The organism is Micromonospora sp. NPDC007220 (genome assembly GCF_040634035.1).
Lineage (GTDB): Bacteria > Actinomycetota > Actinomycetes > Mycobacteriales > Micromonosporaceae > Micromonospora > Micromonospora reichwaldensis.
Genome location: NZ_JBEYEU010000037.1, coordinates 1 through 41,027, shown reverse-complemented (window position 1 = coordinate 41,027; position 41,027 = coordinate 1). Strand labels below are relative to the sequence as shown.

At 74.9% G+C, this 41,027-nt stretch carries 28 protein-coding genes; 20 read left to right on the top strand and 8 right to left on the bottom strand.

Annotation, left to right across the window (positions count from 1 at the left end; genetic code table 11):
- Positions 1 to 247: 247 nt before the first annotated feature.
- Both ABZ573_RS30605 and ABZ573_RS30600 read left to right on the top strand, forming a co-directional pair.
- A complete protein-coding gene (locus tag ABZ573_RS30605; protein WP_151453846.1) occupies positions 248 to 670 on the top strand; it encodes a DUF6234 family protein in 423 nt (140 codons plus the stop codon).
- A gap of 133 nt (positions 671 to 803) precedes the next feature.
- Positions 804 to 1,676: a peptidoglycan DD-metalloendopeptidase family protein gene (locus ABZ573_RS30600; RefSeq protein WP_151453847.1), complete on the top strand. Its 873-nt coding sequence runs from the start codon at positions 804 to 806 to the stop codon at positions 1,674 to 1,676.
- 113 nt (positions 1,677 to 1,789) lie between these two features.
- Here the strand turns inward: ABZ573_RS30600 and ABZ573_RS30595 are convergent, their stop codons facing one another.
- Positions 1,790 to 4,051: a catalase gene (locus tag ABZ573_RS30595; RefSeq protein WP_327028816.1), complete on the bottom strand. Its 2,262-nt coding sequence runs from the start codon at positions 4,049 to 4,051 to the stop codon at positions 1,790 to 1,792.
- 114 nt (positions 4,052 to 4,165) lie between these two features.
- Here ABZ573_RS30595 and ABZ573_RS30590 point away from each other — a divergent pair, with 114 nt between their 5' ends.
- Both ABZ573_RS30590 and ABZ573_RS30585 read left to right on the top strand, forming a co-directional pair.
- Positions 4,166 to 4,624: a serine hydrolase domain-containing protein gene (locus ABZ573_RS30590; RefSeq protein ID WP_358122517.1), complete on the top strand. Its 459-nt coding sequence runs from the start codon at positions 4,166 to 4,168 to the stop codon at positions 4,622 to 4,624.
- Positions 4,621 to 4,854 (top strand): hypothetical protein, encoded by a 234-nt coding sequence (locus tag ABZ573_RS30585; RefSeq protein WP_225852098.1) that lies wholly within the window; start codon positions 4,621 to 4,623, stop codon positions 4,852 to 4,854. The genes ABZ573_RS30590 and ABZ573_RS30585 overlap by 4 nt, the downstream gene beginning before the upstream one ends.
- Positions 4,855 to 4,902: 48 nt before the next feature.
- Here the strand turns inward: ABZ573_RS30585 and ABZ573_RS30580 are convergent, their stop codons facing one another.
- Entirely contained in the window at positions 4,903 to 6,297 is a 1,395-nt protein-coding gene (locus ABZ573_RS30580; RefSeq protein ID WP_225852099.1) for a peptidoglycan recognition family protein, read from the bottom strand.
- 305 nt (positions 6,298 to 6,602) lie between these two features.
- On the opposite strand from ABZ573_RS30580, the gene ABZ573_RS30575 reads away from it, so the two are divergent.
- Genes ABZ573_RS30575 through ABZ573_RS30565 form a run of 3 tightly spaced genes read left to right on the top strand, consistent with a single transcriptional unit; the run spans position 6,603 to position 10,542 of the window.
- Positions 6,603 to 8,012, top strand: a complete 1,410-nt coding sequence (locus tag ABZ573_RS30575) for a hypothetical protein (RefSeq protein WP_358122514.1) — start codon at positions 6,603 to 6,605, stop codon at positions 8,010 to 8,012.
- A gap of 56 nt (positions 8,013 to 8,068) precedes the next feature.
- Entirely contained in the window at positions 8,069 to 9,304 is a 1,236-nt protein-coding gene (locus ABZ573_RS30570) for a MoxR family ATPase (protein WP_327028813.1), read from the top strand.
- Positions 9,301 to 10,542: a VWA-like domain-containing protein gene (locus ABZ573_RS30565; RefSeq protein WP_358122512.1), complete on the top strand. Its 1,242-nt coding sequence runs from the start codon at positions 9,301 to 9,303 to the stop codon at positions 10,540 to 10,542. The genes ABZ573_RS30570 and ABZ573_RS30565 overlap by 4 nt, the downstream gene beginning before the upstream one ends.
- A gap of 20 nt (positions 10,543 to 10,562) precedes the next feature.
- On the opposite strand, the gene ABZ573_RS30560 is transcribed toward ABZ573_RS30565, so the two are convergent.
- The 5 genes from ABZ573_RS30560 to ABZ573_RS30540 form a co-directional block, all read right to left on the bottom strand.
- Positions 10,563 to 12,002, bottom strand: coding sequence for a hypothetical protein (locus ABZ573_RS30560; RefSeq protein ID WP_358122510.1), 1,440 nt, complete (start codon positions 12,000 to 12,002; stop codon positions 10,563 to 10,565).
- 125 nt (positions 12,003 to 12,127) lie between these two features.
- Positions 12,128 to 13,942 carry a family 16 glycoside hydrolase gene (locus ABZ573_RS30555; protein WP_358122508.1) on the bottom strand — a complete coding sequence of 605 codons (1,815 nt, stop codon included), beginning with the start codon at positions 13,940 to 13,942 and terminating at the stop codon, positions 12,128 to 12,130.
- Between the two features lie 187 nt (positions 13,943 to 14,129).
- Positions 14,130 to 17,030 carry a LuxR family transcriptional regulator gene (locus ABZ573_RS30550; RefSeq protein WP_225852359.1) on the bottom strand — a complete coding sequence of 967 codons (2,901 nt, stop codon included), beginning with the start codon at positions 17,028 to 17,030 and terminating at the stop codon, positions 14,130 to 14,132.
- Between the two features lie 83 nt (positions 17,031 to 17,113).
- Entirely contained in the window at positions 17,114 to 17,350 is a 237-nt protein-coding gene (locus ABZ573_RS30545) for a hypothetical protein (RefSeq protein WP_132240737.1), read from the bottom strand.
- A gap of 86 nt (positions 17,351 to 17,436) precedes the next feature.
- Entirely contained in the window at positions 17,437 to 20,553 is a 3,117-nt protein-coding gene (locus tag ABZ573_RS30540; RefSeq protein ID WP_358122505.1) for a type 2 lanthipeptide synthetase LanM family protein, read from the bottom strand.
- A gap of 307 nt (positions 20,554 to 20,860) precedes the next feature.
- Between ABZ573_RS30540 and ABZ573_RS30535 the strand changes: the two genes are divergently transcribed.
- The 5 genes from ABZ573_RS30535 (at position 20,861) to ABZ573_RS30515 (ending at position 24,888) form a co-directional block, all read left to right on the top strand.
- Positions 20,861 to 22,678 carry a BTAD domain-containing putative transcriptional regulator gene (locus tag ABZ573_RS30535; protein WP_327028808.1) on the top strand — a complete coding sequence of 606 codons (1,818 nt, stop codon included), beginning with the start codon at positions 20,861 to 20,863 and terminating at the stop codon, positions 22,676 to 22,678.
- A 42-nt stretch (positions 22,679 to 22,720) separates the two neighbouring features.
- Entirely contained in the window at positions 22,721 to 23,155 is a 435-nt protein-coding gene (locus ABZ573_RS30530) for a VOC family protein (protein WP_151456118.1), read from the top strand.
- A gap of 106 nt (positions 23,156 to 23,261) precedes the next feature.
- Complete coding sequence (locus ABZ573_RS30525) at positions 23,262 to 23,636, top strand: hypothetical protein (RefSeq protein ID WP_151456119.1); 375 nt, start codon at positions 23,262 to 23,264, stop codon at positions 23,634 to 23,636.
- Positions 23,633 to 24,145, top strand: coding sequence for a 3-hydroxyacyl-ACP dehydratase (locus ABZ573_RS30520; protein WP_151456120.1), 513 nt, complete (start codon positions 23,633 to 23,635; stop codon positions 24,143 to 24,145). Before ABZ573_RS30525 ends, ABZ573_RS30520 begins: the two co-directional genes overlap by 4 nt.
- Positions 24,142 to 24,888, top strand: coding sequence for an SDR family NAD(P)-dependent oxidoreductase (locus ABZ573_RS30515; protein WP_132240741.1), 747 nt, complete (start codon positions 24,142 to 24,144; stop codon positions 24,886 to 24,888). Before ABZ573_RS30520 ends, ABZ573_RS30515 begins: the two co-directional genes overlap by 4 nt.
- Here ABZ573_RS30515 and ABZ573_RS30510 read toward each other — a convergent pair.
- Positions 24,860 to 25,696, bottom strand: coding sequence for an SDR family NAD(P)-dependent oxidoreductase (locus ABZ573_RS30510; RefSeq protein WP_151456121.1), 837 nt, complete (start codon positions 25,694 to 25,696; stop codon positions 24,860 to 24,862). The two genes, ABZ573_RS30515 and ABZ573_RS30510, sit on opposite strands and share 29 nt — an antisense overlap.
- A 179-nt stretch (positions 25,697 to 25,875) precedes the next feature.
- Between ABZ573_RS30510 and ABZ573_RS30505 the strand changes: the two genes are divergently transcribed.
- From ABZ573_RS30505 to ABZ573_RS30470, 8 genes are all read left to right on the top strand, one after another.
- Positions 25,876 to 26,832: a beta-ketoacyl-ACP synthase III gene (locus tag ABZ573_RS30505; protein WP_151456122.1), complete on the top strand. Its 957-nt coding sequence runs from the start codon at positions 25,876 to 25,878 to the stop codon at positions 26,830 to 26,832.
- A gap of 24 nt (positions 26,833 to 26,856) precedes the next feature.
- On the top strand, positions 26,857 to 27,096 hold the full coding sequence (locus ABZ573_RS30500; RefSeq protein ID WP_151456123.1) for an acyl carrier protein: 240 nt from the start codon (positions 26,857 to 26,859) through the stop codon (positions 27,094 to 27,096).
- Positions 27,093 to 28,454 carry a condensation domain-containing protein gene (locus ABZ573_RS30495; RefSeq protein ID WP_327028807.1) on the top strand — a complete coding sequence of 454 codons (1,362 nt, stop codon included), beginning with the start codon at positions 27,093 to 27,095 and terminating at the stop codon, positions 28,452 to 28,454. Before ABZ573_RS30500 ends, ABZ573_RS30495 begins: the two co-directional genes overlap by 4 nt.
- A gap of 97 nt (positions 28,455 to 28,551) precedes the next feature.
- Positions 28,552 to 29,532, top strand: a complete 981-nt coding sequence (gene sbnA, locus ABZ573_RS30490; protein ID WP_132240746.1) for a 2,3-diaminopropionate biosynthesis protein SbnA — start codon at positions 28,552 to 28,554, stop codon at positions 29,530 to 29,532.
- Positions 29,526 to 30,557, top strand: coding sequence for a 2,3-diaminopropionate biosynthesis protein SbnB (gene sbnB / locus ABZ573_RS30485; protein WP_358122500.1), 1,032 nt, complete (start codon positions 29,526 to 29,528; stop codon positions 30,555 to 30,557). The genes sbnA and sbnB overlap by 7 nt, the downstream gene beginning before the upstream one ends.
- Complete coding sequence (locus ABZ573_RS30480; protein ID WP_121401347.1) at positions 30,554 to 30,760, top strand: MbtH family NRPS accessory protein; 207 nt, start codon at positions 30,554 to 30,556, stop codon at positions 30,758 to 30,760. The genes sbnB and ABZ573_RS30480 overlap by 4 nt, the downstream gene beginning before the upstream one ends.
- Before the next feature lie 66 nt (positions 30,761 to 30,826).
- Positions 30,827 to 35,839 (top strand): amino acid adenylation domain-containing protein, encoded by a 5,013-nt coding sequence (locus ABZ573_RS30475; RefSeq protein WP_358122497.1) that lies wholly within the window; start codon positions 30,827 to 30,829, stop codon positions 35,837 to 35,839.
- The coding region (locus ABZ573_RS30470; RefSeq protein ID WP_358122495.1) for an amino acid adenylation domain-containing protein at positions 35,836 to 41,027 on the top strand (5,192 nt) is incomplete at its 3' end. The genes ABZ573_RS30475 and ABZ573_RS30470, both read left to right, overlap by 4 nt.

Genomic DNA, 41,027 nt, shown 5'->3' with positions numbered 1-41,027 from the left:
TTTTTTTTATTTCTGTTTCCCACCCTCTCTCGCCCGGCGGCCCCCCCCCCGCCGCGGCCCGCCCCCCCCCCCCCCCCGGGCGGGCCGCCGTCCTTGCCGGCGGCGGCCCCTCCCCCCGGAAGCGCCGCAGCCTGACGCGCGGCCAGCGCCGACCCGGCCCCCGCGCGTACGCCCGGGTGCGGGAGATCCCGCGCGGTGAGTACCCGGGCTCACGTCCCGCGGCCCCGGCTCCGCGACGCTGTACGGCATGACCTCGTCGACACCCGCCGCCCGGTCCCGGTACGCCCTCGTGCTCCTGACGGTGGTCTGGGTGGTGGCGTGCCTGGCGCTGCTGTGGTGGTTGTTCACGATCGGCATGGAGGGCTGGGCCGACCACCACTCGAACGGTGGCGGGCGCTCGGCGGAATTCGGGCGCCGCTCGGCCCGGGCGCTGCTGTTGCTGGCGGCGACGGCAGCGGGCGGGCCGGCCGTCATCGCGCTGGTGGCGTTCGGCTGCCGGTACCGCCGCACCGGGCTGGTCTACCTGCTCCTCGCCGTCGTGGCCGCGGCGGCGCTGGCGCCGGCGGTTGCGGATGCCGCGCGCACCCTCCGGCCGCCGGCCGCGCCGCTCCCGGCGCCGACGACCTGCCAGGAGCACAGCGGCGGTGACAGCCGCTGCCCGGGCGGCTGAGCGACCCGGTGGTGCGATTGCGGACCGTCGCCCGTGGCCCGGCGCCGTGGCGGAGCGGACGGTCGACAGATTTATTCGTGGCTATGTATTGTCACTGGCCCGACCGGCGTACCGATCCAGCAGGGAGCACGCGATGGACCATCTCGACCAACCCGGATGCTGCGGCGACGGCCCGGCGGTCGCCGGTATCGACCGCCGCGCGGTGCTGCTCGGCGCCGCCCTCGGCGCGGGCGCCCTGGCCGGGCTGGCCGTTCCCGGCCGCGCGTACGCCGCGCCCGCCATCTACAACCCCTTCTCCGGGTATCCCGTCACCGGCACCTGGCAGGAGCACCTGAACCGGGGTTCGCTCGGCGGCGTCGACTTCGGCATGCCGGTCGGCACCCGCCTGCCCGCCTGCGGCGCGGGCACCATCCAGAACATCCCGTACAACGGCACGGGTGGGCACACGGTCACCATCCAGCACGCGGACGGGTACCGCAGCCAGTACATGCACCTGTCGCAGTTCCTGCTCGGCAACGGCGCGGCCGTGTCCAGCGGCACCGTCGTCGGCCTCTCCGGCGGCGCGGCCGGCGCGCCGGGCTCGGGCTCGTCGACCGGGCCGCACGTCCACTGGCACATGATCAACCCGGCGGGCGTACGCATCAACCCGCTGGCCTACATCGGTCAGAACCCCGCACCCGGGCGACTGCCCAAGACCTCCACGGAGCAGGACGGCATCCCCGGCACCATCTTCTACCAGCGCATGCAGAACTGGCTGCGGCTCACCGCCGGATACACCGGCCCCATCGACGGCGCGCCCGGGCCGGGCACCTACGCCGCCCTCCAGCGGGCCATGCGGGCCTACGGCTACACCGGACCGATCGACGGACAGCCCGGCCCGAACACCTGGCGCGCCGTGCAGCGCCTCGCGTCCGGCCACGGCTACACCGGCCCGATCGACGGGGTGATGGGGCCCAACTCGTGGCGCGGCTTCGCCCGCTTCCTCAACCAGGACAGGTGGGACTGACCGCGACAGCCCCGCCGCACCCGCCGCACGGGCGGCGGCGCGGCGCGGGCCGGACGCGACGAGGGCCGTCCCCCGGTGTTGCGGGGGACGGCCCTCGTCGGCGGACGAGCGCGTCAGGTGACCGAGGCGGGGAACCTCTCCCACACCCGGTGGGCGGCCAGCAGCTGCTGCACGGCGGTGAGGACCTCGGCGCCGGAGCCGCCCGTGACGACGCCGGGCGTGCCGGCGACCCCCGCCTGCCGCAGCACTTCGACGCCGGCGCCCCACGCGCCGATCGCCTTGGCGTGCCGCCAGCACTCGTCGACCAGCAGCAGCACCCGCGGATCCACGGCGGCGGAGCCCGCCGCGCCGGCCTTGGCGTCGCGCGCCGGCGACGCGTCCGGCGCGGGCGCCGGCGCCCCGGCCAGCAGGAGCACGTCGAACTCGACCGAGCGGCCGGTGGCGAAGGTCCGCTGCACGGGCAGGCCGCCCACCAGGCCGCCGTGCGGGGCGACGAGGAGCGGCACCATGCCGGCCGCGAAGACCGCCCGGCGTACCTCGTCGACATCGTCGAGCCCGGCGGTGGGGTCGACGACGATGCCCATGGTGCGGCCGTCGGCCGGCCACTGCCTGCCCACCTGCGACAGCGCGGGGCTGGGCGCGGGGTCGACGAGCGGCACGGTCGGCTCCGGCGCGGGCAGACCCAGCCCGGTGGCGACCTCCGCGCACAGCACCGGGTCGATGTTGGCGAGGCACTGGAGCTGGCGTTCCCGGATCGCCTGGTGGAAGCACTTGCCCAGCTCGAAGGTGTAGGCGCGGACGATGTGCTCCTTCTCGACCGGCGACATGCTCAGCCAGAACAGGCGGACCTGGCTGTAGTGGTCGTCGAACGAGGCCGGGTTGGCGCGTACCTTGGGCGCCTCCGTCACCGTCACCGGCACGTCGACGAACGCGCCGTCGGTGTCCCCGGCCGGGAAGGGGTTGCCGCCGTCGAGCGAGTTCGGCCGGTACGGTGCGACCCCGGCGTGGACGGCCTGCTGGTGGAAGCCGTCGCGCAGCATGTCGTTGACCGGGGCGTGCGGGCGGTTGATCGGGACCTGCGAGAAGTTCGGCCCGCCCAGCCGGGTGAGCTGCGTGTCGACGTACGAGAACAGCCGGCCCTGCAACAGCGGGTCGTTCGTGACGTCGATGCCCGGCGGCAGGTGGCCGACATGGAAGGCGACCTGTTCGGTCTCGGCGAAGAAGTTCGTCGGCGTCCGGTTGAGCGTCAGCTTCCCGACCGGCTGCACCGGTGCCAGCTCCTCCGGCACGATCTTCGTCGGGTCGAGCAGGTCGATCCCGGCGAAGGTCTCCTCGGGGGTGTCGGGGAACACCTGGAGGCCCAGCTCCCACTCCGGGAAGGCGCCGGCCTCGATGGCGTCGTAGAGGTCCCGGCGGTGGAAGTCCGGGTCCACGCCGCCGAGCAACTGCGCCTCCTCCCAGGTCAGGGAGTGCACGCCCAGCTTGGGCTTCCAGTGGAACTTCGCCAGCGCCGTCTCGCCGGCGGCGTTGACGAGCCGGAACGTGTGGACGCCGAAGCCCTCCATCATCCGGTACGAGCGCGGGATGCCCCGGTCGGACATGTTCCACATGGTGTGGTGCTGCGCCTCGGTGTGCAGGGAGACGAAGTCCCAGAAGGTGTCGTGCGCGCTCTGCGCCTGCGGGATCTCCCGGTCGGGGTGCGGCTTGCCGGCGTGAATGATGTCGGGGAACTTGATGGCGTCCTGGATGAAGAAGACCGGCATGTTGTTGGCGACCAGGTCGAAGGTGCCCTCGTCGGTGTAGAACTTCGTCGCGAAGCCGCGGGTGTCGCGGACCGTGTCGGCCGAGCCGCGCGAACCGAGGACGGTGGAGAACCGTACGAAGACGTTGGTCGTCCTGCCCTTCGCCAGGAAGCCGGCCTTCGTCACGCCCTCGGCCTTGCCGTAGGCCTCGAAGACGCCGTGCGCGCCGGCCCCACGCGCGTGCACGACGCGCTCGGGAATGCGCTCGTGGTCGAAGTGGGTGATCTTCTCGCGCAGGTGGTGGTCCTGCAGCAGGACCGGACCGCGCGGCCCGGCCTTCAGCGAGTGGTCCGTGTCGCGCAGCCGCGCCCCCTGCGACGTCGTGAGGAAGGCGCCCTGCTGACCGTTCGCCGTCGTCGGCGCGCCGGTCGCCGCGCCGGTCGGCGTACGGGTCTCCGGGGCGCCCTGTTCCTTCTTGGGCGGCAGCGGATCGTGTGGCGTCGTCGGCTCCTCGACGGTTGGCGGGGCGCTGCCCGGCGCGCCGGGCACGTCCGAGGTCAGCGCGTCGGCCACCTTCCCGGCTGCGGCCTCCACCACGTCCTTGACCGCCTTGGCGGGCTTGCTGGCATCCATCTGGCGAGTTCCTCCACGAAAACGGTGTTGAGCAGGCGTCCTGGCCCGTACCCCGAGGCGGGCGGCGGAAACGGGGACGCGCCGGCGGCCCGCCGGCTCGCGTATCGTCCGCCCGTGAGCGCCGAACTTCTCGACGACTTCGTGCGGGCGGACCGCGACCGTGCCCTGGGCACGTACGGCATCCACGTCCACCGCGAGGGCCACCCGCCCGTGGAGCACCGCTTCCGGCCCGACGACCGGGTGAACGTGTACTCCGTCGCCAAGACGTTCACGTCCGTGGCCGTGGGGCTGGCCGAGGCGGAGGGGCGGCTGAGCCTCGACGACCGCCTCCTGGACCACCTGCCCGAGCTGCGGCCGATCGCCGCCGACGGGCTCGGTGCCGTCACGCTCCGGCAGTTGCTGACGATGACCAGCGGCACCAGCCACCGCTGGTTCGCCGACGAGCGGATCACCGCCGCCGACCTGCTCCACGAGATCGTCGCCGCGCCGCTCGCCGCCGCGCCGGGGACCCGCTTCGCGTACACGGGTTCGGGTCCGTACGCCCTCGGCCGGGTGGTCGCCCGGGTCGGATGACGGGGGAGCGGGTCGACACGAACGCCGTCACGTACGGCGAGCCGTACACCCACGGATACGGGTTGGGCGTGTGGCTCGACCGGGCCGACACGTACCGGTTGGACGGCCGCTACGGCCAGTACGTGGTGGTCAGCCCCGCGCGCCGGGCCGCCGTCACGGTGACCGCGCACGCGGAGCGCGACGAGGAACTGCTCACCGCGATCCACGAGCTCGTCGTCGCGCGGTGCTGACGCGCCGGTGCCGTCCACCCGGCGGGCGGACGGCACCGGCCGTGGTGGTCAGCAGCGTGGCACGCCGGGAATGAAGCCGTCGTGGCCGGTCAGGACGTACGCGTCGGAGACGTACCGGTTGGTGCCGATCCGGTCCCAGACGTTGCTCGTGCCGTAGGGGCCGGTCACCGTGGTGCCGACGGCCTGGCAGTAGATGCTGACGTTCGCGCCGTCGGCGACGGAACCCACGACGGCGTAGCCGGTGCCGGGCCCGGAGCGCACGTTGAGGCTCACCCCCTCGGTGTTCACCGTGCCGGAGCCGACGCCGGTCTGCTGGTTCACCAGCTGCATGTAGTACGACCAGTTCCAGTTCGGGCCCGGGTCGGTGTGGGTGGCCCCGGGGACCTCGTGGTGGCCGATGATGTGCGCCCGGGTCTTGGGGATGCCGTACTTGTTGGCGAGGCTGCGGGTGAGCGTCGCGGAAGCCCGGTACATCGCGTCGGTGAACCAGGCCGCGTTGTCGACGTACCCCTCGTGCTCGATGCCGATGGACTGGGTGTTGTAGGTCCAGTTGCCGGCGTGCCAGGCGATGTCCTTCTCCCGCACCGACTGGGTGACCGCCCCGTCTGAGGAGCGGAACGTGTAGTGCGCGCTGGCCTGGGCGGCCGGGTTCTGGAACCAGCTGATCGAGCCGGCGTAGCTGCCCTGCGTCACGTGGATGACGATGTACCTGACGGAGTGGCTGGTGGGTCGGCTGGCCACCGTGTAGTTGCTGGTGCTCGCCGGCGCCCACGCGGCCGGCCCGTAGTCGGTGCTGAGGATCCCGACCCCGTCCGACGCGTCACCGGGCAGGTCACGCTCCGGGGCCACCTGGCGGCCGGGGACCTTCGCCACCCCGGCGTGGCCGGTGTCGAAGCCGGCGCCGAGCAGGTCGTAGACGGCGTCCGCGTAGAGGCGGGCGAGCGCCGGGCTGGCCGCGCCGCCGTAGCGGGCGACCGCGGCGTACCACTCGTCGACGTCGTCGCGCTCGGCCGCGGTCAGGCCGGCCTGGTCCGCGTAGGAGCGCAGGACGGCGGCCGCGCCGGCGATGTTCGCGGCGGCGTCGGCGCGCAGCGCGGCACGGCTGAGCCCGGTCAGCGTGGCCGCCTCGTCCAGGGTGCGCAGCTTGGGGTTGCTGGCCAGGTGCATCATGCCGTAGCCGCCCGCCGCGCTGGGTGCGCCGCCGTGCCCGTCCAGGCGGGTCTCGGCGTAGCCGAGGGCGACGAGCAGGTCGCGGGGGACGTCGTACCGGCCGGCGGCGGTGTCGAAGGCGGTGGCCAGCCGGGCAGCCGCCGGTGGGGCCCCCTCCGGGGCGGCCGACACCGGCGCGGCGGCCAGGGCTGATTCGGCAGTCAGGATCAGGGTCGCGGCCAGCATGGCGCTGAGCAGCCCACGCCTGCGTCGCGCGGCGAGTCGAGCAGTCATCTGCACCCCTCACAATATTCGCCAATGTCGATGAGGATCGGCGGGTGGCGGTAACGTACACCGCGACGGACGGCGATGTAAATGCCTTCCGTGGCGGTGCGGCGGGGTGGCGGAAACCTTCAATCCGGGTAGGCCGGGCGCCTCCGGTGGAACTGCGGCGCCGGGTGGACGGGCGGGAAGCAGTCGGCCCCGACCGGGGCGGGGTAGGGCCTGGCGGGTCCGGTGCCCGCACCGGTATGCTCCCCGCCGATGACGACTTCCTCTCTCACCAGATCGGAGGCCCGGTTCTCGCAAGGTGAGTGCTGATGCACTCCCGAGCCGCGAGTCCGGACCTTCGTCCGTCCTTCTGGCCGCACGTGCGCGAGTTCGCCGTGCCGCCGTCCATGATCGAGGTTGCCACCGCCCGTCGGGCCGTCGGGGACTGGGCCGGGGCGTGCGCCGCCGCCCGCGTCGACGCCGACGTCGACCTGCGCTTCGTGGCCCGTACCCACGGTCGGGAACTCGCCGACCGGCTCCGCGCCGACCTTCGCCACCTGGCTCCCGACCTGCTGCGCTGGCATCTACCGAGGATCGCGCCCGACGGGCTGCTCCGCCCCGGCCTGACCATTGCGCTGGCCCGCTACGACCGGGGCGGACGCCCCGCCGACGCGGTGCACCTCGTGGTCCGTACGCCACCGGCCTGGGCCGACGCCGGTCAGCGGTTCAGCCTGGCGCTGTGGGACGGGTCCCGTTCCGGCTCCGGGCCGTGTCGCCATCCGCACCCGCACCCCGACCGCCGGTTCCGCCTCGACCTGCACCGCCACCTGTGGGACGCGCGGCGGGCCGGTGAGCTGCGCGTCCGGTCGGGGGCGGACCGGCCGCCTGAGGACGGCCCCTGCGCCGTCCTACCGGAACCGCTGGCGACGGCCGGGCGACGGCGGGGCTGGGCGGTGCAGCGGTGGTCCGCCGAGGCAGCCATCCTGCTGCGCGCCGAGGGGCGGGCCGCTGGCCCGGTCGTCGTACGGGTCGGGGCGCGCCGCCACCTGCTGCTGGAGGTGGCGGCGGCCGGAGACGGTCCCGGCCCGCCCGAGGTGCGGACCGCGTCGTCGCCCTCGCTAAGCCGCGTCGGGACGCGCGGGTCCACGCCGGTGTTGCCCGACGCCGCGACCTGGGTGTCGCCGGACCTGGAACTGCTCCGCACCGGGTCGATCGACGCCGGCCGGCTGCATCCGCTGGTCGCGTCGGCCCTGGCACCCGGCCGCCCGGCGGGGACCGCGCCCCGGACGACGGACCGGGCGGGACAGCCGGGCCGGGTGCGGTGCCGGGGAGCCTGGCACCGGATCGGCCTGGCCGGCGGGACGCTCGTCGCGCTGGACCACGACCCGGCCGAGGTGCGCCGGGAGGAACTCCTGGCCGCGTTGACCGGCACCCCGCTGCCCTGCCTCCAGGCGATCGACGAGGCGCACCGCCACCCGGAGTGCCTCCCCGAGGTCCGGGCCCGCCTGGACCACGGCGACACCGCTGGCGCGCTCGCCGTCGTCGAGGCCCTGCTCGGACCCGACGCGCGGGTGCGCGACGGGGCGCTGCGCAACGAACTCGAGACGGCCGCACTGCGGCGGGTCACGTACGGGCTGTTCCGGGCGGGACTGGCCGGGACCGGCCCCGGCCCCGCTGCCGCCGAGCGTCGCCGTACCCGCGACCGCCGCTCGCGTCCGCGTCACGGAATCGCCCGCTGACCGAGGGCCTTGGCCCCGCACCACCTCGCTCTTCCACCCGCCACGAGAAACCACAGGTGATCACCATGCCCCTTGCCGTCGACCGGACCCCCGACCCGCAGCTCGCCGTCGCCGCCGAGCTGCTCTCCCTGTTGCGCGACACCACCACCGAACCCCGATCCGACACGCAGCTGGAGGCACTGACCCTGGCCGTGGCCGCCGACCTGCCCGTGCTGTTGTGGGGTGAACCGGGGATCGGCAAGACCGCTGCCCTGACACAGCTCGCCGAGGCGCTGGACCTGCCGCTGACGACCGTCGTCGCCAGCGTCCATGAGCCGTCCGACTTCTCGGGGTTGCCGATCGTCGGCGACGACCCGGCGACGCAGGGCGTCCCGATGGCGCCGCCGGACTGGGCCGTACGCCTCGTCCGCGCCGGCCGCGGGCTGCTGTTCCTGGACGAGCTGTCCACCGCCCCGCCGGCCGTCCAGGCCGCCCTGCTCCGCCTCGTGCTCGAGCGACGGGTGGGCGCGCTGCGGCTGCCGCCCGGGATCCGGATCGTGGCCGCCGCGAACCCCCGATCCTCGGCGGCCGACGGCTGGGAGCTGAGCCCACCCCTGGCCAACCGCTTCGTCCATCTCCAGTGGGTCCACGACCACGAGGTCGTGGTGCGCGGCCTGGGCGGGACGTGGCCCCGGACCGCGCTGCCCCGGCTGTGCCCCGACAGGTTGCCGGAGGCCGTCACCTTCGCCCGGCGCGCGGTGTGCGGGCTGCTGTCGGCCCGCCCCGCGCTCGTGCACCGGCTGCCCGGCAACGAGACCCGCCGGGGCGGCCCGTGGCCCTCGCCCCGTAGCTGGGAGATGACCCTGCGCCTGATCGCCTTCGCGACCGCGGCGGGCACCTCCCGGGAGGTGCTCTCGATGCTGGTGCGGGGCACGGTGGGCGACGGCCCGGGGCTGGAACTGCTCGCCAGCATGGACCGGATGGACCTCCCCGACCCCGAGACGTTGTTGGCCGACCCGGCGGCTGCGGTCCTGCCCGAGCGGGGCGACCTGCGGCAGACCGTGCTGGACGGCGTGGTGGAGGCCGTCCGCGGGCGCCCGGAGAGGGGGCGCTGGGACGCCGCGTGGGCGCTGCTGGTCCGGGCGCTGGAAACCGGCCCGCCGGACCTGGTGGTCGTTCCCGCGAGCACGCTCGCCGCCCTGCGCCGCGAGGACTGGGACGTGCCGGCGGCGATCGAACGGCTCGCCGGGGCGGTGTCGGTGTCCCGGCGAGCCGACCAGGCCCGGCTCGCCGCCGCGGGGAGCGGCCGGTGAGCCCGGGCCCGGGGACGCTGGACCGTGAGAAGCTCTTCGCCGCCCGGCTGCACGCCGTCCGGGTCCGGCCCTACCTGGCGTCGGCGCTGTTCGCCCTGCACCTGGTGGAGTCCCGCCGGGTGCCGACGATGGCGGTGGACCGGCACTGGCGGTGCTACGTCTCCCCGGTGTTCGTGGACCGGACCCCGGTCGAGGAGCTCGCCGGGGTGTGGGTGCACGAGGTCTCGCACCTGCTCCGTGACCACCACGGGCGCAGTGACCGGGTCGCGCGGGAACGGGGACTGACCGGGCCGGGGGAGCGGCTACGGATGAACATCGCCGCCGACTGCGAGATCAACGACGACGTGTTCGGCGACGGGTTGACCCGGCCCGACGGCGTCGTGGACCCGGCGACGCTGGGGCTGCCCGAGGGGGAGCTGATGGAGGACTACCTGCGACAGTTCCGGCTCGGGCCGCGCACGCAGGGGCTGGTCTGGCTGGACTGCGGCAGCGGCGCCGACGGGGCGGAGCGGGAGTGGGACCTGGGGCCGGACGGCGCGCAGGGCCTCAGCGCACAGGAACGCGACGCGGTGCGGTTCCGGGTGGCGGAGGGCATCTCCGGGCGTCCCGGGGACGTCCCGCAGGGCTGGCGGAGGTGGGCGGAGGAGGCGTTCCACCCGCCCCAGCCGTGGCGGGACCTGCTGGGGGCGGCGATCCGCTCGGCGGCCTCCGGCGCGGGCGCGGGCGAGGACTACACGTACGGCCGGCCGGCGCGGCGGTCCGCCGGGGTTCCCGGCGTCGTCCTGCCCAGCCTGCGGCGCAGGCCCCCTCGGGTCTGCGTGGTCGTCGACACCTCCGGGTCCGTCAGCGACGCCGAACTGGGCAGCGCGCTGCTCGAGGTCGCGGCGATCTCCCGCGCCGTGGGCGGCCGGCGTGACCTGGTCACCGTGCTGTCCTGCGACGCGGCGGCCCGGACCGTGCACCCGCTGTGCCGCGCCGAGGAGATCCCCTTGGTGGGCGGGGGCGGGACGGACCTGCGTACGGGCTTCGCCCGGGCGTTGCGGACCCGGCCCCGCCCGGACGTCGTCGTGGTCCTGACCGACGGGCAGACGCCCTGGCCGGCCGCGCAGCCGCCCTGCCGCACGGTGGTCGGGCTGTTTCCCCGCCGGCACACGTACTCCGGATCGTGGAACGAGGACGATCCCGACTACGTGCCGGACGCGCCACCCGAATGGGCGCGGGTGGTGGTCATCGGGTAGGCACGCACGCCGGGGCGGCGTCACGAACCGCCGAGGCGGGGCATGACCGGGCGGACCTCGACCGGGGCGCCCGGCCGCCCGCCCGCGCGCGAGCGGTACTCGGGGACGCCCACGCAGGTGAAGAGCAGCGCCGCGAGGTCGTCCGGCTCGCCCAGCAGCCCCGGGACGTCCGAGTCGAGGAAGGTCATGCCCGAGGCGCCCGCGCCCAGGGCGTACGCCGCGAGGTGCAGCCGGCCCTCGACGAGCCCGGCGGCGAGCTGGGCGTCGCGGTAGGCGCGGTCGTCGAGGGCCGACAGCGGCGCGGCGGCGACGACGACGTAGGCGGCGTCGCCGGCGAGCGCCTGGTCCAGGCAGACCCGGAGCAGCTCGTCGCGCAGGTCACCGGCGCGCAGCGGCGTCGAGAGGTCGGGCCACCGGTAGAGGCCGGGCGGCACCCCGTCGACCCCGTGCACGGCGACCCAGTGCGGCACCGGCACGCCGCGCAGGGCCGCGGCCAGGGGCCATTCCAGCAGGGCGCGCGGCAGCGTCCGGGACCTGTCCATCCGCCGCTGCGAGCCGCGCCGGCGGACGACCTCGTCGAGCGGGTCGGACGGCGGGTACGCCGGCAGCGGCTCCGCCGACGGCCAGGGCGCGCCGAGCACGTCCCGCTCGCCCGCGCGCTGGGCGGCGGTGCACAGCGGCAGCTCGACCGGGGGCAGCTCACCGGGGAGCGCCGGCCCGGTGGGCCCGATCGCCGGATCGCCGTCGCCGAACGACAGCAGGGCCAGCGGGTACTCGTGCACCCCGTCCGCGCCGACGAGCGTGCGCACGGTGGCGTCCGGGAAGAGCGACCGCAGCCGCGGCGACAGGCCGGCGCTGTCAGCGGCCGCCGACAGTTGGGCCAGCAGCGTGCCGGCGTCCCAGTAGAGGTGTCGCCAGCCGCGCTCGGCGTAGCGCCACCCCGTGCGCCACGGCACGCCCGTGACCACCAGCGTCGTGACCGCCCCGGTCGCGGCGGGAGCCACCTGGACGAGCGCGTGCCGCCGCGCGTCGTACCAGTGCACGCCGTCCGGCACCCCCGCGACGCCCCGGGTGCTCGCGTAGACCTCCAGCGGAAAGCGCGCCCCGGCCGAGCCGGCGGCGCGGTAGAGGAAGGGGCGGCCGTTGCGCTCGGCGGTGCGCACGACGCCGGCGCCCAGGAAGAGCACGCGGCCCAGCTGCGCCGCGTCGAGGGGCTGCGCGGGGGACGCGACGCCGGCCAGCACGGCGGTCGCGGGGACGCCGGGGTCGGGCAGGTCGCGCGGCAGGGCGAGGACGGCCAAGCCGTCCGGGTAGCCCTTCATGGGCGGCGGCAGGGTCTCGGGGTCGTTCGGGACGAGGTCGTGGCGGACGCGCGGATCGTCCACGGGCACGTCCCACTCGCGGCTCGGCTCGTAGGACGTCAGCCGGTGCAGCAGCCCGGCGCCGGTGTCGAGGTCCATCCGGCCATCCTGCCAGCGCGGAGCGCCGGGCGGTGGCCCCGCAAGCGGTCGCGGGTCGGTGCGGGGACCGCCGGGCGGCCGGGGTGGCCGGCGGAGCCGCCGCCGGCCACCCCGGACGGTCCGGCTCAGATGCGGGCGCCGACGTCCGCGCCGTTGGCCGGGCGCAGGAAGGAGGAGGTGGGGATGGCGCCGTCGGGCGTACGGGGACCGGTGATCGTGGCCGGGTCCGTGCTGGCGAGCGCCCACGTCCCGCCGAGGTTCCACGAGTTGCCGGAGCCGGTGGAGCCGCCGAGCGACACGTCGGTGGTGTTGCCGACCGCGAGGTTGCGGGTGAGCACCGAGGTGGAGCGCGAGACGTTGAAGCCGTCCCTGCCGTTGTCCCAGGCGGTGTTGCGTTCGAAGACCAGCGAGCCGGGGTTGCCGTTGTCGATGAAGCCGCCGGCCGAGTTGCCCCAGGCCATGCTGTTGCGGGTGACGTGGGCGACCGCCGGACGCGGATCCGTGCCGCCGCCGTTCTTGAAGCCGTTGCCGTCCCCGGTGTAGTCGGGCAGGCCCCAGTAGTTGTAGCCGTTGTCGTAGGCGACGCTGCCCTCGACGAGCACCGGCGACAGGAACAGCCAGGCGTCGAAGCCGTCGTCGGCGTTGCGCCACAGCCGGGCGCCCCGGACGACGTTGCCCGTCCCGGAGCCCTCCTTGATCGCCAGGCCGTCCGCGCTCTCGCCGTTCTTGCGCGGGTCGCGGTTGCCGTAGCTGTCCAGGTCGACGATGTGGTTGCCCGACGAGGCGCCCTGCAGGTGCAGGCCGGTCTCGTAGTTGTCCCGGGTGACCAGGCGCTCGTAGCGGCCGTTGTTGGTGTCCACCCCGAAGATGCCGTACGGGCCGTTGACGATCTCCAGGCCGACGAACCGCCACCAGTCGCCCTCGACGTGCAGGGCGCCCCGGTCGGCGCGGGGGATCGAGGATCCCACGGCCCCGGGCGTGTACGGCATGTTCTCGCCGTCGATGACCACGCGCTCGCCCTGGTGGGCGGTGAGGGTGATCGGCTGGGACTGGCTGCCGTCCTTGAGGATCTTGATGGTGCTGGTCGGGGCGTAGGTGCCTCCGCGCACGACGATGGTCCCGCCGGGCTGGACCAGGTCGTGGGCGCGCTGGATGCTCCGCAGGGGCTCGGCGAGGGTGCCCGGGGCGGCGTCGTCGCCGTTCGTGGCGACGACCAGGGTGCCGGCGGCCGGTGGCGGTGTCGTCGGGGGCGGCGGTGTCGTCGGGGGAGCGGTGGTCGGGGCAGGGGTGGTCGGCGGGGTGGTCGGGCCGGTGCCGCCGGAGCTGACCACCACGTCGTCGAAGCTCGCGCCGGCGTGGGCGGTGACCAGCGCGATCCGCCCGGCGCCGGTCAGCGTGGCGTTCGCGTCGCCGACCCGTACGCCGTCGACGAATCCGCGCACGGTGCTGCCGGCGGCCTCGATCCGCAGCGTGTGCCACGCGCCGGTGGAGCCGACGCCGGCCGCCGAGCCGAGCACGGTGATCGCACTGCCGTTGACGGCCTGGAGTTCCGCGCGACCGTCGGCCAGCAGCGACAGCCGGTACATCTTCGTGGAGCTGCTGGCCCGGGCGGCGATGGCGACGAGACCGCCGCTGCCGTACGAGGCCGGCTTGACCCGGGCCCGTACCTCGTAGTCGGTCCAGCTCGTCTGCCCGGCGAACATCCGGGCCAGCTCGCTGCCGGTGTTCGACTGGCGGAGTACCGGCGAACCGTCGGTGGTCACCGACCAGGTTCCGCCCGACTTCGACCAGCCGCCGCTGTCGCCGTCGCCGAAGTCGTCGGAGAAGAGGGTGGCGGCGTGGGCCGTCGAGACCATGGTCGCGGCCAGGGCGAGCGCGGTCGCCGACACGCCGACCGCGGCGACCGCGCCGCGGGTACGTCTGATGCGCCTGTCACGCACGGGGGTCCTCCTGGTGCGGTACGGGAGCGGTCGCGGTCGGCCGGCGGCGGCGGTGCCGCCGACCGGCGGGGGCCGGACCACGCGGGAAAGGGCTTTCCCTCTCGTGACGCTAGGGCCGCCCGGACATCGACGTCAACGTTCGTCGATTGCAGGAATGTTGCACCCGGGCGCCGCCCGGCGGCGCCTCTCAGCCGCTCTCCACCTCGGCGGCGTACTCGCTCAGCGCGATCCGGTTCGGCAGGCCCGTCTTGCCGAGCAGGCTGGACACGTGCCGTTCCACGGTGCGCGGGGACAGGTGCAGCCGGCCGGCGATCTCCCGGTTGCTCAGCCGCCCGACCAGCAGCCGCAGCACCTCGAACTCCCGCACCGTCACGCCCACCGACCGCAGGCCGGAGGGGATGTCGCCCGCACCGGAGCGGCGCTGCGTCATGCGTACGCCCGCCTGGCGCAGCAGGGCCCGGCAGGCGCTGGCCACGGCCGGCACGTCGCTGCGGTGGAAGTGCTCCTCGGCGGCGCGCAGCCACTGCACCGGCGTGCCCCACCCGTCGGCGAGGGCCGACTCGCACACCAGCCGCAACGCGAGGTGCCGGCCCATCGCGTACGGCGCCCCGGCCCGCATCGCCTCCGCCGCCGCCTCCGCCGCCTCCTCCGGCCGACCGGACCGGCCGAGCAGCACCGCCTTCGCGAAGAGGGCGAACTGCAGGTCCCAGCGCAGCCTGCTCGCCGAGTCGCCCTGCACCGCCTCGTACGCCGGCCAGCCGGCCTCGCCGGACGTGACCTGGAGCAGCAGGTGCAGGCCGTGCCGGCCGGAGAGGTGGAAGACCGTCGGGCTCTGCGCCTCGGCGTGGAACGCGCGGGCCAGTTCGTCGAGGGCGCGGGGCCGGTCCTCCTCCAGCAGCGCGCAGAAGGCCCTGGCCAGCCCGTGTACGCGGGAGGCATGCAGGGCCTGGTCGCCGCTCCACCGGCGGAACTCGGCCAGCGCGTGTTCCATCTCCCGGCGCCGCCCCTGGTGTGCCGCGAGCACGGCGCTGACCAGCAGCACGTACTGGGTGGTCTCCAGCAGCTTCAGCCGGGTGGTCGCGGCCAGCACCTGCTGGACGAGGGCACCCGCGGTGTCGAAGTCGCCCCGCAGCACCGCGTGCAGGGCGAGGCTGGCCTCCGCCTGGTGGCGCGCGGTCACCGCGCCGGCCTGGGAGGCCCGTTCCCGGGCCTGTTCGAGCCGGTCCAGCCGCGCGTCGCGCAGCGCGTCGTCGTTGCCGAGCCGGATCAGTGCGTGGATCTCCCAGATCGGCAGCCGGTGCTGCGCGGCGATCGCCAGGGCCCGTTCCAGGCACCGTGTCGCCTCCGCCGGGTCCCGGTGCCGGATCAACGCGCCGAGCAACTGCCAGGCCTGGCAGGCCACCACCGGCAGGGGGACGGTCTCGGCGACGGTGGCGGCCCGGCGGGCCAGCGCCTCGGCGGTGGCGAGCTGGTCCTGCCCGGCGGTGTCCAGCACCAGGTGGGCGGCGACCACGTCGACCGGCGCGGTGTCCTCCGCGGCGGCGTCCGGGCCGAGCAGGGCGCGCGCCTGCTCCACCTGTGCCAACCCCTCGGCCGAGCGGCCGGCGACCGTCGCGGCCCAGGCCAGCCGGGTGTGCAGCTGCGCCCGCCGGCGCGGATCGACGCCACCGATCTGGTCGAGGGTGCTGACCGAGGCGAGCGCCCGCTCGACCAGTCCTGCCTCCGCCAGGGCGTGCAGCAGGGCTTCGAGGGCGGCCGCCCGGGCCACCGGGTTCTCGCCGAGCAGGCCGATCGCGCGGTCGAGCAGGGCGACCGCGGTGGTGGCGCCGCCCTGCGCGATCGCCCGCCGGCCCGCCTCGGTGAACAGTCGGCCGGCCGCCTCCGGGTTGTCGGCCTCCAGGTGCAGCGTGGCCGACACCTGGCACCATTCGCCCGGCAGGCCGGGGAAGACCGCCGCCACCGCGTCGGCCATCCGCTGGGCGAGCCGGGCGCGGTCGGCGGGGCCGAGGAGACTGAGCAGCGCCTCCCGGGTCAGCCGGTGCCGGAAGGCGTACCAGTCGGTGAGCTGGTCGTCCACCGTGACCAGCCGCCCGGCGACGTCGCCGCACAGGTGGTCGAGCACGTCGTGGTCGCTCAGCCCGGTGGCCGCCTGCACCACGGCCAGCGGGAACCGCTGGCCCAGCAGCGCGCCCATCGAGAGCAGCTCCCGGGCCTGGGGGCCGAGCTGCTCGACCCCCTGCGCCATGCCCCGCGCCAGGGTGCCCGGCAGGGCGGCGGGCAGTTCCTCGGACAGCCGCCAGCCCTCCGGGCCGCCGATCAGCAGCGCGCCGTCGACCATGCCGGCGACGAGTTCCTCGATCAGGAAGGGGTTGCCGGCACTGCCCGTCGAGACGAGGGCGTGCGCTGCCGCCGGCACCTGCTCCGGGTCGGCGTCGAGGCAGGCGCCGACCATCTGCCGCAGCGCGTCGTCGTCGAGCCGGCCCAGCTCGATGAGAGTGCACTGACCGCGTTGGGCGGCCGAGCGGGCGATCGTCGACGCCGCGCAGGGCTCCGCCCTGATCGCCCCCAGCAGCAGGGTCGGTTGCAGGGCGAGGTTGTCGATCAGGTACTCCAGCACGGTCAACGTCTCCGTGTCGGCGTCCTGGAGGTCGTCCAGCAGCATCAGGCAACCCCGCCCCGCGCCGGCCACGCCGGTCAGCCGGAGGACGGCCTCGGCGAGGATCACCAGGGACGCGTTCTCCTGGTCGGCGGGCGGCCGGCCCCAGTCGGGGACGAGCCGGCCGAGGATCGGGCCGTACGGCCCGAGCACGGTGGGGTCGACCGGCCCGGACCGCAGCAGTGACAGCAGCGCCTCGGTGAGGGGTCGCAGCGGCACCGCGGTGCCGATCGTGCTGCCCCGGCCCCGCATCACCCGCATGCCCGCCGCGGTGGCCAGCTCCGCGACCCTCGACGCGAGGCGGGACTTGCCGACGCCGCTCTCGCCCACCACGAAGACCGCGCCGCCCCGCCCCGCCCGCGCCGATTCGAGGCTGTTCAGCACCGCGCGCAGTTCGGCGTCCCTGCCGATGAACTTCGAGGAGCGGTACACACTGCGCACGCTATCCGAGGAGGCAGGCCTCGCCCAACGCGGTGCTGTCGACGCCGGTCCCCCGAACGGCTACTGCTCCGTCGTCACATCGGCTTCTCGGGGCAGCAGGTCGTCAGCGGCGCGGCGTCCGCCGCCGCGCCGGCGTCACCGACGAGACCGCCGATCACCATGCCCACGGGCACGACCAGGCTGGCGAGGGCCGCCGCGCGGATCCCGAAGGTCACGACGGGCTGCAGCCACATCGCCCCGGCCGGGTCGTCGACGGGCGCCGCTGAGTCGGTCTCGTCGACACGGCACGGGGGGAGCTGGTTCTCGGACAACTGTCATTCCTCCTGTTGGTGACTTCGTGGGTCGTTTCCGGAGCTGGCGGCTCCTCTGGAGATCGTCGTCGGTCGCCCGGCGGACCTCAACCCGAGGTGCGCGGTTCAGGGGTCGGTTCCAGCAGCAGCACCGACGGCACCGGCCCGGCCCCGGAGAGCCGGAGCAGCCCGTACCCGATGCCGGCGAGGCCGGTGAGCAGACCGGGGGTGGGCACGTTGCCCGGGGTCCCGCAGGACGCCCCGTACCGGTCGACGGCGTCCAGGATCCGGCCGGCACGTCGCCGGGCCGCGCCACCGTCGAGGACACCCGTCGCCTCGGCGACGCCCAGCTCGCCGTGGCAGAGGCTGAGGTCGTCGAGCAGCGGACGGTCGGTGAGCAGGCGTACCGCCTCGTCGGGGGCGAGGGCGTGGTGGGCGAGCGTCAGGCCGGCGGCGCCGCGACACCAGCCGTACCCCGCCGCCCCGTCGCCGCCGGGGGTGCCGGCCCGGCGCAGCGCGCGCCGGCCCGCCCGCGCGTACCGGGCGCCACCGGTGCGGGCGTGGCGGCCCAGCGCCCAGCCGATGCCGGCCACCCCGTCGGCGAAGCCCACCCCCGTCGGCAGTTCGTCCCGCTCGATCGCGTCCACGAGCCGGTCGGCCCAGCCCCGGGCGAGTGACGCCGCCGGCGCGTGGCCCAGCTCGGCGTGCACCGCGTCCATGGCGGCGAGACAGCCCGCGCCGCCGTCGGCCCAGGCCACGGCCGCCGAGCCCGCGCTGGCGGCGGCGGCCAGGTCGACCGCCGCGCGGGCCTGCCCGGCGAGCCCGGGGTCGGCGAGCAGGGTGGACAGTCGGGCGAGCCCGTACGCGATGCCGCCGAGGCCGTACAGCCCGCCGGGGCCGATCGCGGCGACCAGGTCCGGGCGCGCGCCGAGCAGCTGGAACAGCCCCGGCACCCCGGCGACGGCCCGGCGGGCCAGCTCGGCGTAGCGGGCGGTGCCGGTCACCGCGGCGAGCTGGCCGAGGAAGAGGGCGACCCCGAGGTGCCCGTTCGCCAGCCCGGCCCCCATCGGCAGGACGAGCCACTGCCGGTCGTCGACCAGCTCCAGGCCGAGCCAGTTCACCCGGTCCGCGCCGGTCACGCTCCGGGTCTCGATCTCGTCGGCGAGCGCGCACGCCGTGGCGAGCAGGCGTTCCGGCGACGCGGCGGCGTCCGCGACCGACCGGGACGTCGGTGCGGCGGCGTGCCGGCCGTCGACCGGGCGACGGGTCGCCAGCGTCGCCGCGACGATCCACTCCTGGTGCCGCCGGTCGGCCTCGCCCAGCGCGGCGATCTTGCCCAGCGCGGCGTCGAGCCCGCACCGGGCCAGCGGCACGGGCAGCGGCTCCCCGTCCCCGGCGACCCGGGCGGTCCGGCTGCCCGGAGTGCCCTCGAACAGCGGGACGTCGCCCGCCCACAGCGCGGCGACCTCGTGCCGGGGGAACTGGGCGAGGAAGGGGTGTCCGGCCACGCTGGACCAGAGCACGCCGAACGCGCGGTCCCGCTCCAGCGCATCGCCGAGCACGTCCGGGTGGGTGGTCTCGGTGAGCAGGGTGTGGTACGCCGACGTGGGCCGGGCGACCAGCCGTACCGGGACGTCGGCGCACGACGCGACGAGTTCGGTGAACTCCCGGCGGTGCACCCGGATCGTCTCGTACGCCTGCCGGAACCCCTCGCGCAGCGCCGGCTCGTGGGCACCGGGATCGACCAGGGCGTCGCCGACGCGGGGTCGGTTGCGGCCGCCGGCGAAGTCGACGGCCCGCCGGGTCAACCGCATCCGGTCGGTGCCCGGGTCGGCCCAGTCGAGCGCGCTGACGGGTGCGGTCCCGCCCCGGTCGCCGCCGACGCCGGACAGGTCCATCGCCCCCTGGTCGCCCACGACGATCACCGGTATCAGGCCGGTCCGGTGCACCGAGGCGGTCAGCAGGTCCGCGGCCGGGTCGCCGGTGCCCACCGGCTCGCCCAGCGCGGGGTGGAAGAGCGTCTCGGTGTCCACCACGACCGGCGTGTCGCCGGCGGCGATCAGGTTCTCGTAGTGCATGTCCGTGGCGTGCAGGGCGTGCAGCAGCGCGACCAGGGCGCCCTGCCGGCGGTAGAACCCGTCCGCCTGCCCCGGGTGGCGCAGCGCCGTCGCGTCGACGTACGCCGACCAGCCGTAGCCCGGTCGGGTCAGGGCGGCGACCCCGCGCAGCCCCAGCCCCGGCGCCCGCTGCTCCAGCCAGTCGACGAACCCGGTGAAGCTGACCTGGGAGGCCAGGTCGCGCGGCTTGTAGACGACGCGCCGGCCGTCCGCGAAGCGCAGCACGCTGGTCGTGCGGCCACCGGTGTGGGCGTCGCCCAGGTTGCTGTCGACCGCGACCAGCGGGCCGGGGTCGTCGCCGCCGAGCAGGGTGCCCACCAGGTCGTCGCGGTCGGCGACGAACCGGGTCAGGAGTTCGAGCCCGGACCGGGCGGCCGCCGTGGCGGCCTGCGCCAGCAGGCGGGCCAGCACGGGATAGCGGTCGACCAGCTCGGCCAGCCCGGCGGGGTCGCAGAGCTGGGCCACGAAGTCGGCGAAGCGGGCCCGGCCGTCGGCGCCGGCGAGCCGGCCGGCGGCCCGGCGTCGGTGCAGCTCCGAGACCAGCGTGCGGGCCGCGACGGCGAGCAGGCGGCGACCCAGTGCGGCGGCGAACCGGTCGGTGAGGGCGGCCAGGTCGACCGTCCTCTCCGTCGCGATCCGACGGGCCCCGACGAGAAACCGGTCGGCGGCGATTGCCACGAACGGTTGCAGGGGCGCGGTGAGGGCGGCCCGCCAGTCCGCCTCCTCGGCCGACCGCCAGTCCGCCTCCTCGGCCGACCGCCGCGACGCCGCCGCGGCGGCCAGGGCCGCCTCGACGGTCTCCGCCCACGCCGGGCGGGTCGTCCTGGCGGCGAGCGCGGCCCGGTCCTCGGCCAGCAGGTCGCGCAGCCCCGCCTCGTCCAGGCCGACCTCGGCGAGCCGCGCCCCGAGGCCCGGCCCGTGCCCGTCCCACCACCGGTCCAGCCGCCGGCCGGCGTCGTCCGCGTCGTGCGGTGCGTCGGCGGAGCGTCGGCCGGGTGCGCCCGGCGCGCGTTCGTGCAGCGCGAGCCCCGAGGCCCACCAGTGCGGGGCCAGCCGTACGCCGGAGCAGGCGTGATCGGTGGCGCCGGCCAGGGGAGTCGAGGTCACCGTTGCACGGTGCCAGAGCGGGGCGCGGAGTTCATGAGTGGAAACTACTCACATTCATGCCCCATTGCTGGCCACGCCGGTGCGCGCGGACCCGCCCGGGTCCGCGGGCGGCGGGACCGGCCGGGCCGGCGGCGGCTCCTCGCCCCACGTGCGACCCGCCCCATCCTAGTCACGATCGGTGATCAATTGAACGGCCAGCGTGACGTCGCCGGGAAATTGAGTGCCGCCCACGCATGTGGACGCTGCCGGCGCCGATGAGTCTTCGGGCGACTGTTCTACCCGGGGCGGCGTGATGAACGGAGCCAGGATGGAGTTTCGGGTACTCGGGCCGGTGGGGGCCTGGAAGGGTGAATCGGAGGTGGCGCTGGACGGTGCGAAGCAGCGCACCGTGCTCGCGGCGTTGCTGCTCGCCGCGGGGCGTACCGTGCCGGACACCCGGCTGTGCGAGCTGCTCTGGGGGGAGCGCCCGCCGGCCACCTTCGCCGCCCAGCTCTACAACTACGTCTCGCGGCTGCGCAAGTACCTCGGCGCCGAGGTGGACATCGTCCGGCAGTGGTCGGGGTACCAGATCCGCACCGGTGCCGCCCGGCTCGACCTCGACGAGTTCGAGCGCCTGGCCGAGGCCGGTCGGGAGGCACTGCGCGACGGGCGGTACGCCGAGGCCGCCGAGCGGCTGCACGCCGCCATGTCGCTGTGGCGCGGCCCCGCGCTGTCCAACGTGACCGAGCACCTCGTGACGGCCGAGTCGCACCGGATGGCGGAGCTGCGGATGGCGGTCCTGGAGAGCCGGATCGAAGCCGACCTGCGGCTGGGACGCCACGTCCGGCTGGTCTCCGAGATCACCCAGCTCGTCGCCGAGCACCCGCTGCACGAGGGGCTGCGGGGCCACCTGATGACCGCCCTGCTGCACTGCGACCGGCAGGCCGACGCGCTGGCCGCCTACCACGAGGGCCGCCGGGTGCTCGCCGACGAACTGGGCGTCGACCCGGGGCCGCTGCTCACCGAGGCGTACCGGTCGATCCTCGCCGGCCCGCCGGCCCCGGCGGTCGTCGCCGAGCCGAGCTGGCACGGCGTGCGGCCCGCGATGCTCCCGCCCGGCGTCGGTGACTTCGCCGGCCGGGAGGAGGAGCTCAACGGGCTGCTCCGGGTGCTGACCGCCGAGCCGAGGGCCTGCCCGCCGGTCGCCGTGGTCACCGGGATGGCCGGCGTCGGCAAGAGCACGCTCGCCCTGCACGCGGCCCACCTCACCCGGACCGCCTTCCCCGACGGCCAGCTCTACGCCGACCTCGGCCGCGCGCGGGGCAACGCCGTCGAGCCGTACGACGTGCTCGGCTGGTTCCTGCGCAGCCTCGGCCACGCCGAGTCGGCGATCCCGAAGGGGCTCGACGAGCGGGTCCGGCTCTACCGCAGCCAGCTCGCCGGCCGGCGGCTGCTGGTCATGCTCGACGGCACCGCGGGCTACGAGCAGGTGAGCCCGCTGCTGCCCGGCGACCCCGGCTGTCAGGTCATCGTCACCAGCCGGCTCCGCATGCCCGAGCTGGCCGGCGCCACGTCGATCGAGGTCGGCACCCTCGACCGGGGGCAGGCGCTCGCGCTGCTCGGCCGGATCATCGGGGCGCAGCGGGTCGCCGAGGAGGCCGACGCCGCCGGCCGGATCGTCGAGCTGTGCGGTCGGCTCTCGCTCGGCGTCCGGGTCGCCGGATCCCGGCTGCTGGCGCGCCCGCACTGGTCGCTCGGGTACCTGGCGGACCGGCTCGCCGACGAGCGGTACCGGCTGGACGAGCTCCGGCTGGGCTCGATGGACGTCCGGGAACGGCTGGACAGCAGCTACCACCAGCTGGCCGACCTGGGCCAGCTCGCCCTGCGCCGGCTGGCGCTGCTGCGTACGCCGGCCTTCCCCAGCTGGTGCACCGCCGAGGTGCTGGGCGTGTCCCGGCACGCCGGCGAGGAGGTGGGGGAGAACCTGGTCGACGCCCGGCTGCTGGAGATCGTCGAGTCCGACGGCGGCCGGCGGCAGCGGTTCCGCTTCCACGACCTCGTGCGCGTCTTCGCCCGGGAGAAGGCCGACCAGGCCGACCGGGTGCTGGTGGCGGGCGCCGGGGCGCTGAGCGCGGTGGGGAACTGACCCGGCGACCGGCGGCACCCGGGGCTCCGGTATAGATGGTGCATGACCGTCGTCTGGGGCATCACTGTCGACTGCGCCGATCCGGCGCGCCTGGCCGCGTTCTGGCGCGAGGCCCTCGGCTACGTGGAAGCCCCCGTGCCGGAGGGCTTCGCGAGCTGGCAGGAGTGGCTGATCCGCTGGGAGGTGCCGCCGGAGGAGTGGAACGACGGCGCCTACCTGGTCGACCCGCGGGGGGTGGGGCCGAGTGTCTCGTTCCTCAAGGTGCCCGAGCCGAAGGTGGCCAAGAACCGGTTGCACATCGACATCAAGGCGGGCGGTCGGGACAATCCGCAGGAGGTTCGGTGGCCCCGCGTCACCGAGACCGTGCGGCGGCTGAGCGGGGCAGGCGCCACGGTGGTCAGTCAGGACGTGGTGGGCGGCGTCCCCAGCCACGTCGTGATGGCCGATCCCGAGGGCAACGAGTTCTGCGTCGTGTGACCCGCGGTTCAGCGGTGCCTGCGCCCACTCGTCCACACGGGTGCCCGGCCTGAGGCGACCCGCCGCGTTGTAGAGAAGATATAGCAGGTCGTCGCATGGTGGCCGGGTGAACGCCCTGACTACGGCCGACTGCGCGACGGCCGTCCCCGTCGACGTGGAGCACGTCGCCCCCGACACGATCGTGGCCCGAATCCGCCCCGACCTCAACGATCCGGTCTTCGCCGGCCACTACCCCGGATTTCCGCTGCTGCCCGGGGTCCACATCTTCGAGTTCGTGCACCGGGCGGTCCGCGCCGCGGCCCCCGAGCTGACGCTGGCCGAGATCGTCAGCTGCCGGTTCCTGCTGCCCTTCCGGGGCGACGACGAACTCGTCGTGACCATCCGCCGCAGCGGCGACCTGTGGCGGGGCGAGGTCGCCGCCGCCGCAGTGCCGGTCGCCGAGGTGCTGCTGCGCTACGCGAGCGAGGAGTGCGCACCATGATGGGGATCGAGGAGATCAGGCGGATCATTCCGCACCGGCCGCCGATGCTGCTGGTCGACCGGGTCACCGAGCTGGTGCCCCGCCGGCGGCTGGTGGGCTCGCTGACCGTCACCGGTGACCGGCCGCTGCCGATGTCGCTGCTGCTGGAGTCCTGGGGGCAGGCGGCGCTCGTGCTCATCCGGCACGACCGGCCGATGCCGGACGTGCTGACCGACGGCGTGCCGGTGGCCGGGGTCTTCGAGCGCATCCGGTTCGGCCGGCCGGTGCTGCCGGGGGAGACGGTGGAGCACCACGTCACCATGACCCGGCTGGTCGCCGACACCGCCTTCGTCACCGGCGAGAGCGTCGTCGGGTCCACCGTGGTGCTGCGGGTGGGCCGCCTGGTCGGTGCGATGCGGTCGGTGGAGTCCCTGCGCGCGTCCCTCGACGCGGCGACCCGGGAGTCCCACCCGGCGGTCCCCGCGCAGCCGGCCGAGCCGGCCCCGGTGGCGTCCGGGGCGGCGCGGTGAGCGCCGGTGGGCGGCCCGTCGCCCTGGTCACCGGCGGCTCCCGGGGGATCGGCCGGGCGGTGGTGCTGCGGCTGGTCCGGGACGGCTACGACGTGGCCATGTGCTACCAGTCCAGCAAGGACGCCGCCGACGAGGTCGTCGCGGAGGCGGCCGGAGACGGCGGGCGCGTGCTGGCGCTGGCGGTCGACGTCGCCGACCCCGCCGCGGTGCGGAACTTCGTGTCGACCACCGAGCGGGAGTTGGGCGACCCCGAGGCGGTGGTCACCGTCGCGGGGATCATCCGGGACCGGCCGCTGGCCCTGATGGCCGACGCCGACTGGCGCTCCGTGATGGAGGTGAACCTCGACGGCACCTACCACGTCTGCCGCGCGGTGGTCCGCCGGATGATGCGCCGGCGCAGGGGGTCGATCGTCACGGTCTCCTCGGTGTCCGGGGTGGCCGGCAACGCGATGCAGACGAACTACTCCGCCTCCAAGGCCGGGATCATCGGCTTCACCAAGGCGCTCGCCAAGGAGGTAGGCCGGTACGACATCCGGGCGAACGTGGTGGCGCCCGGCTACGTCGATACGGACATGATCGCCGCCCTCTCCGACGAGCTGGGCGCGATCGCCCGGGACCGGGTGGCCCTGGGCCGGCTCGGGCGTAGCGAGGAGATCGCCGACGTGGTGGCGTTCCTGCTCTCCTCCCGGGCGTCGTACCTGACCGGTCAGGTGGTCACCGTGGACGGCGGCCTGTCGATGTGACCGGCCGCCGGCCACGGCCGGCGGCCGGCCTCGGGTACCACGGTCCGAGCAGCCGGGTCAGGATCTCGGTGCGGTAGGCGTCCGCCCCGACCAGGATCCGGGCCCGGTTGCGGGCCACCCCGCGCAGGATGACGCGGGCGGCGTGCTCCGCCGTGACGTCCACCGAACGCTCGAAGTGCTCCCGGACCGCCTGGTAGTCGCGCAACCCGTCGTTGCGGGCGTTGCGCATGATGTTCGTCCTGATCCGGCCGGGATGTACGCAGCTCACCCCGACCGGCACCCCGTCGGCCCGCAGTTCCTGCGCCACCGCCTCCGTGAAGCCCCGGACGGCGAACTTGGCGGCGTTGTACCCGCTCTGCATCGGCGCACCGGCCAGCCCCAGCACGCTGGAGACGTTGACCAGGTGACCCCGCGACGCCGTCAACAGCGGCAGGAACGCCCGGGTGCCGTGCACGACTCCCCAGAAGTCGACGTTCATGACCCATTCGAGGTCTTCCCAGGCCCCGTCGGAGACCGAGGCGAGCAGGGTCACCCCGGCGTTGTTGACGACCAGGTCGGCGCGGCCGAAGTCGCCCTCGACCCGCTCGGCGTGTGCCAGCACCGCGGCGCGGTCCGACACGTCCAGCCGGTATCCGCGCACCTGGCCGTCGCGGCCCGCGCAGCGCCGTACGGTCTCCCGCAGCCCCTCGTCGTCCACGTCGGAGACGGCGAGCAGGGCGCCCCGGGCGGCCAGCTCGACGGCGAGCGCGCGGCCGATGCCCGAGCCGGCGCCGGTGACCACCGCCACCCTGTCAGTGAAGTCTCTCATCCTGGACCTTCTCGATCGGCCTTCGGGCCTCGGCGGTCCGTGCCCGGCGCAGACTTCCGCCGCCGGCTATGGCATTCCTATGCCGCGTCGATATGTAGAGAAGCTATGAGGCGGCTGCCCGAGCCTTTCTCCCGGCAGTCCTCGACACGGCTGCCGGCCGGGTTGACGAAGGGAGAACGATGTCGAGCATCTTCGGTTCGGCGATCACCGGGCTCGGCGCCTATCGGCCCACCCGCGTGGTCACCAACCCGGACATCGCACTGCGTACGGACGTGACCACGGAGTGGATCGAGGAGCGCACGGGCATCAAGACCCGGCACGCCGCCGGTCCCGGGGAGACCGTGCCGGTGATGTCGGCCGAGGCCGGCGCGAAGGCGCTGGCGATGGCGAACGTCGACCCCTCCGAGGTCGACCTGCTCATCCTGGCCACCGCCACCAAGCGGGACCGGATCCCGGGCGGCGCGCCGGAGGTCGCACACCGGATCGGCATCCCCGCCACCGGCGCGTTCGACCTGAACGCCGCCTGCGCGGGCTTCGCCTACTCGGTGTCGGTCGCGTCGAACGCGGTCCGGCTCGGCGAGGCGCGCAACGTGCTGGTCGTCGGCGCCGAGCACCTCACCGAGTTCATCGACCCCGAGGACCCGGCGACGTACGTCATCTTCGGCGACGGCGCGGGCGCCGCGGTCATCTCCCGCTCCGGGACCGAGGGCATCGGCCCGGTGGTGTGGGGCAGCGACGGCCGGCGGGCCCCGATCCTCGGCACCAAGTGGGCCAAGGACGGCAAGGAGTACGCCTCGATGAACGGGCCGCTGGTCTACCGGTGGTCCACCAAGAACATCCCCCCGGTCGCCCGGGAGGCCTGCGCCCGCGCCGGAATCGACCTGTCGGAGATCGACTGGTTCGTGCCGCACCAGGCGAACCTGCGGATCATCGAGCAGCTCGCCGAGATCCTGGAGATCCCCGAGGAGAAGGTCGCCCGGGACGTGATCGACACGGGGAACACCTCGGCGGCCTCGGTGCCGCTCGCGCTGAGCCGGCTGCACGAGAGCGGCCGTACCAAGCCCGGCGACAAGGCGCTGCTGCTCGGCTTCGGCGCCGGCCTCGCCTACGCCGGCCAGATCGTCCGGATGCCCTGAACACCCTCCCGAAAGGACACTGACATGACCGTTGACCAGGTGGCCGCCGACGTCGAGCAGCTGACCCGCAAGCTGATGACCGAGGAGCAGGACCGGCCGATCTCCGCCGACGACACCTTCGTGGACCTCGGCCTCGACTCGCTCAAGCTGGTCGATCTGCTCGGCGCCGCCGAGATGCACTTCGACATCGAGGTGCCGGACGAGGAGGTCGGCAACTTCGTCCGCGTCCGGGACCTCACCGACTTCGTGCTCGGCGCCAAGTGAACGCCGGCGACGGGGACACCCGGGAGCTGTCCGTCGGTCAGGCCGCGCAGTGGGCGCTGTACCGACTCGCGCCCGAGAGCTCGACCAGCAACGTGGTGACGGCCGTGCTCGCCGAGCCGGTCCTCGACACCGACGTGCTGCGGGCCGCCCTCGTCGCCGTGCAGGCTCGGCACGACCTGCTCCGGTCCCGGTTCGCCGAGACCGGAGCGGGGCCGGTGCGGCTCGTCGACCCCGCCGGCTCGGGCGCGATCGAGGTCCGCGACGTCGGCGACGTGGACGACGAGACCCTGCGTACGCTCATCCACGCCGTCGGCGAGCAGCCGCTCCGGCTCGAACAGGACGGCCCGCTGCGGGCGGTGCTGCTGCGCCGGCCCACGGACTGCGCGCTGGTGCTGGTCATCCACCACATCGCCACCGACGGGCTCTCCCAGTACCTGATCTGGCGGGACCTCGGCGACGCGTACCGGGCGGGTCGGGGCGGGGACACGGTGGACTGGCCGACGCGGCCCAGCTACGACGAGTTCGTCGCCCGCGAGCAGGCCATGCTGGCCGGGCCGCGGCGCGCCGAGCTGGCCGAGCACTGGGCCCGCACCTGCGCCGGCGCCACCGCCGCCACCCTGCCCACCGACCGGCCCCGCTCCGCCACCCGCTCGTACCGCGGCGCGTCCGTGGCCCGGATGCTGCCGGACGACGTCGCCCGGCAGGTACGCGCCACGGCCGCCACCCTGGCGGTGACCCCGTTCACGGTCCTGCTCGGCGTCTTCGAGGCGCTGCTGCACCGGTGCACGGGGCAGGGCGAGTTCACCATCGGCTGCCCGGTCTCGCTGCGGCGGGGGCGGGCGCTGCGGGAGGTCGTCGGGATGCTGGTGAACCCGGTCGTGCTGCGGTCGTCGTTCACCCCGGGCACCACCTTCGCGACGGCGATCGCCGCCGCGGGACGCCAGCTCTCGGAGGGCGTGGCACGCGCCGCCTACCCGTTCCCCCTGGTCCAGGCGGCCCGCCGGGACCGGGACCCGCTGGTGCGGGTCACCATCACGCTGCTCACCCGGCAGCACGGCGACACCCTGTCCGACACGAGCAACGGATTCGTCGGGCACCGGGTCCGCCAGCTGGTGGTGCCGTACGACGAAGGGCAGTTCGACCTCGCCGTGACGGTGCACCAGCTGCCCGACCTGGCCCTGCGTACCGAGTTCAACTACGACCGGGACCTGCTCGACCGCGCCACCGTCGAGCGGCTCTTCGACCAGTACCTGGCCCTGCTCGGCGCGGCCTGCGCCGACCCGGCCGCGACGGTGGCCGACGCCCGCCTGGCCGGCGACGTCGACGAGCGGATGCTGCTCGAACTCGGCATGAGCTGAGCACCCCGGTCATCCGGCGCCCGTCGTCGACGGGTGCCGCACAGCGCCCGCACGGCGGATGCGGGCGACCTTCCGTCAGCCCGGAGAGGGGGTTGAAATGGATCAGGGAATTCTCTCCACGGTCGGCAACACGCCCCTGGTGCGCCTGGACCGGTTGTTTCCCGAATTTCCCGCCCGGGCGTACGCGAAACTCGAACAGTTCAATCCGGGCGGGAGCATCAAGGACCGGGCCGCGCTGAACATGCTGCGCGGAAAGATCGAATCCGGCGAACTGGTGCCGGGACGGTCCGTGGTGGTGGAGTCCAGCTCCGGCAACCTCGCCATCGGCCTGGCCCAGATCTGCGCGTACTTCGGGATCCGGTTCATCTGCGTGGTGGACCCGAAGACCACCCGGCAGAACCTGGCGGTGCTGGCCGCGTACCAGGCCGAGATCGACATGATCGAGCACCCCGACCCGGTGACCGGCGAGTATCTCGCGGTCCGGCGCCGCCGCGTGCGCGAGCTGGTGGAGACCGTGCCCGGCGCCTACCGCCCGGACCAGTACACCAACCCGCTCAACGCCCGGGCCCAGCGGCAGACCATGGCCGAGATCATGACCGAGCTGGACGGCCGGGTCGACTACCTGTTCTGCTCCACCGGCACCTGCGGCACCCTGGTCGGCTGCGCCGACTACCTGCGCGAGAACGGCCACCGCACCCGGATCGTCGCGGTCGACGCCGTCGGCAGCGCGATCTTCGGCCACCCGCCCGCGCCCCGGCTGATCCCCGGGCACGGCGCCTCGGTGGTGCCGCCGCTGGCCGCCAACGCCCGGCCGGACGAGGTGCTGCACGTCTCCGACCTCGACTGCGTGGTCGGCTGCCGGTTGCTGGCGGTCCGGGAGGCCATCCTCGCCGGCGGATCCTCCGGGGCGACGGTGGCCGCGCTGCGGCGCCGCATGGCCGACCTGCCCGCCGGGAGCACCAGCGTCCTGATCTTCCCGGACAACGGCGACCGCTACCTCGACACCATCTACTCCGATCGCTGGGTGACCGAACAGTTCGGCGAGGTCAGCCACCTGTGGAAGGGCGAAAAATGCTGATCATCGGCCATGCCGTGGTCCGGGACGTGCTCGACGGCGACGAGGCCCGGGTCATCGACCTCGTCCGGCAGGCGTACCTCCTGCACGAGCAGGGCCGCACCAGCGTGCCGCACTCGGTCTTCCTGCGCTTCCCCGACGCCGCCCGCAACCGCATCATCGGCCTGCCCGCGTACCTGGGCTCCGATCCGCCGGCCGCCGGCATGAAGTGGATCTCCTCGTTCCCGGCCAACATCGAGCGGGGCCTGGACCGCGCCAGCGCCGCCATCGTGCTGAACTCGCTGGAGACCGGCCAGCCCGAGGCGGTGATCGAGGGATCGGTCGTCTCCGCCCGGCGCACCGCGGCCGGCGCGGCCCTCGCCGCGCAGCTGCTGACCGCCGAGCGCCGCCCGGACGGCCTGGCGCTGATCGGCTGCGGGCTGATCAACGAGCAGGTGCTGCGCTTCCTGACGGTGGCCCTGACCCCGCCGGCCTCGCTGGTGCTGCACGACACCGACCCGCGCCGGGCCGAGGCGTTCGCCGCCCGCGCGGCGGCCCTGCTGCCGGCCACGACGATCAGCGTGGCGGCGAGCGCCGAGCAGGCCCTGGCCGCCCACCGGCTGGTCTCGATCGCCACCACCGCCAGCGAACCGCACCTGGAGCTGACCGCCTGTCAGCCGGGGAGCGTGGTGCTGCACCTGTCGCTGCGGGACCTGCACCCCGAGGCGATCCTGGCGGCCCGCAACGTCGTCGACGACCCCGACCACGTGTGCCGCGAGCGGACCTCGCTGCACCTGGCCGAGCAGCTCACCGGAGGCCGGGACTTCATCCACACCACCATCGGCCGGCTGGCCGGCGGTGCGGCGCTGCCCCCGGGCGACGGACCGGTGGTGGTCTCGCCGTTCGGGTTGGGCGTGCTGGACATCGCGCTGGCCGAACACGTCCGCCGCACGGCGGCCCAGCGGGGCCTCGGCGTGCGGATCGACGACTTCACACCCGTACCGGCCGCCGCCGTGGCGACCGCGCGACCCACGAGGGAGAGAACATGAGCGACGACGACCGCAGCTACCTGGTGGTGCTCAACGACGAGGAGCAGTACTCGATCTGGTGGAGCGACCGGGCGCTGCCGGCCGGCTGGCGGGCCGAGGGCACCGAGGGCACCCGGGACGAGTGCCTCAGCCGGATCAACGAGCTCTGGACCGACATGCGGCCGAAGAGCCTGCGCCTGCGCATGGACGGCGCGTCCGTCTGACAGGCCCACGGCAGGCGTGACCCCCGGCCGTCCGCGATCGACCCCCCACCCCGGAGGAGCACCCCGATGAGCACCCCTCTGTCCACCCTGCCGGCCGCCGGAGCGGGCACGGTCGATCCCGTCGTCCTGCCGGACCTGATCGCCCGCCAGGCCGCGGCGACGCCCGACGCGACCGCGGTGCTCGCCGGCGACGTACGGGTCGGCTACGCCGAACTCGACCGGCGCGCCAACCAGCTCGCCCAGCACCTGGTCGGGCTGGGCGTCGGTCCGGAGTCGACGGTCGGCGTGTACCTGCGCCGGGGGGTCGACCTCGTGGTCGCCCTGCTCGGGGTGTGGCGGGCCGGCGGCGCGTACCTGCCGCTGGACCCGGCGCACCCGGTGGACCGGCGACGGTGGATCGTCGCCGACACCGGGGTGGACGTCGTGCTCACCCAGACCGACCTGCGCGACGACGCCCTGGCCGGGCCGTCCCACGTGGTCTGCCTGGACGCCGACCGGGCGCGGATCGCGGCCGGACCGGACACCGCGCCGGCAATCCGCATCGACCCCGACAACGCGGCGTACGTCATCTACACCTCCGGGTCGACCGGCCGTCCCAAGGGCGTGGTCGTCACCCACGGGGCCATCGGCAACCGGGTGGCCTGGACGGTCCGGCAGCACGGCCTGTCGCCGGCGGACCGGGTGTTGCAGAAGACCGCGGTGAGCTTCGACGCGGCCGGCTGGGAGTTCTTCGCCCCGCTGATCTGCGGGGCGACGGTGGCGCTCGCGCCGGACGGCGCCGAACGCGACCCGGCGGCGCTGGTGGCGGCGGTCGTCCGGTCCGGGGCGACCGTGCTCCAGGGCGTGCCCTCGGTGCTGCAACTGGTGACGGAGGAGCCGGACTGGCCGAGGTGCACCACGCTGCGGCTGGTCTTCTCCGCCGGCGAGCCGCTGCACGCCGAGCTGTGCCAGCGGCTGGCGGTGGCGCCCGGGACCCGGGTCTGGAACACCTACGGCCCGACCGAGTGCGCCATCGACGTGACCGCCCAGCAGGTCGACCTCGCCCAGCGCACCGGGCCGGTGCCGATCGGCCGGCCGCTGGACAACCTCCGCCTCCAGGTGCTGGACGCCAACCGGCGGCCGGTGCCGATCGGCGTGGTCGGCGACCTCTACGTGGGCGGGGCCGGGCTCGGCCGCGGGTACCTCAACCGGCCCGACCTGACCGCGGAGCGGTTCGTGCCGGACGAGTACGGGCCGCCCGGCGCACGGCTCTACCGCACCGGCGACCAGGTCCGGTGGCGCTCGGACCGGAGCCTGGAGTTCGTCGGCCGTGCCGACGACCAGCTCAAGATCAATGGGGTACGCATCGAGCCGGGCGAGGTGGAGGCCGCGCTGGCTGCCCACCCCGACGTCCGGCGGGCGGTCGTCGTCGGCTTCGCCGAGCCCGGCGGCAGCCCCCGGCTGGCCGCGTACGTCGCCAGCCGGCGCCCCCTGAGCAGCCCGGAGCTGCGGGCCTTCCTGACCGACCGGCTGCCCGACGCCCTGGTGCCGGCCGTGTTCGTCCCGGTGGCGGAGTTCCCGCTGACCACCGGCGGGAAGGTCGACCGGGCCGCGCTGCCGCCCGTCGAGACCATCGACCGCACGGCCTACCTGGCCCCGCGCACCGACGCCGAGCGCCTGGTCGCCCGGCTCTGGCAGGAGCTGCTCGACGTCGACCGGGTGGGGGTGCACGACGACCTCTTCCAGCTCGGCGGGTCGTCGCTGGTGACCGTCCGCCTCGCCAGCCGCCTCGCCGCCGAGTCCGGCGTGCGCATCGAGCTGAGGGAGCTGCTCGCCGCGAGCACCGTCGAGGCGCAGGCCGCCCTGCTGACCGACGGCGACCCCGCGACGCCGGCGGTGGTCCCGGTGCCCCGCACCGGCGCGCTGCCGCTCTCCCCGGCCCAGCGGCGGCTGTGGCTGCTGGACCAGCTGCACCCAGGCAGCCCCGAGTGGGTGGTGCCGCTCTACCTGCGCCTGCCCGGCTCGCTGACCCCCGACACCGTACGGGCGGCGCTGACCGCGCTCGAGGCCCGGCACGAGGCGCTGCGCACCCGCTACCTGACCCACGACGGCGAGCCGCACCAGCGGATCGACCCGCCCGGCCCCGTCGACCTCACGATCCGTGACGCCGCCGAGGTCCCGCTCGTCGACCTCGTCGACGCGCAGCTCGGCCGGGGCTTCGACCTGCGCACCGGGCCGCTGTGGCGGGCCACCCTGGTCACCTCGGCCGGGGCGGACCACCTGCTGCTGGTGGCGCTGCACCACATCGCCTCCGACGCGACCACCGCCGGGGTCCTGGAGCGGGACCTGCGGGAACTCTGCGCGGCCGGCGCCGCCGGCCGGGAGCCCGACCTGCCGGAGCTGACGGTGCACTACGCCGACTACGCGGCCTGGCAGCGCGGGTACCTCACCGACGACCGGGTCGAGCGGGAGCTCGGCTTCTGGCGCGAACACCTGGCGGGGGTGCCTGAGCTGACCCTCCCGCTGGACCGGCCCCGGCCGGCCGAGCGCGACCCGCGCGGGGCGCACGTCGAGTTCGAGGTGCCGGCGCAGCTCGCGGAGAAGCTGACCGCGCTGGGCCGGCGCTGCTCGGCGACCCCGTTCATGACCATGCTGGCGGGCTTCGCCACGCTGCTGGCCCGCTACAGCGGGCAGTGGGACGTCGCCGTCGGCGCGCCCACCTCCGGTCGACGCCCCGCCGAGGCGGAACAGATTGCCGGGGTCTTCCTCAACCCCGTGGTGGTGCGCTGCACCCTGGACCCGGCAGCCCCGTTCGAGGCGGCCCTGCGGGCCGTGCGGTCCCGGACCCTGGCCGCCCTCGCCCACCAGGACCTGCCCTTCGAGCGGGTGGTCGACGACCTCGTCGACGTCCGCGACCTCTCCCGCACCCCGCTCTACCAGGTGATGCTCAACGCCCAGGAGGGCGGCATCACCGGCCAGTCGACCGACGACGAGGCCCTGCTGGACGCCCTGCGCCGGGCGGCCCGGATCGCCAAGACCGACCTCACGATGCACGTCTGGCCCCGCCCCGACGGCACCCTGGCCGGCAGCCTGGAGTACGCCACCGCCCTGTTCGACGAGTCGACCGTGCGGCGGATGGCCGAGCACTTCGTCCGGCTGCTCGCCGCGGCGGTGGCCGAGCCGGGCACCCCGCTCGACGACCTCGACCTGCTCTCGCCGGGCGAGCGCCACCTGCTCCTGCACGAGGTGCACGGGCCCACCGTGCCCCGCTCCGCCGCGACCGTCTGCGACCTCTTCGAGGCCCAGCGACGCCGGACGCCGGACGCGGTGGCGCTGCGGCACGGCGACCTCACCACCACCTACGCGACGTTGGACGACCGGGCCAACCAGTTCGCCCACCACCTGCGGCGCTCGGGCGTCGCCCGGGGCGCGGTGGTGGCCGTGCTGCTGGACCGGGGCGTCGACCTGGTCGCGGCGATCCTCGGCGCCTGGAAGGCGGGCGCGGCCGTGCTGCCGCTCGACCCGTCGTACCCCGCCGAGCGGATCGGGCACATGCTCGCCACCGCCGGCGTGGAGCTGGGCGTCACCCAGGCGGCGTACGCGCCAAGGTTCACCGTGCCGACCCTGCACGTGGACACCCACCGGCTGATGGTCTGCGCCGGCCCCACCCACCGGCCGGACCGGGACACCGACCCGGAGGAGACGGCCTACGTGCTGTTCACCTCCGGGTCGACCGGCCGCCCCAAGGGCGTGGCGCTGCCGCACCGGGCGGTGTCCAACTTCCTCGCCTGCGCCGTCGAGACCGAGGCCCTGGGCGACCGGGGCGCGCGCGGGGGACGGGGCGACGGCGCGCCGCTGTTCACCACCATCGCCTTCGACCTGTCCATTCCCAACCTGTTCAGCCCGCTGGTCTCGGGTCAGGCGGTGACCCTGCTGCCCGCCGCCCTCGACATCGCCGAACTGGGCGCCCTGCTCGTCAAGGCCGGCCCGTTCGACCGGTTCATCATGACCCCGCCGCACCTGGAACTGCTCACCGAGCAGCTCGACGACGAGCAGGCGGGTCAGCTCTCCGGCCTGATCTGGACGGCCGGCGCGGCGCTGCGCAAGGAGACCGCCAACCGGTGGCTGGACCGGCTCGGGCCGGGTGGCCTCACCAACAGCTACGGGCCGACCGAGACCACCGTCATCATGACGGCCCACCCGGTCGAGACGCCGCAGACCACCGACATCGTGCCGATCGGCCGGGCGATGGCGAACACCACCGTCCGGGTGCTCGACGACGCGCTGCGGCTGCTCCCGGTCGGGGTCGTCGGCGAGCTGTACATCGGCGGGGAGTGCCTGGCCACCGGGTACGCCGGCCGGCCGGACCTCACCGCGGAGAGGTTCGTGCCCGACCCGTACGGGCCGCCGGGCAGCCGGCTGTACCGCAGCGGGGACCTGGTCCGGATGCGCCCCGACGGGGTGATGGACTTCGTCGGCCGGGCCGACGACCAGGTGAAGGTGCGCGGCTACCGCATCGAACTCGGCGAGATCCGCGCCGTCGTCGAGGAACACCCCGGGGTGACCCGGTGCGCGGTCGTCGTCCACGAGGAGCGGCTGGTCGCCTTCCACCGGGGCGAGGCGCCCGACCTGGCCGCGCACTGCGCCCGGCTGCTGCCCGACTACATGACGCCGAGCCTGCTCGTGCCGGTGGCCGAGATCCCGCTCAACGCCAACGGCAAGGTGGACCGCGCCGCCCTGCTCAACCTGCTCTCCGACGCCGTGTCGACCGGCGCCGCCGGCACCGAGGACGGCCTCGTCGCGCCGCGCACGGTCGTCGAGGAACGCCTCTGCGCGATCTGGAGCGACCTGCTGGGCGTGCCCGTCGGCGTACGGCACAACTTCTTCGCCATGGGCGGGCACTCCGTGCTGGCGGGCCGGCTGGTCGCCGGCCTCCAGGAGGAGTTCGACCTCGACGTGTCGCTCCGGCTCGTCTTCGAGCACCCGACCGTCGAGGCGATGGCGGGCGCGGTGGAGGACCTCATCCGGGCCGAGGTGGACGCGCTGTCCGACGCCGACCTGACCGAAGACCTGCGGCAGACCAAGGAGCACCAGGCATGACCTCGACCGCGAACCAGCCCAACCTGCGCGAGTCGCTCGTCCAACGCCGGCTGGCGGGCCGGGCCGCCGGTCGGCGCGCCGGGATCCCGACCGTCGACCGCTCGGGCGACCTCCCGCTCTCCTTCGGCCAGCAGCAGATGTGGTTCCTCAACCGGCTGGACCCCACCAGCCCGGAGTACCTGGTCTCCTCGGCGCTGCGGCTGCGCGGCCCGCTGGACCGGGCCGCGCTGGCCCGGGCGTGGGACGCCCTGATCGCCCGGCACGAGATCCTGCGCACCCGGTACGCGATGGCCGACCTGACGCCGGTGCAGGTCGTCGACGAGCCCCGCCCGCAGGAGCTGCCGCTGGTCGACCTCTCCGGGGTGGCCGGGTCCGAGCGCGACGACCGGGTCGCCGAGGCGACGGCCGAGCTGACCGCCACCGGCTTCGACCTGGCCACCGAGTGGCCGGTACGGGCGACGCTGCTGCGCCTGGACGAGGCCGAGCACCTGCTGGTGCTGGTGCTCCACCACATCGCCTGCGACGCGCCCTCCACGGCGGTGCTCCTCGGCGACCTGGCCGAGCTGTACGGCGCGTACGTCCGGGGCGAGTCCTCGCCGCTGACGCCGCCGGCCGTGCAGTTCGCCGACTTCGCCGCGTGGCAGCGCGACCGGCTGCGCGGCGAGCCGCTGGAGCGGCACCTGGAGCACTGGCGCGACCGCCTCGCCGGCATCGCCCCGCTGGAGCTGCCCGCCGACCGGCCCCGGCCCCGCGTGCGCGACTGGCGGGGCGCGTCGGTCCCGTTCGCGCTCTCCGCCGACCTCTCCGCCGCGCTGCGAGAGATCGCCCGCGGCGCGGAGACCACCCTCTTCGTCACCCTGCTCACCGCCTTCCAGGCGCTGCTGTCGCGCCACACCGGCCGGACCGACATCCCCGTGGGCAGCGTGACGTCCGTGCGCGACCGCGCCGAGCTGCGCAACCTGGTCGGGTACGGGATCGACAACCTCGTCCTGCGGGGCAGTTGGACGGGGGACCCCACCTTCGCCGACCTGCTGCGCGGCACCCGCGCCACGGTGCGCGACGCCTTCGCCCACGCCGACGTGCCGTTCGCGCTGCTGGTCGACGAGTTCGAACCGGAACGGGACCTGTCCCGCACCCCGCTCTACCAGGTCGCCTTCACCCTGGGCGACGACGCTCCCGGCGGCGCCTGGCCGGCGGGCCTCGCCGCCGAGACGCTCTGGCTGCCCACCCGGGTCGCCAAGGTCGACCTGCAACTGCACGTCGTCGAGGGCGCCGACGGCCGCCTGCGCGGGCACCTGGAGTACGCGACCGCGCTGTTCGACGACGCCACCGTGCGGCGGATGGCCGACCACCTCGGCCGGCTGCTGGAGCACGTCGGGGCCGACCCGCACGCCCGGATCTCCGAGCTGCGCATCCTCGACGACGCCGAGCTCGCGGCGGCGACCCCCGCCCCGGCCCGCCCCGCCACGCCGGTGACCGGCACGGTGCACGGCGTCTTCGCCGCCACCGCCGCCGCCCACGCCGACGCGACCGCCGTCGTGGACGGCGCGCGACGCTGGACGTACGCCGAACTGGACGCCACCGCGAACCGGCTGGCGCACCACCTGCGGGCCCTCGGCGCCGGCCCGGAGCGGCTGGTGGCGGTCTGCCTGGACCGCCGCGCGGAGCTGGTCTCCACCCTGCTGGGCGTGCTGAAGTCCGGGTCGGCGTACCTGCCGGTGGAGCCCGGCGTCCCCGCCGACCGGCTCGACTTCATGCTGACCGATGCCGCGGCGCGGATCGTGGTGACCACCGAGGCCCACCGGGCGCGGTTCGCCGACTTCGACGGCGTCGTGGTGGTGCTGGACGACCCCGGGCACGCCGGGGAGATCGCCGGGCGCCCCGGCACCGACCCGGGCGTCGCCGTCGACCCCGAAAACCTGATCTACGTCATCTACACCTCCGGGTCGACCGGCCGCCCCAAGGGCGTGTACCTGACCCACGCCAACGTGCTGCGCCTGACGACCGTGGCGCAGGACGACCTCAACTTCGGCCCCGCCGACGTGTGGCCGCTGTTCCACTCGTACGCCTTCGACGTGTCGGTGTGGGAGCTGTGGGGCGCGCTGCTGCACGGCGGCCGGCTGGTGGTCGTGCCCCGCGAGGTCACCCGTTCCCCCGGCGACCTCCTCGACCTGCTGGTCGAGGAGCAGGTCACCGTGCTCAACCAGACCCCGACGGCCTTCCGCGGCCTGGTGGGGCTGGCCCGCGACGGCGACCCCCGCGTCGACCGGCTCGCGCTGCGCGCGGTCATCTTCGCCGGGGAGAAGCTGGAGTACGGCGACCTCGGCCCCTGGGTGGCCCGGCGCGGGCTGGCCGCGCCCCGGCTGCTGAACCTCTACGGGATCACCGAGATCACCGTGCACGCCACCTACTACGAGGTGCGCCCCGACGACCTGACCGGCACCGCCAACCCGGTCGGCGTCCCGCTGGCCGACCTGAGCATCCACCTGCTCGATCCGTACGGCAACCCGGTCCCGGTCGGCGTCACCGGCGAGATCCACGTCGGCGGGCCCGGCGTGGCCCGGGGCTACCTGAACCGGCCCGAGCTGACCGCCCAGCGGTTCGTGCCCGACCCGTTCGGCCCGCCCGGCGCCCGCCTCTACCGCAGCGGCGACCTGGCCCGCCGGCGCGCCGACGGCAGCCTGGAGTTCGTCGGCCGCATCGACGACCAGGTGAAGATCCGGGGCTACCGGGTCGAGCTGGGCGAGATCGAGGCCGCCATCTCGGCCCTGCCCGGGGTGCGCGAGGCCGTGGTCGTCGTCCGCGAGGACACCCCCGGCGACCGGCGGCTGGTGGCGTACTCGGTCGTCGACGAGCAGGCGGAGCTGCCCCGGCCGGGGCAGGTGCGCGCGGCGCTGGCCCGCACCCTGCCCGAGTACATGATCCCGTCGGCGTTCGTCCCGCTGGCCCGGCTGCCGCTGACCGTCAACGGCAAGCTCGACAAGCGGGCGCTGCCCGCACCCGACCGGGCCGTCACCGCCACCGACCGGCCCTACCTGGCGCCGCGTACGGAGGTGGAGGCGCGGCTCGCCGCGATCTGGGCCGAACTGCTCGGCCTGGAGCGGGTCGGCGTCGAGGACGGCTTCTTCGACGTCGGCGGCGACTCGATCCGCGCCGTGGCGCTCGCCGCCGCCATCCGGGCCGCCGGCTTCGACGTGCAGGTGCGCGACCTCTTCGAGCGCCGCAGCATCGCCGAGCTGGCGGAGTTCCTCACCGGACGCCCCGCGCCGGCCGCGCCGGAGCCGGCCGCCGAGCCGTTCGCGCTGATCTCCGAGGCCGACCGGGCCGCGCTGCCCGACGGCGTCGTCGACGCGTACCCCTGCACGCAGGTGCAGCTCGGCATGCTCGCCGAGATGCTCGCCGACGAGCACAACCACTACCTCAACGCCACCACCTACCGCATCCCCGACGCCGGCGAGTTCTCGCTCGACGCGTTCCGGGAGGCCGCCGCGCTGCTGGTGCGGCGGCACGAGGTGCTGCGCACCTCGTTCGACCTGACCGGCTACTCGGTGCCGATGCAGCTCGTGCACGCCACCGCCGAGATGCGGGTCGGCATGGACCGGGCGCAGGCCGCCGACCGGGCCGGCCTGGAGCGGGAGCTGCGCGACTTCATCGCCGCCGAGCGGGCCGACATGTTCGACCTCGGCGAGCCGGCGCTGTTCCGGCTGCACGCGCGCGTCTGCGCCGACGGGAGCTGGTGGCTCACCCTCACCGAGTGCCACCCGATCATGGACGGCTGGAGCTACCACTCGCTGATGATGGAGCTGGTCGGCGCGTACCACCGGATCCGCGACGGGCTGCCGGTCGAACCGCGCCCGGCGCCGCCGGTGCGCTTCGCCGACGCCGTCGCCGCCGAGCTGCGCTCCACCGGCGAGGGGACGGACCGCGCCTTCTGGCACGACCGGGTCGCCGGCCGGGACCGGTTCGTGCTGCCCGAGGGCTGGGGCGACCCGACCGCCGCCGACGGCGCCCAGTACGACCACTGGGTGCCGCTGCACGACCTGGAGCCGGGCCTGCGGGCGCTGGCCCGCCAGACCGGCGTGCCGTTCAAGTCGGTGATGCTGGCCGCGCACCTGAAGGTGATGAGCCAGCTCACCGGGTCGGGGTCGTTCTTCACCGGGCTGGTGTCCAACATCCGCCCCGAGGTCGCCGGCGCCGACCGCGTCTACGGCATGCACCTGAACACGGTGCCGTTCGTGCACGACGCGGGCGCGCGGACCTGGCGGGAGCTGATCGGGCGGACGTTCGCCGGGGAGCTGGAGCTGTGGCCGCACCGCCGGTACCCGCTGCCGGTGCTCCAGCGGGAGGTCGGCGACGGCGGCCGGATGCTGGACGTCCGGTTCAGCTTCCACGACTTCCACCAGATCGACACCGACGAGATCGACTACGCCGACTCGATCGACGACAGCCCCAACGAGTTCCCGCTCGGCGTGATCAGCCGGCTCGGCTTCCTCACGCTGGAGGCCAACCTGCGCCACCTCGGCGTGCCGCAGGTCGCCCGCCTCGGTGGCATGTACCGGGCGGTGCTGGAGGCCATGGTGGCCGACGTGGACGGTGACGCGTCGGTGGTGTGCCTGCCTCCGGGTGAGGTGTCGGTGGTGCTGGCCGACGGGGCGTCGGCGGTGGCGCCGTTGTCGCGTTCGGTGCTGGCCGAGTTCGAGGCGCGGGCGGCGGAGACGCCGTCGGCGGAGGCGGTGTCGGTGCCGGGCGGCGCGGGGATCGACTTCGCGGGGCTGGACGCCCGGGCCGGGCAGGTCGCCCGCTGGTTGGCCGCCCGGGGTGTGGGTGCCGGTGCGGTGGTGGGTGTGCTGCTGGACCGGGGCGTCGAGTTGGTGGCGTCGATGCTGGGGGTGTGGAAGGCGGGTGCGGCGTTCGTGCCGGTGGATCCGTCGTACCCGCCGGGCCGCATCGCGGCCATGCTCGCCGACGCGGGCGCCCGGGTCGCGATCACCTCGCAGCGGTACGCCGACCGGTTCGCCCCGGTCGACGTGGAGGTCGTGCGCGTCGAGGACATCGGGGAGACGGACGTTCCCCTGCCGGTACGCGCCACGGGTCTCGACGAGTTGGCGTATGTGATTTTCACGTCGGGGTCGACGGGTCGGCCGAAGGGTGTGCAGGTGTCGCACCGGGGGTTGGCGAATCATGTGCG

Bases quoted from the DNA above. Each gene is read 5' to 3' on its own strand.
- ABZ573_RS30605 (WP_151453846.1), top strand. From the start codon at position 248: ATGACCTCGTCGACACCCGCCGCCCGGTCCCGGTACGCCCTCGTGCTC.
- ABZ573_RS30600 (WP_151453847.1), top strand. From the start codon at position 804: ATGGACCATCTCGACCAACCCGGATGCTGCGGCGACGGCCCGGCGGTC.
- ABZ573_RS30595 (WP_327028816.1), bottom strand. From the start codon at position 4,051: ATGGATGCCAGCAAGCCCGCCAAGGCGGTCAAGGACGTGGTGGAGGCC.
- ABZ573_RS30585 (WP_225852098.1), top strand. From the start codon at position 4,621: ATGACGGGGGAGCGGGTCGACACGAACGCCGTCACGTACGGCGAGCCG.
- ABZ573_RS30580 (WP_225852099.1), bottom strand. From the start codon at position 6,297: ATGACTGCTCGACTCGCCGCGCGACGCAGGCGTGGGCTGCTCAGCGCC.
- ABZ573_RS30575 (WP_358122514.1), top strand. From the start codon at position 6,603: ATGCACTCCCGAGCCGCGAGTCCGGACCTTCGTCCGTCCTTCTGGCCG.
- ABZ573_RS30560 (WP_358122510.1), bottom strand. From the start codon at position 12,002: ATGGACCTCGACACCGGCGCCGGGCTGCTGCACCGGCTGACGTCCTAC.
- ABZ573_RS30535 (WP_327028808.1), top strand. From the start codon at position 20,861: ATGGAGTTTCGGGTACTCGGGCCGGTGGGGGCCTGGAAGGGTGAATCG.
- ABZ573_RS30530 (WP_151456118.1), top strand. From the start codon at position 22,721: ATGACCGTCGTCTGGGGCATCACTGTCGACTGCGCCGATCCGGCGCGC.
- ABZ573_RS30520 (WP_151456120.1), top strand. From the start codon at position 23,633: ATGATGGGGATCGAGGAGATCAGGCGGATCATTCCGCACCGGCCGCCG.
- ABZ573_RS30510 (WP_151456121.1), bottom strand. From the start codon at position 25,696: ATGAGAGACTTCACTGACAGGGTGGCGGTGGTCACCGGCGCCGGCTCG.
- ABZ573_RS30505 (WP_151456122.1), top strand. From the start codon at position 25,876: ATGTCGAGCATCTTCGGTTCGGCGATCACCGGGCTCGGCGCCTATCGG.
- ABZ573_RS30500 (WP_151456123.1), top strand. From the start codon at position 26,857: ATGACCGTTGACCAGGTGGCCGCCGACGTCGAGCAGCTGACCCGCAAG.
- sbnA (WP_132240746.1), top strand. From the start codon at position 28,552: ATGGATCAGGGAATTCTCTCCACGGTCGGCAACACGCCCCTGGTGCGC.
- sbnB (WP_358122500.1), top strand. From the start codon at position 29,526: ATGCTGATCATCGGCCATGCCGTGGTCCGGGACGTGCTCGACGGCGAC.
- ABZ573_RS30480 (WP_121401347.1), top strand. From the start codon at position 30,554: ATGAGCGACGACGACCGCAGCTACCTGGTGGTGCTCAACGACGAGGAG.
- ABZ573_RS30475 (WP_358122497.1), top strand. From the start codon at position 30,827: ATGAGCACCCCTCTGTCCACCCTGCCGGCCGCCGGAGCGGGCACGGTC.